The sequence below is a fragment of the Desulfonatronum zhilinae genome, assembly GCF_900182865.1.
Lineage (GTDB): Bacteria > Desulfobacterota > Desulfovibrionia > Desulfovibrionales > Desulfonatronaceae > Desulfonatronum > Desulfonatronum lacustre.
The window spans coordinates 1-43,949 of the sequence record NZ_FXUJ01000028.1 but is presented as its reverse complement, the minus strand read 5'-3'; the positions used below and the strand labels follow the sequence as shown (position 1 = coordinate 43,949).

Genomic DNA, 43,949 nt, shown 5'->3' with positions numbered 1-43,949 from the left:
AAAAATTTCTTCAGCAAACATGGCAAGCCCTCCTGCGGAGAGGGCTACCTAAACAGATTGTGGTCAGTCAATTCCACATTAAACGTCGAAGAACCTTTTCTTTCTGTTAGATTCTCAATTTGCTGTTTTCTGACAAACCACCCAAAAAACCCGTTCATCAATCCCAAAATAGTCATTCTTGGCATGACCGAATGAAAAGTTTGAAAAAAGTGGCGAGAAAGTCGTCCTGATATCTTCCACGCTCTCAAATGCCTGCAAACGATAGCCAACTCTGTTTCCGTAAGGGTCGTGTTGAATTTTATACGATCCATCTTGCAACTTGCTGGCACCTTGAAAGATATACGATTTGTTGTCCGGCACACTGGCAACGAGGTATCCATTCACTTTGAGAACTCTCGCGTATTCCTTCAAGTTATCAATGAATAACTCATCACCATCGCAATAATAACATGAATGACATGCCAAAATATAATCAAAAGAATTTTCAGGGTACGGAATATTGGTGTTTCTGCCTACACAAAGTGACGCTCTGTGACCCAATGTCGTCAATCTATTATTGGCATGTTGAACAATGTCATCGGAAATCTCAACTCCGTGGACGTCAAGCCCTAGGTCACACAAAAAAACTGTATTTCTGCCATCACCAAAGCCTATGTCAAGGACTTTATCGTTTGGTTTTGGTCTATTGAATGACAAGCATGGATAATTTGCAAGAAATATCCTGACAACAAACTCCGTTGGATATACCTTGGAGGGGTTCTTATCCAAATAGTACTTGGAGTACTCCTTATGAATGCTTTGCTTCACAACTTATTAAAACCTATAAATTTTTTTTACGATCGTAAAAGGGCGTCTTTTGATTTCAGAGAACATTTTTGCCAAGTATATTCCGATGACGCCGATAAAAAAAATGGTGATTCCACCCAGGAGCCAGATAGAAGCAATGACCGATGGCCATCCAGCTAAAGGTTTTTGGAAAAAAGTCCATTGTAGCAAAATATAGATTATGTATAATAATGCAATAAAGATTATAAACAATCCAGAAAAAAATATCGCTTTCAGCGGAGTAATGCTGAAAGAAGTAACTGAATTTACAAATGTTCCAATCTTCAATAAATATGAATATGTTGTCGTACTGGATGCGTGCTTTTTAACAACGTGCTCTCGTTGATCGTACCCGGTCAAGTACCATAACCCACTGATGCAAATTTCACGCTCTTCATGCTGCAATAATGATTGAACATAATCGCGCTTCATCAGCCGCGCCGTCACTATATTGCGTGGATGATCAATGGATAAAAGCAGGTTGTACAGCTTGTAGGCGATTTGCCCGAAAACACGTTCCCATAAACAGCCCTTCCGTTCCCCCTGCACCCCATACACCACATCACACTTTTCCTCCTCCATCTGCCGCGCAAACGGTAGCAACCATTCCGGCTCTTCCTCCAGGTCGCTGTCAATCAAGAAGACCCGCTCCCCCTGGGCATGGGCCAGCCCAGTCATCATGGCCTTGTGGTGGCCGAAGTTGCGGGAGAGGTCCACAACCACGAGGTGCGGGTCGGTTTTGGTCAGGTTGACAGCAATATCCAGGCTATTATCAGGGGAGCCGTCATTGACCAGGACGATCTCGTAATCATCCCCCACCAGCTCGCGGGCCGCAGCGGTGGAGCGGCGGACGAATTCCCCGATGTAGGGGGCGGATTTGTAGAGGGTGGCGACGATGGAGAGTTTCATGGTCGGACCTTCTTCATGTAGTGTGAAGCCTCAGTGCCACAATTGAAAAGCAGGTCCAGGATGCTCACTTCATGAGTGAAGCCGTTCCAAAGCTGGGGATATTCAGGATATCCGGCGTAGTCAAACCAAGTCAGGACAATTCCATGATCCATGAAAACCTGATCCTGGATATACTCCTTGGCCGAGGGGCCGGAAATGTATTCGGTCCCGCCTGCTTGGACGCAAAGGTCAACCAGACGTTCTGTCCTGCCGTCCTTAAGCGTGTAGTCCCATGAATTGGAGATCCTTGTAGTGATGCCTAAAAATCCGCAAACAGCCTGGATAAAAGTGCGGTTCAAAATTGAGAGTAAACTGTAGGTACGGCCCAGATACAAGGGCTTGAATGTTTCGGCTACGATTTGGAAATGCGGTGCGCGGGCATAGTGTAGGCTCAGAGCCTTCCAGTGCTGGGCAGCCCAGTGGGCTCCGTCGATCTCTGTTCCCCGAATGGTTTGTTGATATCGGCCTTTGACTTTTACCGGAACGGTCAGCCACACTATACCCTGCGGGGTCTTAATTTTGTTCCGATTGCGCCAATCCCGGCGAGTATACTGCATATCGTCATAGATGATAAACTCGTCCACAGCGGCGATCAGGTCAAAATAGCCCTTCCAGGGGATGTAGTTGGACTGGAGGATGGCAATTTTTTTCATTCAATCGCCATTATAGTCTCTGAAGGTGAACGTACCAGAGGGTGCCATTTGGGGTATTGAGACCGGGTAGTGGTTTTACTATCCATGTCCTATTCCAAAGGGATGTCAGCGTAACCGCCTCCAACCAAGAGCAGCTTTTTCCGAAAAGATCCGCCTGTCATACCCGCCTATCCGTACTGGGGTGTGCTGAACGACGTTGAATATTCCGTGTGTACGATCCGTCTGTTCCCAAAAAAGTGCTTGAGAACACCCAGCCCGCAAACGATCCACAACGTCCTTGCCAGATAAAATTCACTTCTCTTCCTCAAACGCACTAAAATCAAACTTCCCGCTCCACACCCCAGGCGTGACCTCCTTCCATTCCAATCCCTCCACATTCGGTCTGCCACCTGCGGCAATGAAGCGATCCTTTGCTGTCATCCGCTCCAGCCAGGGGGCCAAAGTCCGGCCCTGCCCAAGCTGGATATTTCGATAAATTTCCAGATCTTCCTCCGGCATCCAGACAGGTTCGAAGCCAAGAATATATCTCCACTCCGCATGGGGATTATGGAAAAAGAGCCAGTAGAAAACGCCCATCTGCGTAGAATAGACAATACCTCCTGGATCGGGAAGCCATGGCCTATGCTCAACCTCTGCCAATACTGGCCATTCTTGTTTGGCTCTAGAGGTCCATCTCCCCCCTCGATCATTGGCCACTGCCATAAAGAAAACAAGGCTCACAGCCAACGCCAAGACCACTCTCCGCCAATCAAACTCTTCCCAATAGGTTTTGATCACAAGCTGGAGTTCCAAGGCGACCCAAAAGGCAAGAGCTGGCCAGCCCCAGTCCGTCCAAAATCGAGAAGCCACAAATCCCAAACTCCAGCCCAGCAAAGCAAGGTAGAAGACCGGGTTGTCAACGCATTCCCTGGACCACTGCCCCCGTACACCGCGCCAAAGCAACAACGCAGCCACAATAATCGCCGCATTCGGCTCGCCTGTGAAGGACCAGAATTCCGTGACAAGCTGTTGCTGCATATCCGCCGCGCTCATGGCTTTCACGGCGTGATAGACCATCTGGTACAGGAATATAAAGGGCTTGCCCGTGAACAAGGCCCCAAGCAGAACACCGACAAAAGTGGCCGCCGACATCAGCCCAAGCACCCGCCATTCCCGTGCCAAAAACAGAGCAAACAAAGGGAGAGCGAAAAGATACCATGCTCCGTGTATCCATGTGGCCAAAGCCGTGACAACTGTGAAGACGGCTACCTCAAGGTAGGGTTTGTCATTTTCCTTGATCTGTTTCCAGAGAAAACAGAAAATCAGGACCAGGAACATGCTAAAAATATAAGGCCTACCGTAGAATAGGCGAAAGACCGGCCCCCAGGAAAAAACAGCGAAGATCAGCAGGGTGATGACCCAGGCTTCGGGGCGCTTGAGGAGGAGAATAGGTGTGCCGGCGAAGAGGATAAAGAGAAGGCAAACAGAGATAATCAACAACGATTCACTGTCGTGCCCAACCAAATTAGAAAATAACTCCAGGATGAAATGCCACCCAGGATGACTGTCCATGCTGAATTGATTTTTTACAATAAGTAGGTCTTGCCAATTCTTTCCTGAAATTACTATGGCAACATGACGTAATGCATCATCACTAGGAAAAAAATCATGAACATAAACAATATACAGGCTAACCAATGTAACAACTGATAATGATACTCCAAGCACAATAGATTCTATTATGCCTTGAAAATTTGACTGATTTAAATTTGACTGATTTATACTAAACAAAATTACACCAAAAGCTAATTAATCAAATACATAATAAAATATATATAAAAATATATAAAATAAAAAATATTAATAGCCAACAAAAAAAAGCCCTACCTTAAAATTTGGTAGGGCTTGCTACTTCAATAATTAAACAAAAATATATTATCGAATATTTAAAAAATTAATCTGGGCAAGCGCCATTAACAGCAGCTGCACAACATTTAACAATACCAGGCGATGTCAGCTCGCAAAACATACTAACATTACTAACGGAAAATGTTCTATTTGCGGGCTCAATAGCTCCATTAACTGAATCGAACGTGACATTAAATGTATTATCCGAAACAACGCAAGGTCTTGCCCAAATGTCAGTAGCGTGAGCAATATTAAGGTTAGTGAGCTCATGTGATAACGCTCCAGCAGCATAAGCTGCTGCAACCTCCGACACACATTGCTTGATTGAAGCAGTTGCGGCTGATCTTGCCGCATTCGCCTTATACTTCCCAAACTGCGGAATCGCAATCGCCGCCAGAATCCCGATGATCGCCACGACGATCAACAATTCGATCAACGTAAAGCCTTTCTCACCTTTTCTTGGCATTTCCATGATGTTCTCCTTCGGATTTTAGGGTGGATGTTTGCCCGATTTTCGTTCCAACGGTTGCCTGAACGACGCCACAACGGATCACCAGCACTGAATGACTGTCCTGTTTTGGCGCGGGCATTTCTTGAGGGCTGGGGGATGAGACCTGAAACCTGAGGTTTCTGCTCCGCATTTGCTCAACCCAGTCGGGCTTGGCCAGAAAAATTATCCGGCGTCTACCCATTTTTGTCCGGCAACCCTGCCGCCCTATCCCGCCCGCTTAGTGGTCATGGCGGGCAAAACGTAGGCCGTCGGCTTTGCGTCCCATCCTTTCGGATGGTTTGCCCTGAGCGGACTTTGTCATTCAGTTATTTTCATCAATACGTCTCTGGAAAATAGAATGTCAAGGGGGGAAGACGAGAAATAATGGTTGATGCGGCAAGCAGTTGGGGGCGTGACTCTCTCACTTGACGAGACAAGACCAGTTCCTTACTTCCTGGTAAGGAAAGCAACAATGGAGAATGCCATGCAAGCAACGTTGACGAGCAAAGGGCAACTCACGCTGCCCAAGGCCTTGCGGGAAAAGCTCAGCCTCTCGGCCGGTGATCGCCTGGAATTCATTTTTGATGAAGAACAGGGAGTGCGGCTGGTGGCCAGGCACGGTTCCGTGCGCCGCTTAAGAGGCATGCTCCCCAGGCCCGAGCGACCGGTATCCCTTGAGGCCATGGACAAGGCCATTCTGGAAGGGGCGGGAAGTTCATGATCGGCCTGGACACCAATATTTTGGTCCGGTATTTGACCCAGGACGATCCCGACCAGTCCGCACGGGCCAATCAACTGATTGAAGGTCGCTGCACCAAGGACGAGCCGGGGCTGGTGTCGGTTGTCGTACTGTGCGAGCTGGTATGGGTGCTGCGTGGGGCATATGGATACGACAAGCGTTTGGTGGTGGAGGTTCTTGACGCGATCCTTGCCGCCAGCGAGCTGAAGGTCGAAAACGAACAGGTCGTGAGGTCCGCCCTGGCTCATTTTCGCAGGGGAAGCGCTGATTTCGCGGACTACGTCATCACGTTCGGCCATCGCGACGCTGGGTGCGAGGCGACCTACAGCTTTGATCAAAAACTGGCAAAGAATACGTTTGTCCGGATGCCCTGATCGTGAGCTTGAGCATCCAGGTCAAAACAATCCAACTGCTGCCCCTCCCCTTGCTCCCCCCTGTCCGCTGCCGTATCCTGGCAGGCTTGAGCGCATGGATTATCCTGACTTCCGGCCATGGGCCGCAAACTCCGCCCGGCTGGTCATCCGCCCGCGGCTGGAGGGCGCCGGGATTGGCTGAACGGGAGAGATCCGAACAACCTAACCATCAGGAACCTGAATGATCACCAACACGAATCTGACCAAGGTCGGCATCTTTTACGACGGCAATTTCTTCTTTCACGTCAGCAACTATTACCTCTACGACCACTCCCGCAAATCCCGGATCAGCATCAACGGAATCCACCAGTTCATCATCCACGAAGTCGCGGCCCGCGAGGAACGGCCGGTCAAGAACTGCAAGATCGTGGACATGCATTATTTCCGGGGTCGGCTGACGGCCTACGACGCCCAGGCCCGCGACTTGCTGCTCAAGGAGCGGATATTCGACGACATCCTGATGAAGGAAGGGGTGATCACGCATTATCTGCCCATGTCTCCGGAGGGGGAAAAGGGCATCGACGTCTGGCTGGCGTTGGAGGCCTTTGAGTTGGCCATTTTCAAGAAGTACGACGTCATCGTGCTCATCGCCTCGGACGGGGACTACCTGCCCCTGACCAGAAAGCTGAACACCATCGGCGCGCGGGTCATGGTCCTGGGGTGCGACTTCGAATACGTGGATCAGTACGGAAACCACCGGGTTACCAAGACCTCCCAGGCCCTGCTGGATAATGCCACCTATCCGATCCTGATCAACGAAGTCATCGACGACCCCGGGCGCCACGACGACCAGATCGTGCGGGATTTGTTCGTCAAGGAGAAATACCGACCCGTGGACGCGGCCAAGGCGAAACCCGGCGAGGACCAATCCGGAACCGTGGTCTCCATCCAGGGCGGATACGGATTCATCCGCCCGGACATGGGCGAGGAAGACCTTTTCTTTCACTACGGCGATCTGGTGGACATGGACATCAACCGACTGACCGTGGGCGACAGGGTTTCCTTTCAGGAGAGCGTCAACAAGAAAGGTCCGTGCGCTGTGCGGGTCGTGCTGCAGAGCGGCGCTTGAGTCGGCCCGGCCTCACTCCCCAATAATTTTCACCAGCACCCGTTTGCGGCGATTGCCGTCGAATTCCCCGTAGAAGATCCGCTCCCAGGTACCGAAGTCCAGACGGCCCTTGGTCACGGCCACCACCACTTCCCGCCCCATGATCTGGCGTTTGAGGTGGGCGTCGCCGTTGTCCTCGCCGGTGCGGTTGTGGCGGTACTGGCTGACCGGGGCGTGGGGGGCCAGGCGTTCCAGCCAGTCGTCATAGTCCTGATGCAGTCCGGATTCGTCGTCGTTGATGAACACGCTGGCCGTGATGTGCATGGCGTTGCACAGCAGCAATCCTTCCTGGATGCCGCTTTCCCGCAGACACTGCTCCACCTGGGGCGTGATGTTGATGAACGCCCGGCGACCGGCAACGTCAAACCACAGTTCCTTGCGATAGCTTTTCATTGTTCGCTCCTTTATCGGCTTATCCATTGCAAACCAGTCAACCATACCGAGCTTGCTTAACAAATTGAACCGCTCGCTGTGCTCAAGGCGCAAAGGACGCCAAGGAAAACTTTTTTGAAAGCAGAGAAGAGCTGCTTCCAAAAAGGCTTTGACAACCCGGAGAGATCGCCGGCAGGCGCGAAGCCTTTTGGCTCCTGAATTTTTCCAGCAGGAGCCAAAAATCTTTCTTCTTGGCGCCCTTCGTGTCCTAAGCGAAGCGGGCGGTTCACCTGCTCATGGTTTCATGTCACCCGACGGATGCCTTTTCAGACTCCGGCAACTCGCAACGCTCCGCCCCGCCCAGGGGGTCGTCCGCGCCCATTGCCGAGCCGGGGGTTTCCATGCGGATGAAGAAGGCCAGCAGGGACGGAATCACGAAGATCGTGAACACCGTGGACAGGGCCAGCCCGCCCAGGACCACGCTGCCCAGGCCGCGATACAGCTCGGACCCCGGACCAGGGGCCACCACCAGGGGCAGCATGCCGAAGATGCTGGTGGTGGTGCTCATGTAGATCGGCCGCAGGCGGACCCTGGTGGCCTCCAATACGCCTTCCAGGTGCTCCATGCCGTGCTGACGGACGTTGATCAGCGACTGATTGACCAGCAAAATGGCGTTGTTCACCACCACGCCCACCAGAATCACAAAGCCCAGCATGGTCAGGATATCCAGGGGCTGGGGGGCGATGAGCACGTTGACCAGCTTCAGCCCCACGAACCCGCCGGCTGTGGCCAGGGGCACGGTGAACAGGATGATCAGCGGATAGACGAAGTTGCCGAACAGGGCGGACATCAGCAGATAGATGATGATCACGGCCAGGATGAAGTTCCATTGGAGGGCCAGCCGGGTCTCGGTCAGCTTGTCCGCCACCCCGCTCATCTCCACCCGTGAGTTGCCCAGCAGCCCCTGGGCCTCCAGAGCCGGAACGACCTGATTTTGAACGGTTTCCATGGCCTCCTGCAGGGTCACGTCTTCCGGAGGCGTGAGCTGCAACGTCACGGTCCGCTGGCGTTCCAAGTGCCGGATCTGGGTGATTCCGGTGGTCCGTTCCATGGCGGCCAGGGAAGAGACCGGCAACGAAATACCCTGGGGCGTGGCCACCAGGGCGTGATGCAGCACCTCGGGGGTTTCCATGGCCTGGACGGATGAACGCAGGACCAGGTCGATGGTTTTCTGCCCCTCCTCCTTGAAATCGCCGATCTTGCGGCCGTGGGTCAGCACGTCCAGGGCCAGTCCCAAATCCGTCGCGCTCAGCCCGGCGGCTCGGAGCCGGTCCCGATCCGGAATGAAGCGGATCTCCGGATAGGTCAGTTCCAGGGAGGGAATCGGCCGGACCTGCGCCCCCGGGTAGATCCCGCGCAGCATCCCGAACATGGTCCCGCCCACGGCCACCAGTTCCTCCAGGTTCGGGCCGACGATATCGATGTCGATGGTTCGCCCCCGGCCCAGCCGGGTCTGAAATATCCCGGCCTGCAAACTGACCCCGAGCATTCCGGGGATGGACCCGATCACGTTGCGAAACAGCGGAATCAATTCACCGGCCCGCTGCTCATGGGTGCTCACGGCCCCGAAAAACATGAACGACTCCGCACCCACGTAGAACAGATGGAGGATACCGGGAAATCCGTCCACGTCCTGGTCGTAATGGGGCTCCAGACGCTCGTGGATCTGTTCGCCGATGGCGACCCGCTCCGGATAGGACAGACCGGGGGGCGGGATCAGGATGTTCAGAACCAGATTACGGTTGCCCTCGGGCAGATAGTCCATCTTCGGAAAAAACAGCCAGGCGATAAGCACCGCCGCGGCGGTCAAGCCGCTGACGGTCAGAATCCGGGTGAACCAGTTGCGTACGGCCTGGCGCACGAAGAACATGATCATGTTGACCAAAAAGCCGCCCAGCCTGGGTAATGGACCCAGGTCCCGGGGCTTGACCGAACTGACCACCCGAAAAAGTTGGCAGGTGATGGACGGGATGACCATCACCGAAACCACCAGACTCAAGCTGATGGCGCAGGTCACGGCAATGGCGATATCCTTGAAAAGCTGACCGGCCTCCTCCTGAATGAAGACCACCGGCAGAAACACGGCCACCGTGGTCAACGCCGAAGCCAGGATCGCGCCCCAGACCTCCCGGGTGCCGTCCAGGGCCGCCTGACAGGTGGGTTTGCGCATCTTCAGGTGGCGGTCGATGTTTTCCAGGACCACGATGGTGCTGTCCACCAACATGCCCACGGCAAAGGAAATCCCGGCCAGACTGACCACGTTCAGGTTCCGGCCGAAGGCGCTCATGAAAATGAACGTGCCGATAATGCTGATGGGAATGGCCCCGGCGGCGATGCCGGTGGTGGAAATCCGGCGCAGAAAGATGAACAGCACGATCATGGCCAGCAGGCCGCCGATCAGGATGTTCTGCTGAACCAGGGAGATGGCTCCCTGGATATAGTCGCGCTGATCGGACAGCCAGAGCAGGACCAGCCCCTGGGGTTCCAGGACGGTTTGATTCAGGTGCCGGACCACCGCCTCCACCGCGTCGGTCAGTTCCAGGACGTTGGTCCCGGGCTCGGCCTGAATGCCCACGGTGATGCCCTTTTCACCCCGATGCAGCATGGCCGCGGACGCCTTTTCGTACCCGAACTCCGCATGCCCCACATCCCGCAAGAACACCCGCTCCTGCCCGGAGGAACGGACCGGAAGCGCCTCGATCTCCTCCGGACTCTGGAACTCGGCCACAGTCCGAATACGGTAGTCCCGTCGGCCCACGTCGATGCTCCCTGCGGCCACGTTGACGTTCTCGGCCTGCAAAGCCCGGATGACCTCGTTCAGGGTCATGCCGTAGGCGGCCAGCCGTTCCGGCAGGACCACCACGTGCATTTCCCGCTCCGTGCCGCCGAAAACGAACAGGTCCGCCACCCCCTCGACCCGCTCCAGGTCCTGGCGGACCTCGTTTTCAAAAAATGTCCGATAGGTGTCGATGTCCTTGGGGTTGTCCGGCAAGGTCCGCAACGAGGTGAAGATGATCGGCGAGGAAGCCGCGCCCGTGGCCGTGATCACGGGCCGGTCCGCGCCCTGGGGATAGGAGCGGACCTCGTTGAGCTTGTTGGAGACCCGCAGCAGGGCGTCGTCCACGTTGGTGCCCAGGGAGAAGCGCAGATTGATCCGCCCGAAAGAGCTGAAGCTCTCGCTTTCCATCTCCACCAGGCCGGGGATGCCCTTGAGGACGTTTTCCTGCTCCTCGATAATATCCCGCTCGATCTCATACGGCGTGGCCCCGCTCCACACGGTCTGCACGGAAATCTCCGGCTCGATCACCGTGGGCGTGAGTTGGTAGGGCATGCCGAGCAGGGAAATCAGACCAAAAATCACGACGAAAATCACGCCCACCAGGATGGTGACCGGATTGCGGATGGCGAAGCTAATGGGATTCATGGGGGTTCAGGGGTTCAGGGGTTCAGGGGTTCAGGGGTTCAGGGGTTCAGGGTTCAGCGGTTGATGAGGTTCACGGTTCAGGGGGCAATTGCGAGGTTCACATTTCATCATTCACTCCTCACCCTTCACTCCACAACCCGCACCGGCTGTCCGTCTCGCAGGCGCTCCTGGCCTTTGACCACCACCTGGTCACCGGGGGCGACGTCCTGGGCTTCTATCCCGGCCGTGTCCCGGGCAAAGCCGAGCACGGTCACCGGGACCATTTTGGCCTGCCCCTCCCGGACCAGAAAAATCACCTGGCCCATGGGGCTGGGAACAACAGCGTCCCGGGGGACCGTCAATCCCTCGTGACGCCGGCCGGTGGGCAGGTACATCCGCACCTCCATGCCTTCCAGAAGGCCGTGCTCGTTGGGCAGCCGAACCTTGACCGGAAACGTCCGCGAGCCCACGTCGCCCCGGGGCACCACGGCCTGAACCCGCCCCTCCAACTCCCGGCCCGCGGCGCTTCCCCGCACGACCTGGCCCAGCTCCAGCCCGAGAGCCACGTCCACGGGCACATTGACCAGGATGTCCACCACATCGTAACGCGCCAGTTCCGCCACGGGAGAGCCCGACGACAGCCATTCCCCGAGATTGCTCATCCGGGCCAGGACCACTCCGTCAAACGGGGCCAGGATGACCAGCATGCGCAGCTCCTCCTGTATCCGGGAAATGTCCGCTGCCAGGGACTCGGCTCGTCGCTCCAATGCGCTGGCGAGAAACTTGACCTTTTCATACTCCTGTTCAGCGACGGTGTTTTGCTCATACAGCCGTTGCATCCGATCCAGTTCCCGCGAGACGCGGGACAGTTCGGCCAGGACTTCTTCCCGCTGGGCTCTACGGGACAAGAGGTCCTTGGACTTGAGTACCCCGTCCATGGTCACCAGCTTGTCGCTGCGGCGAACCCGGTCCCCCTGTTCGAAATGGACCTCAAGCACCCGTCCGCTGACTTCCGAGGCCACCAGGGAGGTTTCCTGAAAATAGACCGTGCCCACGAACTCCCGTTCCTCGACCATTTCCCCGGACGCGACCGGCGCCGCGACCACCACGGCCGGCGGGGGGCCTCCCTGCTGCCCGGGCGGCTGGGCCGACACGATTCCCGCGCTCCAAAACCAGAACATCGCGGCCAGGATGCAAACCAACAAACGTCCGTGCATATCGTCTCCGTATCCTTGTTGTTGATGGTTGACGGCTGAAGATTCTTACCCGGATCGTTTACAAAAGAAAACCGCGTAAGCCGTGAAGCCACGGGATTGGAATTGACTTTCCGCAGTCTCGCTGTATGTTCGCGTCCGTGACCACAACCTGTCCCGCCACGCAAGGATTATCATGCTCCCGCCCATCCAAGACATCAGGACCCGACTCCGTTGCCGGAAGTGCGGCGATCGCTTGCACGCCCGGCGCGGCTGACGGGCCGTCGCCCTGCGCTGCGGGTCCTGCGGCGCCGCCTTTGCCTTGCACGAATACGGAACCACCCTGGACGACCTGATGGAAGAATTTTTGGCCGACACTCCCTGCAACCGAATATAGCAATACGTTTTACGTTTTCCTCACCCGCATGCCCCCACAAATCATTCCCCGCGACGAACACCCCATCTCCCGCAAAAACATCCATCCCGACGCCCTGAGGGTCATGTACCAACTCGGGCGCAAGGGATTCACGGCCTACCTGGTGGGCGGCGGCGTGCGCGACCTGATCCTCGGGCGCGAGCCCAAGGACTTCGACGTGGGCACCAACGCCACGCCCAATCAGATCAAGAAGGCCTTCCGAAACTGTTTCATCATCGGCCGCCGGTTCCGGCTGGCGCATATCCATTTCGGCGACCAGATCATCGAAACCTCCACCTTTCGGCGCTGCCCCGAGCCGGATGCCGACGGGAACGGGGATTTGTACGTCTTTCGGGACAATTGCTACGGCTCTCCGGAAGAGGACGCCCTGCGCCGGGACTTCACCATCAACGCCCTGTTCTACGAGGTGAAGCGATTCTCCGTCATCGACCATGTCGGGGGATTGAGCGACATCCGCGACCGATTGATCCGCTGCATCGGAGATCCGAACATTCGTTTCCGGGAGGACCCGGTGCGCATGATCCGGGCCGTGCGTTTCGCCTCCCGCCTGGGCTTCCGGATCGAACCCGCCACCTTCAACGCCATTCTCCGCCATCACCAGGAAATCCTCAAGGCCGCCCCGCCCCGGGTTTTCGAAGAACTGATCAAACTCTTTGCCTACGGCTCCGGGGAACAAGCCGTTCGCCTGCTCTACAAAACCGGCCTGCTCGGGGATCTACTCCCGGAAATCGCGCAGTATCTGGACCAGGACCGCGCACAAAACCGGGAATCCGTCCTGTGGTCCTGGCTGGGCCGCCTGGACGACCGGATCAGAGACAGGGGCGGCCTGAATCCGGTCCTGATTTTCGCGACCCTGTTTTTCGCCCCCATGAGCCGACTCCTCAGTGAACAAGCGGCCCGGGACGAGGAGCAAGAACGGCTTGCGCTCCACCTCCGGCTGACCGAACTGCTCACGCCCATCTGCATCCGGATCAGCATGCCCAAGTTGATGACCATGCGGATGATCCAGGTCATGGCCAACCAGTCCCGCTTCGTCCCGGACAAACGCAAGCGCTTCTCCAAGCGCGGCTTCGTGGCCCAGGAGACCTTCCCCGAGACCCTGGCATTGTATGAAATCGGTCTGCGCGTGGCCGGCGAGGATCCGGAGCGCCTCGAACCCTGGAACGCCCTGCGCATGGAAATCGAAGCGCAACGTCCGGACTTCAAAATCAATAAAAAGACCGCCGATAAAAAGCCCGAAAGGACAAGACGCCGTCAGGTGAAGGCAAGCGCCGAAAAACCGAACGAGAAGACGACGGCGATACCGGACGGACCGGCAACCGAAACAGCGGGAGAAAACGTCGAGATCAAGCGTTCCCGCCCACCGCGCAAGCGTTCCCGCCGCCGCAAGCCGTCGTCCGCGCCTCGAACCTGACGCGCCCGTTCTCCATGACGACTCGCAAATTCCTCATCGCCGGCGGCAACGCCACCGCTTTGGTTCAGGACTGCCCGACCTCCCTTCGGGCCTCCCTGGCCGCGGACCTGCTTTGCGACGTGGAGCAGGTCGGCTTCGTGGACGAACAGGCCCGTCCGCCGCGCCTGGAGATGATGGGCGGGGAATTCTGCATCAATGCCACCCTGGCTTTCGCCTCCACCCTGGGGCCGAAAGGAACCGTCCGAGTCAGCGGCCTGGATCGTCCGGCGGACTTCGTCAACATGCCCCACGCCACCCGTGCGACCATCCCCCTGCGCTGGTCCATGTCCGAAAACATCGTCCTCCTGGAAGGCATCGGCTTCATTCTCACCCCAAAACCGGACGGACATGCCTCGAGCAGCCCCACGGGCCACGCCCGAACCAAACGCGAACTGGCCGATCTGTGCAACCGCTTCGACCTCCCGGCCTTCGGCGCGATCCATTTCTCCGGCAATGCCATCACGCCGTACGTTTACGTCGCGACCGTGGACTCCTTTGTCCCGGAAACAGCCTGCGGATCAGGAAGCGTGGCCTTCAGCCTGTTCACCGGCCAAGACCGGGTCCGTCAACCCACCGGACAATTCATCACGGTTCGTCGGGCTGCTGTAAAGGAACGTGAGGAAGAGGGCGTGGACCTCTTTGAAATCGAAGCCCGCGTTGAGCAGTCCGCGCTTTCGCCCAATTTCACGGAGCAGATTTGATCTTTATCCTCACCCGCTCTCTGAATCGATATCGAAGTCGTGATCGAAATCGAAATCAAACGTCATGACCAAGAAAACGATTTAATTACTTGGAAATGAACAGTATTTTCGATATCGATTTCGATCACGATTTCGATTTCGTATTTCCCTGCCCAATGCAAGCCTACCTGTTGCCCTTTGCCAAGGCTCCGACTAGTATGCCATCATCCTGTTCAGGAACAGTTTTTCAGTCAACCGCCTCATCCTCATCCTCTTCCCCGGCTTTCACGCCTCCATTGAAAGCATCCCCAACCATGCCAGGACTCCAAAAACCCTGCCCCCACTGCGCCAAACCGCTGACCATCTATACCAACCCAGTACCCACCGTGGACATTCTGATCACCATTCCCGACCGGGGAATCGTCCTCATTGAACGTCGCAACCCTCCTCCGGGCTGGGCCATTCCCGGCGGGTTCATCGATTACGGCGAGTCCGCGGAACAGGCCGCTGTGCGCGAGGCCCTGGAGGAAACCGGGCTGGAAGTGGAGCTGACCGGACTTTTCGGCGTCTATTCCGCCCCGGACCGCGACCCGCGCCAGCACACCATCAGCACGATCTTCACGGCCCAGGCCAAGAATCCGGACCAACTCCGGGCCGGAGACGACGCCGGGGCCGTGCGCGTCTTTCCCCTGACCGCCCTGCCCGACCAACTGGCCTTTGACCACGGAAGCATCCTCCAAGAACTTCGTCGCCGTCACGAGGCCCTGAACCCTCCGGTGTCCGTCTCGTAGTTCGCTCCATCGACGCAAAACCTAAAGGAATCAGCATGGACAGCCATCCTCAGATCCTGTTCGTGGCCTCAGAAATGTACCCGTTTTCCAAAACCGGGGGGCTCGCGGACGTCATGGGCGCCCTGCCCCTGGCCTTGTCCCGGCTCGGGGTAAGCGTGGGGGTGATCACTCCGTTCTACGGGCGCCTGGCCAGCAGCGAATTTCCCTTACGCCTGATCTACGAAGACTGCCCGGTGGGCTACCCCTGGCCGGACACCACGGCGGACATTTTCCTGGCCGATTATCACGGTCTGCCCGTCTACTTCATCTCCCGGGGCGAATACTTTGATCGCCGCTTTCTGTACTGCACCCACAAGGGCGATTATTTCGACAACTGCGAGCGATTCATCTTTTTCTGCCGGGCGACCATGGAATGGGCCAGACGGTTGTCCAACCCCCCAGAAATCATCCATGCCCACGACTGGCACGCGGCCCTGGTTCCGGCCTATCTGCATTTTTTGCGCAAGGTGGACACCTTCTGGAAAAAGACCAAGTCCGTGGTGACCATCCACAATCTGGCCTTTCAGGGCCGGTTCGCCTACCGCCTGTTCCTGGAATCCGGGCTGCCCTCGGCGGCCTGGAACAGCTCCGGGGCGGAATTCTTCGGAGACTTCAATCTGCTCAAGTCCGGCATCTCCTACGCGGACCTGGTCACCACGGTCAGCCCGACCTATGCCAAGGAAATCCTGACCCCGGAATTCGGCTGCGGCCTGGAAGGCATTCTCAACCACCGGGCCGCGGACTTGCGGGGAATTCTCAACGGCGCGGACTACGCCGTCTGGGATCCCAGGCAGGATCGCTACCTGCCCAGCACCTATTCGCCGGAGACATTGCGGGGCAAACTGCGCTGCAAGGAGAGCCTGTTTCACGAACTCTGCCTGGACCCCGAGCTGCTGTCCCGCCCCCTGCTCGGGTTCGTCGGCCGCCTCCGGGAGCAAAAGGGCATCGACATGCTCCTGGAAATTCTGCCTGAACTGATGCGCAAGGACGTCTGCGTGGTGGTCCTGGGCGAAGGCAATCTCCAGTTTGAAGCCCAGATCCAGGACATGATGGAAACCTACCCGGGACGGCTCGTGGCCCGCATCGGCTACACCGAAGACCTGGCCCACCGCATCCAGGCCGGGGTGGATCTCTTCCTGATGCCTTCGCGCTACGAACCCTGCGGCCTGACCCAGATGTACAGCCTGCGTTACGGCAGCCTGCCCGTGGCCTCGGCCCTGGGCGGACTCCTGGACACCATCACCGGCTACCCCGATCCCGAATCCACGGGATTCATCTTCACCCCGCCCGACGCCCGGACCTTTCTGCAAAGCATTGAGCTGGCCCTGGACGTCTGGGAACGCCCGGCGGAGTGGAAGGCCATGCGGGTCAGGGCCATGCGCAAGGACTATTCCTGGTCCAGCGCGGCGCAGCAGTATATCCAAGCCTACACGGACATCGGGGCGGACCTGTCCCCGGCCTGACCGCCGTTTTGGACGTCCGCCCTTCACCCCTCACAAACGAGGTTCTCCCATGAAAATGACGGAAATTCGAGCCATGGCCAAATCACGCGGGTTAAAACTTGGCGTCGGCACCACGAAAATTCAAGCCGTCCGAATGATCCAACTGGACGAAGGCAACTTCGACTGCTTCGCCCGGGCCGAAGCCGGCTATTGCGACCAGGACGGCTGCATCTTTCGCGAGGATTGCCTTACCCTGGCTCCGAAGCAGAATAACGGGTAAGCCGTGCCCCCCTCTTCCGTTCAGGGCCGAGGCTTGGGCCAAACCCTGGGCCAAACCCTGGGCCTGACCCTGGGCCAAACCCTGGGCCTGACCCTGGGCGACCCCAACGGGCTGGGCCCGGAACTGGTCTGTCGCGTTTTCCAACACGGCCTCCCCGAGTCGCTCGCCGGGACCTCCGTGCTGATCATCGGCCCGGAACAGGCCTTGGCGCACCACCAGCAGGCGTCAGGGAGTTCTGTGTTCTGGCATCGGCTGTCCAATTTGGACCGATTATCGGAACAGGTAAAGGTTCAGCCGTCAAGCGTCCATCTCTATACGCCTCCAGACCTCGACTCCTTCCAGATGCAGCCGGGAGCGGCCACAACAGCAGGCGGCCAGGCAGCGGGACTGGCATTGGAAACCGCCTGTTCCCTGCTGCAATCCGGCCATGTCCAGGCCTTGACCACCTGCCCGCTGAACAAGGCCACGCTCCAGCGGGCAGGATTCAATTTCGCCGGGCACACCGAGTTTCTGGCCGCCAAGGCCGGGTTGACCCCGGACGACGTCTGCATGCACTTTGCGGGGCCTCGGATGCGAGTCAGCCTGGTCACCACCCACCCCCCGCTGCGTGCGGTCCCCGGCTTGATCACCGTCGAGCGGATTCTGCGCAAGCTGGAGCTGACCAGAGCCGCGATGCACGCCCAGGGTCTGCCTGGCCCCGTCGCGGTTTGCGGCCTGAACCCGCATGCCGGGGAGGATGGACGGATCGGCGACGAGGACGGACGGATCATCGCCCCGGCCGTGAGCCAGGCTAGGGCCAGAGGCTGGAACGTGGTCGGCCCGCTGGCCGCGGACACGGTTTTCCACCGGGCCGCGCAAGGCGACTTCTCCGCGGTTTTGGCCATGTACCACGACCAGGGCCTGACGGCCTTCAAGCTGCTGCACTTTCACGACGGCGTCCAAGTCACCCTCGGCCTGCCCTACGTCCGCACCAGCCCGGACCACGGCACCGGATACGACCTGGTCGGCCAGGGCAAGGCCTCGGCCCAAAGCCTGCGTAACGCTCTCAACATGGCCGTCGCCCTGACAGTCCGCTGAAAAACTCCCAATTGCCGCGTCGCAGTAAAAAGTTCAAACTCTCACGTATCAACACATACGCTTCGACCTTGCGCTTTTCTTGCTCCTTGCACTTGGTTTTTTTGAACGGCCTGTCGACAAACACTTTTTCATCACTTAAGGTATCTACTCAGCACATTTTGTATCCGCCCTTGCTCCGACAATCGGAGTCGGGGTCGCTATCGGAATCGGAATCGGAACAGGGAAATTTGAACGCTTCCCAGCGTTTTCGATCCCGATTCCGATTCCGATTCCGATTCCGACCCCGACAACAGCATTGCTTTGTGCTGAGTAGTTACCACTTAAGTAACGAAACCTTCATCCCAGGACCCTCATCATGCCTGACATTTCCCCCGAAACCCCGCCCTACGCCCAGGTCGCCCCGCGGTTGCGCGGTCTGCGCGAGGCCCTGGACCTCAGCGTCGAGGAAATGGCCGCCCGGATCGAATCCACCCCGGACAAGGTGGCCCTGTACGAATCCGGAACCGTGGAAATCCCGGTCAGCCATCTTTTCAACACCGCCAAAAACTGCGGCGTGGACCTGACCGTGCTGCTCTCCGGCGGCGAGGCCCACCTGCACAACCACGCCCTGGTCCGCAAGGGCAAGGGCATGAGCGTGGACCGTCGCGAGGACTACGCCTACAAAAGCCTGGCCTACAGCTTCACCGGCCGCCGGATGGAGCCGTTTCTGGTCACCGTGCCGCCGAAAAGCGAGCAGGAACCGACCTTCACCGAACATGCCGGACAGGAATTCATCTACATGCTCTCCGGCCGCCTGGAACTGCGCCTGGGAGACCAGATCCTGATCCTCGAACCCGGAGACAGCCTCTACTTCACCTCCCGAACGCCTCACGCCCTGCGGGGCCTGGACCAATCCGAGGCCACTTTTCTGGATGTAATCATTTAGTTTTCAGTAACTACTCGGCGGAAAATAATGCCGTTGCCGGAGTCGGTATCGGTATCGGGATCGGGATCGAAAACGCTGGGAACCGTTCGTAATTCTTCCTGTTCCGATTCCGATTCCGATTCCGATTCCGACCCCGATTGCTGGAGCAGGAGCGGACACAATTGTGCTGAGTAGATGCCACTGTTTATTTGTCAAAATAATCATCAACCCAATGCGGACAATCATGCACCCGACCTACCATTCCCACGAAGACTTTCTGACCAACTTCCGGCTGGAGATACCGGAGAACTACAATTTCGCCTTCGACTTTCTGGACGTGCACGCCGAACGGGAGCCGGGCCGTCCGGCCATGATCCATGTGGACGACGCCGGGAACCGCCGGGACTTCTCCCTGGGCTTTTTCCGGACCGAATCCAGCAAGCTGGCCAATGCCCTGCAACAGCTCGGCCTGAAAAAAGGCGATCGGGTGATGCTCATCCTGCATCGCCGGGTGGAATTCTGGGTGGCCATGCTGGCCCTGCACAAGCTGGGCGCGGTGGCCGTGCCTTCCCCGGCCCTGCTGACCACCAAGGACATCGTCTACCGGGTCAATTTCGCCCGGATCAAGGCCGTGATCACGGACGCCGGAGTCGCGTCCGTGGTTCAGGCCGCCCTGCCGGACTGCCCCGGCCTGCGCACCCTGATCCAGGTCGGCGGGAGCGCCCTGAAGCCAGGTTGGGCCGACTACGCCGCGATCATGGCCCGGGCATCCGACGTTTTTCCCCGGCCCGAGGATCCGGCTGAAAACGCCGGAGGCCGGGACAGCCTGCTGATCTTTTTTTCCTCCGGGACCACCGGACCGCCGAAGATGGTCGAGCACCTGCACACCTACCCCCTGGGGCATTACGTCACCGGCGTGCACTGGCACGATCTGCGCCCCGGGGACATCCACCTGACCTTGGCCGACACCGGCTGGGGCAAGGCGGTCTGGGGCAAATTCTACGGCCAGTGGATGGCCCAAGCCGTGGTCTTTGTCCACGATTTCCGGGGCAAGTTCGACCCGGTTAGGCTGCTCGAACTACTGGCCGAGCACAAGGTGACCTCGTTCTGCGGGCCGCCCACGGTCTACCGCTTCCTGATCCGCCAGGACTTCTCGGGCCTGGACCTCTCCAGCCTGCGCCACTGCACCACTGCCGGAGAGCTGCTCAACGAAGGGGTCTTTCACGCCTGGAAGGAAGCCACCGGACTGCCCATTTACGAGGGCTACGGCCAGACCGAAACCACCCTGCAAGTGGCCACCTTTCCGTTCATGACCCCCAAACCCGGCTCCATCGGCAAACCCTGCCCAGGCTGGGACGTGGTCCTGCTCAACGACGACGACCAGCCCTGCGCCCCGGGCGAGGAGGGCGAGATCTGCATCCGCCTGGATGGCGCTGAGCCCCCAAAAGGTCCCCTGGGCCTCTTCGCCGGATACCTGGACGAACCGGACAAGACGGCCCAGGCCCGCAAGGGCGGGTTCTATCATACTGGAGACAAGGCCTGGATGGACGAGGAAGGCTACCTGTGGTTCCTGGGCCGGGTGGACGACCTGATCAAAAGCTCGGGCTACCGGATCGGCCCCTTTGAAGTGGAAAGCGTTTTGATCACCCACCCCGCGGTGGTGGAAGCCGCGGTGACCGGGATCCCGGACCCGGATCGCGGGCAGACGGTCAAAGCCACCGTGGTTCTGGCGCCGGGCTGCACCGGCTCCGAGGAACTGACCAAGGAACTTCAGAACCACGTCAAGTCCCTCACCGCGCCCTACAAGTACCCCCGGATCATCGACTACGTGGACGAACTGCCCAAGACCATCAGCGGCAAGATCAAACGCGCCGAAATCCGCGCCAATGATCTTAGCGCGGCCGGGGGAGCATCCTGACCCGGGAGTACCCTGAAGCGTATCTACTCAGCACATTTTACGTCCGCTCTTGTTCCGGCAATCGGGGTCGGGGTCGGTATCGGAATCGGAATCGAAACAGGAAAAAATAAGAACGCATCCCAGCGTTTTCGATCCCGATTCCGACCCCGACTCCGACCCCGACAACAGCATTGCTTTGTGCTGAGTAGTTACCAGAAAAGTAATTATATCATGAAGATGAAGGCGATTTCGATTTCAACCCTGAGCATGCCTTGGCTGTTTGTGTCATGTTGAACGCAGAACTGAATGAGAACCCCTCTCGACGCATCTGGGCGACGCTGGACCCCTTTCTCGAACCCGGCGCGGTCTGGGGCCGCAAGGTGGCCAACGAGCAATTTCTGGCCGCCTTGCTGCACCGGGATCCCTTTGCCGAATATCATTTTTTTCTGGCTACCCCCAGGGAGATCCACTCGACTCAGCAGATATTCCAACATCGGTTCCCTCAGTTCTCCGCGGATAAGCGGCTGCGCTTTTTTTTGCGCCAGGATCTGCCATCGGCCTTGCGATCCACCGCCTATCACTGCTTCCACCTCTCGGACTGCATAAACCATCCCCCCGCTCTGGCCAGGCTGCGCAACGCCTGCGCCGCACGGCAATTCCCGATCACCAGCGTCACCCACTCCCTGAGCTACCCCGGCTACCCGGCCCGGTTCCTGGACCACCTCCACCCGGGCTGCACTCCCAGGGACTGCGTCGTGGCCACTTCCACGGCCGGACAAAACGCGGTGCTGGCCTATTTCGACCATCTCCGCGCGAGCTACAGTCTGGATCAAGAGCGCTTCCCCCAGCCCGAGACCGCGGTAATCCCCCTGGGCATGGACGAACCCGTGACCCCTGATCCGGTCGCATTGCGCAAAGAGGGCCGGGCCGAGCTGGACGCGGGGCCCGAGACCCAGGTGCTCCTCGTCCTGGGCCGGATCACTCCCCATTCCAAGATGGACCTTTTGCCCCTGCTCCGGGCCTGGCAGCGAATCTCCGGACGCTCGGACACCCGGCAAGATGTGCTCCTGGTGGTGGCCGGCTGGGTCGAGCCCAAGGACGACTTTCCCGGCGCCTTCACGGCCCTGGCCCGCAACGTGGGCCTGCCCTGCCGCCTCGTCCCCAGCCCGGACGAGGCCCGCAAACACCGGCTCTACGCCGCGGCGGACATTTTCCTGTCCCTGGCCGACAACCCCCAGGAGACCTTCGGTCTGACCCTCCTGGAGGCCGGCTTGGCCGGGCTGCCGACCATTGCCGCGGACTACAGCGGCTATCGGGACATCATCCAACACGAACAGACCGGCCTGCTGTTGCCCACCTGGGGCCCGCCGGACTCGTCGCACATCGACATGCTCTCCGGCCTGATCCCGGACTACGAAGTCCAGTTCCTCCTGGCCCAGCAAACCGCCGTCCACGTACCGGATCTCGCCGCCGCGCTGCGCCGACTGCTGGACGCCCCAAAACTGCGCGCCACCCTGGGAACCCAGGCCCGAAAGCATGTCCGGACCTCCTTCTCCTGGTCCCGGGTGATCGAGCAGTACCTGACGCTCTGGGACCACCTCCGGGAACGCACCTCGCCCCACCGTGCCGAAGATCCCCGCTCATCCCGCGACACCCCGCGCCCCCTGGAACTCCCCTTCTCCAAAATCTTCGCGAACTTCCCCAGCAACAGCCCAACGCCCCAAACGCTGCTGATCCGCACCCAAACCGGAGAACGCATCACCGCCGGACACGACTTTCCCGTGATCTACGCCGGCCTGGAACACCTGATTTCCCCGGACCAGCTCAAACCCCTCCTCATCCTCGCCCGCAACCCCATCCCCCTGGACCGCCTGATCCACAAAATGACCATGCTGTCTTCCGAATTCACCCCACCTTGCCCGGAAATAATCCGTTTTAACGTCCACTGGGCCGTGAAGCATGATTTGCTGGAGATTGTGAAGAGCCCGACATGCCCGTCTTCAAGCGCAAGGAACCCGCAAGCCCAGCTTGTTCCTGAGCGGGACATTTCCGAACTCATGGGCTTTGTCAAAGGAATCGACACCTCTTTTGAGCGTGAGAAGGACAGAGTATGAACATCGTCGATTCATCCGGGTGGCTGGAGTATTTCGCTGGAGGCGAAAACGCTTCTCAATACATTCCTCCGCTCTCTGACCAGAGTTCGCTTGTCGTGCCCACCATTTCGATCTACGAGGTGTTCAAGGTGATTCTTCGCGAGGCGGGCGAAGACGCGGCTCTGCAGGCAGCATCCGCGATGCGGCGCGGACAAGTGGTGGAGTTGACTCCACAACGCGCGATGTCCGCTGCGTCCTTGAGCCTGCGGCACTCCCTTCCCATGGCGGACTCGATTATTCTGGCCGCGGCGCATGAATACGAGGCTGTAATTTGGACCCAGGACGCGGACTTCAAGGAGTTGGACAACGTGAGGTATTTTCCGAAACCATAGCAGCAACACAAACGCGGATTTCCCATCACGTTCCAACCGATGGAAAAAACGAAAGGATGAGAGGCGGAATACGGGGAGAGTGATGATCAGGATGGAGGGGAATTGAGAAGCGGCTATTTGTAAGCTGAGTCATGATCTGGATGCAGCGAAAGAATTCTCAGCCAGGACTGTTCTCGACACGCCACTCCACGGAACTTCCCGCTGATTCTGAACGAATACATCCTTGTGCCATTCGGACCAGAGCGAGAGCAGATGGTCTCCCATTTCAGGCCTGGACTTGTATGGACCTGTTGCCAGGTCATTTCGGATACTCTACGTAGCGTCCGCAACACCGCCAGTTGATCATTCTTGGGTAGGCTGAACAGCTGTTTCTGAAAAACCGGATTGTTCAGGTCCAGTTGGACCTTTTCTCGGTCATAATCCGGTCTCATGACATCCGATCTTCCAACATTTCCAGATCGCTGCCTTGCGGGGGATTGCTTTCCGCCCAGGCCACGGCCTGATCAAGTTCCGCCTTGACATCGGGTTGATGGAGCCATTGCTCGTTTTGCGGAATGAAATGGCCGATCTTCAGAATCCAGACTCCGGACTCAATTTCATCCACCAAAACCTGTTTCCCGGCATACTGTTTCCCCAATGTTATCTGTCCACTTTTCCCCACGGTCTTCACGGCACTCATGCCTACCTCCACTGTAATACCAATCAAATGTTCAACATCCCTTCAAGCGTGAGAGCATGTTTTCATGATATCATGAGACCATGAAAAGTCAAAAAGATGACTTTCGGTCAACATCACGCCTCCAGACAGACCAGATCCATCCGCCCCCAAACCCCGACCCGGTCACCACATTGGGCGAAGACGCCGTCCAGACCGTGTTCGGCAAAGGCTTCGGCCCGCTGCATGACCAGGGGCATGTCTTTGGGGGAGCAAAGCAGGTTGGCCAGGGCCGTGGCCGCTGCGTCGGCCAGGGCGGCGTCGCGGGAGCGGGCGGCTACCAGGTCGGCTTGGCCGAAGCTCAGGGAGTGACCGATGGTCCCGGAGGAGGAACAGAGCGCGCAGGGGAAATCCTCGGGGCCGAGTCGCAACCCCAGGCTGGACTCGCCCTCGGGCAGGGCCAACAGGCCGATAATCCGCTCCCGGTCGGACCGCAGGTAGAGGTCGCCGCCGTTTTCCACCAGCAAGGTCGGACCGGCCTCGGGGCAGTGTTCGACGATCCAGGCGGCCACCCACTGGGCCACGGCCCCGGCCACCGCGGCCATGGGGCCCACGCCGCAGATCCGTCCGGCCCGGGCCATGTCCTGGATGATTTCCGAAACATCTGCCTGAACCTGCACCGGCTCCAGGCTGGCGGCGAATTCCGGTTGCCGGGCGATGTGCGCCTGAAGCAGCCCACGACAAGCGTTCACCGCCTGGAGCACTTCCCGCCGCAGATCCCGCTGGGCCACGACCCACAAATCCGTTTGCTCCACCACGGCCTGAAAGCCTACTTCTCCCTGTCCGGGCCGACACCGGCCCCGATAACCGCGCCAGGAAGACGTGTGCCGTTTCACTCATCCACCCGGAAGTGGCAGCCTTTACTCTCGGTGTTGCGCATGGCCGCGGTGGTGATGATGTACGCGGTCTGGCAGCCGTGAAACAGATCCACCAGCGGTTTGGAAAGCTTCGTTTCCTTATAAAAGGAGTGCAGGCGCTTGTTCAGGTCGCGCAGGTCGTCGAAGGCCCGCTTCAGACGCGGAGTGGTCCGCTTGATGCCGACGTAGTTCCACATGGTGTGCTTGATGGCCGCCCAGTCCTGGGCCACCAGGACCGGGTCCTCGTTCTGACGCTGGCCCAGGACCTTCCACGGCGCGATGGACGCTTTCAGCTTGGTGTTCAGCATGGTGCCGCGCTTCATTCGGGAGGCCACATCCCTTCCGATGGCCCAGCCCCAGACCAGCCCTTCCAGCAGGGAGGTGCTGGCCAGCCGGTTGGCCCCGTGGACCCCGGTGCAGGCGCATTCGCCCCCGGCGTAGAGGCGTTCGATGGTCGTCCGGCCTCGCTGGTCCACCAGAATGCCGCCGCAGAAATAGTGGGCCGCCGGAACCACGGGAATCGGCTCCCTGGTCATGTCCACGCCCAATTCCCGGCAGCGCTGGTGGATGGTGGGAAAGCGGGCCGCAAGGTCTTTATGGATATATTTGGCCGCGTCCAGGTAGACGAAGTCATCTCCGGTCTTGAGCATTTCATCGACAATGGCCCGGGTCACGATGTCCCGGGGAGCCAGATCCGCCCTGGGGTCGTAGTCGCCCATGAAGGCGCGGCCATGCACGTTGATCAACCGCGCTCCCTCGCCGCGTACCGCCTCGGAGATCAGGAACTTGCGCGGGCCGCGATGGAACAGGGACGTGGGATGGAACTGGATGTACTCCTGGTTCATCAGTCGGGCCCCGGCCCGGTGGGCCATGGCAAAGCCCGACCCCAGGGAGCCCGGGGTATTGGTGGTGTTCAGGTAGACCTGTCCGATGCCGCCCGTGGCCAGCACCGTGTAGTCGGCCAGAAAGCGGCGGATCATCCCGGTGGAGTTCTCCAGAATGTACGCCCCCGCGCACTGATTGGTGATCTGATAGCGGATTTCCAGCGCACCGCTGTGGTGGTGGGTGGTCAGGAGATCAACCGCGGTCATCCCGGTCATCACCCGGATATTCGGACTCTTGCGCACGGCCACGATCAGGCTGTCCATGATCACCCGTCCGGTATAGTCCGCGCTGTACAGCACCCGGGCCCGACTGTGCCCGCCTTCCATGGTCAGATGGTAATCGCCGAGTTCTTCCCGGGCAAAGGGCACGGCCAGCTTTTCCAGGAACACCTTGTGCAGGATCTCCGGCCCTTTGCGGCACAAAAAACGCACCGCGGAGGGTGAATTCATTTCCCATCCCGCGGTGAAGATGTCCGAGGCCATCAGTTTGGCGGAATCGTCCAGGCCGCGATAGACGATCCCTCCCTGGGCCAGAGCCGTGTTCCCCTCGTCAAGCTGATCCCCGGCGCAAACCAGGGTGACCTCCAGACCGGCCTCGGCCATGGTCAGAGCCGCGACGCAGCCCGCGATGCCGGAACCGATGACCAGGGCCGTGGTTTCGATGGTGTCGGTCATTTCGCGCCCTCCATCACGGCCAGCATGGTTTCCAGGGCCTTGCGGGCGTCAGGGGCCACCTCCGGGTCCACCCGGACTGGTTCATGCCGGTCCAAATTTTCCAGGGCGTCCAGCAGCTTCGGCTCGGTGATCTTGAGCATCGCGCTGCAATACCCGGCCCCCAGCGGAGAGATATGCTTGTCCGGATGCAGCCTGGCCAAGCGCAAAACAAGGTTGTCCTCGGTGCCGATGTAGATGGTCGCGCCGACCGGGGCCTCGCGCACGGCCCGGATAATGCCCGAAGTGGACGCCGAAACGTCCGCCAGGGCCACCACCGCCGGATCGCATTCCGGATGCACGAAAATCAGGGGCCGGGGATCGTCCTCCAACACTAGGCGCACGTCCTCGGGCTTGAGCCGGAAGTGGATGGCGCAGACCCCGGGCCAGAACAGCAGCCTCCGGGCCAAAATATCCTCGTTCCAACCGCTCTCTTCGCGCACGTTCAGCACGGCTTGGTCCTGCTTGGAAATGCCCAGCAAATCCGCCGTGTTCATGCCCAGGTTCTTGTCCGGCAAGAAGAGAACGCTGTCACCCTGTTCCAAGGCCCATTCGAGCATGATCGCCGCGTTGGCCGAGGTGCAGACGCTGCCGCCGTACCGCCCGCACAGGGCTTTAACTCCCACGGACGAGTTCACATAGGCCAGGGGAACGACCTTGCGGCCCGCCGCGGTGATCCGCTCCAGAACCGCGGCCACCCTGCGATCCGGCGCGGTCCCGGCCATGCAGCAATGGGCCTTGGGGTCGGGAATCAACACGGTCTGTTCCGGCTTGGCCAGCAAGGCCGCGGTTTCGGCCATGAAGGAAACGCCGCAGAACACGATGTACCGGGCGTCCAGCCCGGGTATCCGGCGGGCCAGCTCCAGGGAGTCCCCCTGAAAATCCACGTGTTGGATCACGTCGTCGCTCTGGTAATGGTGGCCGAGAATGGCCAGGGATGATCCGAGTTCGCGACGCAGGGCCGTGATGCGTTGGGTACGCTGGGAGATGTCGGTGGTCATGAAGGTATCCTTGTTGCTTAAACAAAGGCAAAAATTACTATATGTTGCTGCATAAGAATGACATTACCGGGTCAACTTGGCCCCGGTGTCAGAATCGAAATCGGTATCGAAATCGAAATCGAGAAAAACAAGTGCTTCAAAGAGAATGACTGCATCAGCGATTTCGATAGCGATTTCGATTTCGATCTCGATTTCGATCTCGATTTCGACTTGAAGTTCACCCCAGCTATTTGTTTCATGCTGCACGTATTATAAAATCAGGCGTTGGGCGTAAGATCAATGGTCATGCTGAAATCCGCGCAGGCGGCGGAATGGGTCAGGGCTCCGGCGGAAATGAAGGTGGGATGGAGGGCGGCCAGGGCGGCGATGGTGTCCAGGGCAACGCCGCCGCTGATTTCCGTTTCCATGGTTTGGGGGATCATGGCCAGGGCCCGGGCCATCTCTTCCGGACGCATGTTGTCCAGCATGATCCGCCGTACGGGCAAGATCGCGGCTTCGGCGACCTCTTCCAGGGTCCGGCATTCCACCTCAATGGGCGGACACGGGTCGTAGGCCGCCAGCAGGCGTCGCACGGCAGGCGTAATCCCTCCGGCCCGGTCGATATGGTTGTCCTTGAGCATCAGCATCTCGCTCAGGTCCAGGCGATGGTTGCCCCCCCCGGCCACGGCCACGGCGTATTTCTCCGGATAGCGCAGACCGGGGGTGGTCTTGCGGGTGTCCAGCAGCCGTACGCCCGTCCCGGCAATCCGTTCGCAAAAGGCCTGGGTCAGGTTGGCGATGCCGGAGAGCCGGCCGATAAAGTTCAGGATCACCCGCTCGGCCTTGAGCAAGGCCCGCGCTTGACCCTGAAAAAGGGCGACATATGTGCCCGAAGACACCAGGGCTCCTTCGGCCTCCGGAAAACTCACGCGCACCGCACCGGGAAACCGGGCTAAAATCAAGGGAATAATCGGCAGGCCGACGATTAGGGTGTCCTGCTTGGCCCGGATCCGGGCCTTGGCCTGGTCGTTCTCGGTAAACAGCGCCTCGGAGGTCAGGTCCCGTCCGTCCTCTTCCAACGCCAGGTCGATCAGCCGGTCCAGATACCCCATGGCGCGGCCTTGAAAAAAAGAATGAAATAATGAATGGTTTTCCATGTTCGCCGCCGGTTTTGCCGGTCTGAGTTCGGCAAACCGCCTTTTTACGCCACCCCGTCCGCCATTGTAAAGGCGCGTTCCGCTTCTCTTCCCGAACCCCAATCCAAGGAGTTCCCCATGCCGTCAACCCGCCGTTTCGCCGATTCCGAGAGTCTTTCCGATACGGTATCCGATATTGTTTTGGGTCCTGTTTGTGGTCCTACCCACCAGCCCCCCCTCCGCGTCTCCCGCCGGGATTTTTTGAAAGCCCAGGGCACGGCGGCCTTGGTCCTGGCCGCAGGCGGCCACGGACTGCTGCACGCCCGGCCTCTGGCCGCGGCCCAAAGAGCTGACGAAACACCGGACCTGACCGTGGCCAGGGGCGAACCCGGCCCGGCGACCAGGGCCGCTGTGGAGGCTCTGGGCGGGATGGCCGCCTTTGTCCGCCCCGGCCAGCGGGTGGTGATCAAGCCGAACATGAGTTTCGCCCAACCGCCGGAGCGAGCCACCAACACCCATCCGGACGTGGTCCGCGAACTGGCCCTGATGTGCCGGGAAGCCGGAGCCGCCCGGGTGCGCGTTCTGGACCATCCCCTGCAAAACGCGGAAATGTGCCTGGTCCAGTCCGGCATCCAGGAAGCCTGCGCGGCCCTGCCCGACGTTTCCGTGCACACCCTGAACGCGGCCCGTTTTTTCCGCTCAGTCCCGATCCCCCAGGGCGAACAGCTCCGGGAAACCCAGGTCATGGAGGACGTGCTCACCGCCGACGTGCTCATCGCCGCGCCGGTGGCCAAATCCCATTCCGCCACCGGAGTCAGCCTGGCCATGAAGGGCATGCTCGGCCTGATCCTGGACCGGGGCGTCCTGCACCGCCGGTTCGATCTGCACACGGCCATCGTGGACCTGACCACCCTGCTCATGCCCGACCTCACGGTGGTGGACGCCACCCGGGTGCTCTCCACCAACGGCCCCTTCGGACCCGGCAAGGTGCTCCAGGAAAACACGGTGATCGCATCCAGGGACGTGGTGGCTGCGGACGCCATGGCCGTCAGCCTCTTTGAATGGTACGGCCGCCGCTTCGAACCGCGCCAGGTTCAACACATTCTGCTGGCCCATGAACGCGGCTTGGGCACCATGGACCTGTCCGGATTGCGCATCGACGAAGTCGCGGCATGATCCCGTTTCAACGCATCGTCCAAACCCTGAGCCTGGCCGCCTTCCTGATCCTGCTCGGCCTGGCCTTTTTCCCCGTGCCGGACTGGGCCCCGGTGGACGCCTTTCTCCGCCTGGACCCCCTGGTCCTGGCGGGCACGGTTCTGGCGGACCGGGCCTGGATCGCCGCCTTGGCCCCGGCGGTCCTGATCCTGGCCCTGACCGTGGTGCTGGGCCGCTTTTTCTGCGGCTACCTTTGCCCCATGGGCACGACCCTGGACCTCACCGACCGCCTGGCCCGCATCCCGCGCTCCGCCGGGAGGGGCCGCTCTTCCGGAGAGCTCTCGGCTCAGGACGATCCCTCCGCCCCGATCCTGCCGCCCCCGTCCCAGCCTTCCAGCGGATTGCGCCGGGTCAAATATCTGATCCTGTTCTTCATCCTGGCCGCCGCCGTCCTCGGCGTGTCCACGATATTCCTCGCATCGCCTCTGTCCCTGATCACCCGCTTCTACACCCTTCTGGTCCACCCGGCGGCGTCCCTGCTCGGCGACGCCGCGCTCCACGTCCTGCGTCCCCTGGCCCTGCACCTGGACTGGACCTGGGCCGCCTACGCCGAACTCCACCAGCCCAGGTTCACGACCCAATGGTTTCTTCTCCTGTTCTTCCTGGCTGTTTTCAGCCTGGCCCGTTGGAGCCCCCGCTTCTGGTGCCGGTATCTCTGTCCTTCCGGGGCCCTGCTGGCCCTTGTGGGCCGACGGCCGTTGATCCGCAGAACCGTCTCCGAAACCTGCACCGACTGCGGAGCCTGCCAGCGGCGCTGTCCCATGGCCGCCATCCCGGCGAATCCATCCCGGACCATCCATGAAGAATGTATTGCCTGCCAGGAATGCGTCCGGATCTGTCCGGTTCAGGCCGTGACGTTCCAGCCATCCCGCGAATTCGGCGGAAAGACGCCGAGCTTTTCCCCGCAACGGCGCGAGACCTTGCTGGCCGGACTGGCCGGGGCCGGGACCGCGACCCTGACCTACACCGGACTGCTGGAGGTCCGGGACGAAATGCTGCCCGGCGACATTACTCCGGAAACCCTGCTCCGCCCTCCGGGCAGTCTGCCGGAACGCGATTTCCTGGCCCGCTGCATCCGTTGCGGGCTGTGCATGCGGGCCTGTCCCACCAACACCCTCCAGCCGATCTGGTTCCAGGCCGGAGCCGTCGCCCTGTTCAGCCCGCGCCTGACCCCCCGCCGGGGCCCCTGCGAACCGGAATGCACGGCCTGCGGCCGGGTCTGCCCCACCGGGGCCATCCGCGACCTCCCGCTCACTGAAAAAACCTGGGCCAAGGTCGGAACCGCGACGATCCTGCGCCACAAATGTCTGGCCTGGGAATGGAACAAAAAATGCCTTGTTTGCGATGAAGTTTGCCCGTATGATGCCATTGATCTGCGAAGGGTGGCGACCCATTCTCAGCCCGTGCCCTTTGTGGACGGACGAAAATGTTCGGGATGCGGGTTCTGCGAATACCATTGCCCGGTTCGCGCCGCGTCGGCCATTATCGTTGAGCCCATGGAAGCGTTGCGCCTCGGCGCTGGATCCTACAAGGTCCATGGTCAAGACATGGGGTTGATGTTGCACGTCGTTTCGCCGGATCAAGCCGAATACGCCCCTTTTGACCTGGAAACGCCGGACACCGCCTTCGCTCCTCTTCCCGACGCCGTGCCGGACAAGGACGCCCTGCCCCCCGGCTTCACTCCCTGACCGTCGCGGCCTGGATCGACTCAACCCGAAAAACCTCGAAGCGGATTGCGAAGACGATTATTTCGGATCAGCATATGCACAGCCCCACCCCCTTGGATATCGCCTCGCTTTGCCTGGAATACCCCAGGGCTCTGTCCGTCCAGAAACGCATCCATGAAAAGATCGACGACTACGCGGACTACAACTTCTCCTCCCTGCAAAGCACGGCCCTGAACGTTTTTTTCGACCTGGCCCAGGAATTCGATTCCTTTCGGGACCTGATGACCGTCTGCGCCCTGGTCCCAAAAGTTTTTTTCAACCTGGACTGCACCCTGTACATGTTCCAGGATCACCGCGTCGATCATATCGTCATTTGCCCGGAGCGAGGCCAAAAACCGACCCCCGCGTCGGATATTCCCTCTTTCTCCACGCCCACGATCCATGAGGGCCATTATTATCTCCCGATCAAAGGCAACAAGGACCTGCAATCCCTTCCTCCGGCCGACTCCGAGAATCATCTGATCGGCATTCTGGACATCTACCCCGTGGACGCCCTTTCCGGCCACGACCGACTCTTTCTGGAAAAATACGCCAACCGGGTCGGCTTTCAACTCCACAATCGGATGATCAGCCAGAAGAACCAGGAGCACATCCTGTTCATCCGCAGCCTGGTCAAGGACATCGGGCATAATGTCATCGTGCCCAACATGTACTTCAAATTGTTTTATCGTCGTCTGGAAAGCACCATCAACGCCCTCGGCGAGCTGGCCGGAGACATGCGCCAAGCTCCCCCGGACGGCCTGTCCGTCGACGACGCGCGGTGGAAGCAACTCATCGCCAGAATGGACTACGTTCAGGACGCGCTCCAGGATCAGTTCGGGGAAATTCAGCGCCACTACGACAACACCAGTCTGTTTCTGGAAACCCTGTTGCGCCGAAGTCATTTTGAACAGGGGCGATATGTCCTGGAAAAACGGGTCTGCAACTTCAAGAACCAGATCATTGATCCGCAGATCGCCCGATTCATGACCCAGTTCGAGGATCGCGGCATCGAAATCGCCTGGGCCGGGGTTCCGGACAAGGAAATCGAGGTGGTCGTGGACGTCGGCCTGATAACCCAGGTCTACGCCAACCTGTTTTCCAATGCCGTGAAGTACGCCGCCCCGGTTCGCGACGCCCGCGGTCGGTGGGTCAAGTTTCTCTCCTATGGATGGGAGGACATGCCCAATTTTTTCGGCATCGGCCTGGACGGAGTCAAGCTGAACGTTTTCACCACCGGACCGCACATCACCGGAGAGGAACGGGATCACCTCTTTGAGGAAGGGTTCCGAGCCGGGAACACCGCTCAGGAACCGGGGACCGGCCACGGCTTGTTCTTCATCCGCCAGATCGTGGAACTGCACGGCGGCAGGATGAGCTATGAACCGACCCCCATGGGCAACAATTTCTACTTCATCCTGCCCAAAGAAGCGTCGGCTTCTCCGTTGCTTTCCCAATACGACTCTTCGCCGAGCTCGCCCCCAAGCTCTCCGCATAATTCTTCACCGGACGCATCAACCCCCTCTTGAGCTTTTTTTCGGGGTGCGATATTCTTCACCCTATGGCGTAACGAGTAGTCGCTGTCTGGAGAAGGAGGTGACCTTTTTTTCGCGACTTTTCTAAAAGACCCAACCGTATTCCTTCTCGGTTTTTTTCCGTGACACCACGGGCGTCGTGCCCTGCACGCTTTTAAGACTTAAGCAAAAGGAGATGAAATGATGCGTAAACATGTTCTGAAGCCGCTGGTTTCCCTGTTGGCCCTCCTGGGCCTGTTGGCCCTCTGCCTGGGCATGGCGACGACCGCCGTGGCCCAAACCGAACGGATCGTCCCCAGAGCGGAGAATTTTCTCTTTTTCATCGACCACTCCGGATCCATGGCCATGAGCGCCCCTTCCGAGTCCCAAAGCTCCCTGGCCGCCCGCCACGATCCGAACAAGCAGGAAAAAATCGAAGTGGCCAAGGAAGTCCTCAAGGCCGTCAACGCCGACATTCCTGAGATCGCCTTCACCTCCGGGCTGTACACCTACGCTCCCTTCCAAGAATACATCGGGCCCTCCCCGTACAACAAGGGTCGCATGAACCAGGGCATCGACAGCGTAAAGACCCAGTACGACATCTTCGGTCGCCTGACCCCCATGGGTCTGGGCCTGAAGTCCCTTGACTCCGTTGTCGGCGGCCTGTCCGACCGACGCGCCGTGATCCTGGTCACGGACGGCGAGTCCAACATCGGCCCCAAGCCGCTGCCCGTAGTGCAGGACATGTACGCCAAATACGGCGAAAATATCTGCTTCCACGTGATCAGCTTCGCCCAGACCGCGGCTGAAAAAGCCATGGTGGAGCAGATCGCCGCCATCAACCCCTGCTCGGTCACCGCGGACCTCATGGACCTGACGGACGACGGCAAGCGTGCGGACTTCGTGCGCAAGGTCTTCTACGACGTGGAAGTTATCCCCGCCGCGCCGGTGGCCGAACCCGCTCCGGCTCCGGTGGAAGAAGTCATCGTCTTCCGCAACGTCAACTTCGACTTCGACAAGTACAACATCAAGCCCGAATTCGCGCCCCTGCTCAAAGAAGCCGCTGAAATCATCAAGTCCCGTCCCGGCAAGCAGGTCATGGTCGATGGTCATACCTGCAACATCGGTCCGGCCAGCTACAACATGGGCCTTTCCGAGCGTCGCGCCTCCTCGGTCCGGAGCTTCCTGGTCAACGAAGGCATCCCCGCGGACCGCATCACGACGCAGGGCTTCGGCTTGACCCAACCCCGTTTCGACAACAACACCCGCGAAGGACGCTCTCTGAACCGTCGCGTGGAAATTCGCTTCGAATAGCATCTCTCCTGTTCAGTTTCCCCCTCCCCGTCCGGGGAGGGGGACCTTCAACCTTCACGAGACACCTATGCGACATCTTCGCATGATTCTGTTGCTGGCGGTTCTGCTTTCGGCGGGCCCCCTTCCGGCGACCGCCTCGGGATTCGACGCCCTGCCCGTCTCCTCGCAGACGGTTTACATTGAACAACAATTCGCCCTGTTTTCCCAAAACTGGATCGATAAAATCGACCGCAATTTCCACTCCCGGATCGGAAATGTCGAGTTCGTGAACAACGGGGCCGGATACGTCGGGCGCTACATGCAGGTGGATCGGGACTCCGTGGCCTGGTCCGTCAAGCAAGCGAGCACCGGCCCCGGCAACTACATCGGGATACTGGAATACACGGAATGGACCTACGAATGCGCGGCCGACACCCGGACCGCCGCGGCCCTGGGCCCCTTCGTGCCGGTCCATGGCCGCAAGGTCACGGAAATTTTTCAATATTACGCCAATCGGTGGCTGGAATAGCACCCAAAAACAACTTCCATACTTCAAAAAAGCGACTCGGTTATACCGAGTCGCTTTTTTTGTTGGGAAACTGCTGCATCTACTCAGCACATTTTGTGTCCGCTCTTGCTCTGGCAATCGGTATCGGAGTCGGTATCGGGGTCGGAATCGGAACAGGAAGAATTGAGAACGCATCCCAGCGTTTTCGATCCCGATCCCGATTCCGACCCCCGGCAACGGCATTACTCTGTGCTGAGTAGTTACAATCTGCTCAGCACATTCTGATTTCCAGTCAAAAAATGGTCCGACAAATCCCATTATTTTTTCGCCACTGCTCAACGCAACATTGACAACCAATATGAAAGTGCCTATCAATTTCTTTCTCGATATTTCTCGACAAAAAGGATTGCCTTACTCTCACATCAAACCGGAGGTTCACTGACCATGTCGCTTCTGAAAGAAACAAAAACCATATTCCTCACCCTGCCCTTGCTTGTCCTGTCCTTGATTTTTCCCACAATCCCGTCTGCGCATGCCGCGGAGGTCAACATCTATTCCGCCCGGCAGGAGCATTTGATCAAGCCGCTCCTGGATGAGTTCTCAGCCCAGACCGGAATCTCCGCCAACCTGCTCACCGGCCAGGGCCCCGCGCTCCTGGAACGGCTGCGTAGCGAAGGCCGAAACAGCCCCGCGGACGTGCTGATCACCGTGGACGTCGGCAACTTGGTGGCCGCGAAGCAGGCCGGCGTCCTGCAGGCGGCCCGTTCCACCGTGCTGGAGGAGAACATCCCAGCCCAGTACCGCGACGACGAGGGGTATTGGTACGGTCTCTCCTCACGTGCCCGGATCATCTACTACGATCCCGAGCGGATCAATCCCGAAAAGATCGCCACCTACGAAGCCTTGGCCGATCCAGCACTGGGGAACGTGATCTGCGTGCGCAGTTCCTCCAACATCTACAACCAGTCCCTGGTGGCTTCGATGATCGCCCACCACGGCGTGGAGCAAACTGAAACGTGGGTGCGGGGATTCGTGAACAACTTCGCCCGTCGGCCCCAGGACAACGATACCGCGCAGATTCGTTCCGTGGCCTCCGGCGAATGCGCCGTGGGCATTGCCAACACCTACTATTTCGGACGTCTTCTGGCTTCCGACGATCCGGCGGACCAGGACGTCACCGCCAAGGTGAGCGTGATGTGGCCCAACCAGGATGATCGCGGCGCCCATATGAATCTCAGCGGCGGCGCTGTGACGCAAAGCGCCCGGAACATCGACGAAGCCGTAAAACTCCTGGAGTTCCTCTCCAGCGAGCAGGCTCAGGACGTCTACGCCCGGGACAACAACGAGTACCCGGTGAATCCTCGCGTCCAACCCAGCGGCCCGGTGGTCCGGATGGGTGAGTTCAAGGCCGACGATCTGAACCTGTCACTGATCGAAAAATACAATGCCGAAGCCGTGCGGGTCATGGACCGCGCCGGTTGGCGATAAGTTCTCCGCTTCGACACCATTTGCCCGGAACCGTCCTCTGAGGTAACATCTTCTCCCATGGTCGAGGGCGACATGTTGTCGCCCTCGACCATGACCACTGCCGAACCCAATTCCTGCCTTGGCACGGCCCGCGCCGCGCCGAGGCTCATTCCATTAGCCGGAGTCTCTGCTTGCGCATCTGGATGCTCATGGTTCTGGGCCTTGCCGCCCTGGTGGCCGCGCCGATCCTGGTGATCATGGCCCACCTGTTCGTTCCCTCCCTGGAGGTGTGGCGACACCTGGCCGCCACGGTCCTGCCCCGCTACGTGGGCAATTCCCTGAGTCTGATGCTCGGCGTGGGGGCGGGCACCCTGTTACTTGGAGTGAGCACGGCCTGGCTGGTAAGCATGACCAGCTTCCCCTGGCGGCGATTTTTCGAATGGAGCCTGATCATCCCCCTGGCCATTCCGGCCTACGTCATCGCCTTCACCTATACCGGACTGCTGGAGTACGGCGGCCCGGTGCAGACGCTGCTGCGGGAATCCTTCGGCTGGCGGTCCGCGGCGGACTACTGGTTCCCTCAGATTCGTTCCCTGCCCGGGGCCATCGTGATGATGACCCTGGTCTTCTATCCTTACGTCTACATGCTCTCCCGGGCGGCGTTCCTGGAACAGTCGGTCTGCGTCCTGGACGCCAGCCGGACCCTGGGCAGGGGAGCCTGGAGCACCTTTTTCGGCGTGGCCCTGCCCCTGGCCAGACCCGCGGTCGCCGGAGGCCTGGCCCTGGCCTTGATGGAGACATTGAATGATTTCGGGACGGTGGATTTCTTCGCCGTGGACACGTTCGTCACGGGGATCTACCGGACATGGATGGGGTTGGGACAACCGGCCATCGCCGCCCAACTGGGCGCGGTGTTGATGTTCTTCATTCTGGGGCTGATCCTTCTGGAGCGATGGTCCAGAAGGGGACGGGTCAGCCACACCACGGGCTACTATCGGCAACTGCCCCGGTTCCAGCTTTCCGGCATTTCCGCCGGGCTGGCCTTCACGGTCTGCTTTCTGCCGGTGTTTTTCGGATTCATTCTGCCGGCGGGCGCGATGATTATCTGGACATGGCAAACTTGGGATTTCGTCGATCCGCGCTATCTGCGCATGGCCGGAACAAGCCTTTCCCTGGCCGGGATCAGCGCCCTGGCCGCGGTGTGCGCGGCGGTCCTGCTGGCCTACGGACGCAGGCTGGTTCCGGGCAAGGCCACCGGGATCGCCGTTCAGACGGCTTCCCTGGGCTACGCCATCCCCGGGGCGGTCATCGCCCTGGGCATCATGATCCCCTTCGCCTTTCTGGACAACGCCGTGGACAACCTGGCCCGCACGTTCTTCGGCTACTCCACGGGTCTGCTGCTCACCGGCACCTGGACCGCGCTGATCTTCGCCTACGTGGTCCGCTTCCTGGCCGTGTCCACCAATACCGTCGAAGCCAGCCTGCAAAAAGTCACGCCCAACATGGACGGTGCGGCCAGAACCCTGGGTTTGTCCGCCGGTCAGACCCTGCGCCGGGTGCACGGGCCGATCATGCGCGCCAGCCTGCTCACGGCGGGGGTCCTGGTTTTCGTGGACGTGATGAAGGAACTGCCGGCCACCTTGATGATGCGCCCCTTCGGCTTGAACACCCTGGCTATCCGCTCCTATGAGCTGGCCTCGGACGGCCTGCTCAAGGAGTCGTCCAGCTCTTCCCTGGCCATTGTTCTGGCCGGAATCATCCCCGTGATCCTGGCCAGCTTGATGATCGCCAGATCCAGACCGGGGCAGACGTAACCACCGACCCGCGAAACATTTTTTTCCTCCCAACCCACGACAACCGCCAAAGGCCCGTTCCATGTCCCTGATCCTCGACGACATTCGCCATGCATACGGCCCCAAAATCGTCCTGCGAAACATCAACCTTGAGGTCCAACCCGGCGAAGTAGTCTGTCTGCTCGGACCGTCGGGCTGTGGGAAGACCACTCTGCTGCGGCTGATCGCCGGACTGGAGGAACTCCAGCACGGCCGGATTCTGATCGACGACCACGTCATCGCGGACCAGCACCGCCAGATGCTTCCGGAGCGGCGCGGCACCGGCTTTCTGTTCCAGGACTTTGCCCTTTTTCCCCACCTGACGGTCCTGGAAAACACCCTGTTCGGGCTGACTGCCGCCGCGTCCAAGGACGCCCGCCGACAAAAGGCGTTTCAGGCCCTGGAGCAGGTCAACATGCAGGATTTCGCCGCGGTCTACCCGCACGAACTCTCCGGTGGCCAGCAACAGCGCGTGGCCTTGGCCAGGGCCCTGGCTCCCGGCCCGCGGATCATTCTCCTGGACGAACCGTTTTCCAGCCTGGACGCCCGGCTCCGGGTCCAGATCCGCGACCAGACCCTGCACGTGCTCAAATCCAGCGGCGTGGCCACGGTCATGGTCACCCACGACCCCGAGGAAGCCATGTTCATGGGTGACCGGATCGTGCTCATGCACCAGGGCCGGATCGTTCAGACCGGAAGCCCGGTGGAACTCTACTCCAAGCCGGTGAACGCCTTTGTGACGACCTTTTTCAGCGATGTGAACGTGATCAGGGGGATGGTTCGGGGCGGACAGGTCGCCACCCCGCTTGGACGGATAGCCTCCGCCGGGTTTCAGGACGGGGCCGAAGTTGAAATCATGTTTCGACCGGAAGCGGTCCAGATATTCAGGGCAGACGCGACCCCGCCGATATCCACCGTGCCGGGGGAAGTGCTGGCCACCCGGCTCCTGCCCGGTGCGACCCTGGTCCACCTGCGCATTGCGCCGCATGCTTCCAAGTCCCCGGCGGTCCCCCCCGAAGCGCCCGACAATGCTCTTGGCAATGCTCTTGGCAACGCTTTTGGCAACGCTTTTGGCAACGCCAGAGAGGACATCCATCTGCACGCCCGAGTTCCCTGCCTGTTCCCCATGCCCGAGGGAGCGCACGTCCACGTCCATGTTCTCATGGACCAAGTCTACGTCTTTCCGGCGGAATCTTCCTGAGTTCGTGCTGATATCTCAAGCGCCCTTGCGCGCGACAAGCAGCAGGGAAAAATAGGACAGCTTTTCCGGGACCTGATCCAGGTTCGCGTACACGGCCTCTCCTTCCAGCCCGCACCGCTCGATCAGTCTGGCCCGGTCCGTCAGTCCGCGGTCTTCCAGGGCCGCCCTGAGCGCGGGGAAGCGCTTGGCCGGTTTCAGGATCACGGCGGCATCCGCCACGTCCAGCAGCTTTGCCAGCCGATCAATGTCGCTGTTGCCCGTGGCCACCACCAAACTCTCGTCGCCTTCCACCAGCGTCTGCTCCAGCCGGGCCGCTGCCGCCTGGAAGGAGGTCACGCCCGGAATAATCCGCACTTCCGCCTGGTCGTCACGAGCCCGCAGTTCCCGCAGCAAATGCCCGAAGGTACTGTAGATCAGCGGGTCGCCCAAGGTGATGAAGGCCGCATGACGTCCGCCGTGCAGACATTCCAGGACGGCTTCGGCGTTCCTGCCCCGGGCCGTGTTGCGCACCGCGTCGTCCCTGGTCATGGGAAAGTCCAGCCGCCGGATTTCCACATCCGCCCGCAAGTGCGGCCGGATGATGTCCAGGGCCACGGAAAAATCATTCTTGGTTGAAGCCGGGGCAAAGACCACGTCCACCTCGGACAAGGCCTTGACCGCCGCCAGGGTGATCAACCCCGGATCTCCGGGGCCGACGCCGATTCCGTACAATATGCCGTTTTGCATCAAGATGTTCCAATTTTCTTCGTATCTACTCAGCACATCTTACCCGCTCTTACTCCGGCAATCGGGGTCGGGGTCGCTATCGGTATCGGCATCGGAACGGAGAATAATTGAACGAGCCCCACCCTTTTCGATCCCGATTCCGATACCGACACCGACACCGGCAACGGCACTACTCGGTGCTGAATAGTTACTTTTCTTCAAAACAAAGAGCCGATCCGGTCGCTTTCCGGCGTCCGCTACCAATACAGCCAAACCAACAATACCCCCAGCATAAGCCGATACGCCACGAACGGCTGCATCCCCACCGTGCGGATGAATTTGAGAAAGTAGTGGATGCAGAGATAGGCGCTGATCCCGGCCAGCACCGTGGCCACGGAGATCATCCCCCACTGCGTGGGTTCCGGCCGGCCGAAAAGCTGTCCGGCCTCCAGGGCCCCAGCCAGAAAAATCACCGGAATGGACAGCAGAAAGGAAAACCGGGCCGCGGCTTCCCGGTTCAGGCCCAGAAACAGCCCGGCGGTCATGGTCGCTCCGGATCGGGATGTGCCGGGAATCAGAGCCACGGCCTGGGCGCAGCCGATGATCAGGATGTCCAGCCAGGTCAGACCGTGTTCATCGCGCCCCCCCTTGTTCCGCCAATCCGCCCAGCCCAGAAGCAGCCCGAAGAACATCAGCCCAAAGGCCAGAATCAACGGATCGCGCAGATGCGTGGCCACCACGTCCCGAAACGCCAATCCGGCCAGCCCCACGGGAATGGTGCCCAGGATCACGGCCCAGGCCAATCGTGCCCCGGGTCCGCTCCCCTTGCCGGTCAAGGAACAAAAAAAATCCCGGGCCATTTCCAACAGATCCCGGCGAAAGTACCAGACCACGGCCGCCAGGGTTCCCATATGCACGGCCACGTCAAAGGTCAGCCCCTGGTCTTCCCAGCCCGTGAACACGGACACCAGGATCAGGTGGGCGGAACTGGAAATGGGCAAAAACTCCGTCAGGCCCTGGACCAGGGCCAGGACCGCGGCTTGAAGAAAATCCATGAAGACTCCGGGATTTGCTGAGGGACTACGAGCCCAGGGCGTTGAGCAGCCCTTCCAAGCGTGAACACTCCCGGGCCATGTCCTCGGCGGTCAGCTCCGCCGGAATCCGGTAAGGCCGCCCGTAGACCACCCGGCACCGAGCGCCGGGCCAGGGGAGCTGAAATTTATCCCAGGCTTTCTGGAAGACAAAGGACCGGGACATGAACACCCGCAAGGGGACCAGCGGCGCGCCCGTCTTGGCGGCCAGATACACGGCCCCTTCCTTGACCTTGTGCCGGGGGCCGCGCGGACCGTCCACGGTGACCACCACGTCCGCGTTGCGCGCGCGCATCTCCTTGCGAGCCGCGATCAACGCGGCCACCCCGCCCCGACGGCTGGAGCCCCGGGCGAGCTGAAAGCCGAACCTGGCCATAACCTGGGACAGAAACTCCCCGTCCCGGCTCTGACTGACCACGGCCACCACTCCCTGGTCGCGGTGCAGATGGATCAAGGGAAACAACTCGTCATGCCAGAACGGCACGACAATGGGCTCCTCCCGCCGCACCCCCTCCACATCCTCCAATCCTTCCTGGGAAAACCGCAACGTCCGGCTCAGCACTTCGGTGAACAGAACAGCCGGAGTGACGAACCAAAGGGGATTGACGCGAATGCCCATGGCGAGGCTTCTAAACCGGATGCCGGTTGGAGACAAGGGAAGAAAGGTTTAGCCGTTCACGGTTCAATGGTTCACGGTTCAGCGGTTCTGATTCCCCAATTTCAAGACAAGTTGTACCAGCTTCCCGACACCTACCTCACACCACATGACTCCTGACTCCTGAATTCTGGCTCCTGAATTCTGGCTCCTGAATTCTGACTCCCCACCCGTCTAATATCGAAAAACCAAATCACAACCACCAAATCCAATAGGAATCTTCAATTTGATTTTTCCCCCCGGCTGTGCTTGATCATATCCTCCAACTCAAACCCTACAGCCCCAAAGGAATCCGTCCATGAGCAATACCCATCTCGACTGCAAGGGCCTCCCCTGCCCACAACCGGTTCTCCAGTGCAAGCAATATATCGACGCCCAACAGCCCAAAACCGTGAGCGTCGAAGTGGACAACGAGGCTGCCTTGCAGAACGTGACCCGGTTTCTGGAAAATCAAGGCTACCGGGTCGGCAATGAACAAACCGCCCAAAGCGAATGGCGGATCACGGGGGAACGGGAAGCCGGCGCCCAGGCGGACAAAGCCCCGGTCGGCCAAACCGCACAGGCCGACCAAACCACCGCGCCGGCCCAGGGCGCCAAAACCCTGATCTTCCTGACGGCTCCCGGGATTGGCGAAGGCGATCCGGGCCTGGGCGAAAAACTGATGCTCAATTTCCTGGCCACCCTGCCGGAAATGGGGCCTCAGTTGTGGCGGATGATCCTGGTCAACGGTGCCGTGCGGCTGGCCGTGGAAGGCAGCCCCTGCCTGGAAGCGCTGCAAAAACTGGAAGCGGCCGGAGTAACCATCCTGGTCTGCGGCACCTGCCTGACCCACTTCGAGTTGCTGGACAAAAAAGCCGTGGGCCAGACCACCAACATGCTGGACGTGGTCACCAGCCTCCAACTGGCCGAAAAGGTCATCCGGCCCTGACGAAACGCCGAATACCCTGAAATCGCATCCGCCCCAATAAGACGGACACGGCTCGAAAAGCCCCTGTGCACCAGGATTCCCGCGTACGCGGGAATCCTGGCAACAGCGACGCCGACCGCAACCTCTCATCATCCCAAACCACAACCCGGACGCCTTACCTCCCGCACCGGCATCCCTCCATCCACCTTCCCATTCCGCCTGGACACAACTGACATTTTCGTTTTAGAATGTAACCCATTACAGATCAAAGACGGCCACCGCGAAAGGATTCGCCCTGAACACGGACAAGCTTGACCGTGCTACAGCGACCCTGATGGATATCAGCCACCAAAGCCTGCTCCCGACAAGCAAAAGACGACCTTGGCGTATGCGTATTCCACCACTCCCCGAAATTGGTCTTTTGCCCCGCTTTCAGTGAACTCACGGCTGTTGTATAAAGCTGACTTCAAACAAGGCATAAAGGCGACCTCGGGGTTGATTAACCAGGCGGATTACGGTAATTAGCTGAGATTTTAACAGAATTTATTAAAGCTAAGTTGAGCAAGCTTCCTGAATTGTGTCAATAAGTCAAAAAATTGAGCAATTGTTTTTTGAACTCCGGATAACAGCACTGTTCGAACCTGAATCCGTGACTTTGCTTGGTTAGGACTTCTCATCGAAAGTTTTGGAACGATTTTCCATCGAACCATCTCCGCTGCCAAGATACTGGAAGCTTAAAATGAGCTATCTCAGCATGAAATCATTCAGATCACCGTCTATTACCAGAATTTTGGCGCAATACACCTGTATCATTTTTTTATTCCAGATTTTGCAGGCGCTACGCTGCCTTGAGGCGTTGAAACAACCTGCCAAACCAATCGTGCCATTCCTTGGAACATCCCAGTTGCATCACCAAGGTCCGGGCATGGCTGATCAAACGGCAAGACATGAAGACCACGCTGTTCATCACCGTCTTGATCCTGCGCCTTGTAGCCTT

At 59.4% G+C, this 43,949-nt stretch carries 40 protein-coding genes, 1 pseudogene and 1 riboswitch; of the genes and pseudogenes, 23 read left to right on the top strand and 18 right to left on the bottom strand.

Translation table 11 applies throughout. From position 1 onward, the window contains the following. Positions 1-114 precede the first annotated feature (114 nt). From AC559A_RS16745 to AC559A_RS16725, 5 genes are all read right to left on the bottom strand, one after another. On the bottom strand, positions 115-768 hold the full coding sequence (locus tag AC559A_RS16745) for a class I SAM-dependent methyltransferase (protein WP_498818855.1): 654 nt from the start codon (positions 766-768) through the stop codon (positions 115-117). Positions 769-813: 45 nt separating this feature from the next. After that, positions 814-1,734 carry a glycosyltransferase family 2 protein gene (locus tag AC559A_RS16740; protein ID WP_498818854.1) on the bottom strand — a complete coding sequence of 307 codons (921 nt, stop codon included), beginning with the start codon at positions 1,732-1,734 and terminating at the stop codon, positions 814-816. Beyond that, positions 1,731-2,426 carry a WbqC family protein gene (locus tag AC559A_RS16735; protein ID WP_498818853.1) on the bottom strand — a complete coding sequence of 232 codons (696 nt, stop codon included), beginning with the start codon at positions 2,424-2,426 and terminating at the stop codon, positions 1,731-1,733. Before AC559A_RS16735 ends, AC559A_RS16740 begins: the two co-directional genes overlap by 4 nt. Before the next feature lie 291 nt (positions 2,427-2,717). Then, complete coding sequence (locus tag AC559A_RS16730; RefSeq protein WP_498818852.1) at positions 2,718-4,103, bottom strand: hypothetical protein; 1,386 nt, start codon at positions 4,101-4,103, stop codon at positions 2,718-2,720. Positions 4,104-4,359: 256 nt separating this feature from the next. Continuing rightward, positions 4,360-4,785: a pilus assembly FimT family protein gene (locus tag AC559A_RS16725; RefSeq protein WP_498818851.1), complete on the bottom strand. Its 426-nt coding sequence runs from the start codon at positions 4,783-4,785 to the stop codon at positions 4,360-4,362. Positions 4,786-5,010: 225 nt separating this feature from the next. Next, positions 5,011-5,117: riboswitch (cyclic di-GMP riboswitch) on the bottom strand. Between the two features lie 170 nt (positions 5,118-5,287). On the opposite strand from AC559A_RS16725, the gene AC559A_RS16720 reads away from it, so the two are divergent. From AC559A_RS16720 to AC559A_RS16710, 3 genes are all read left to right on the top strand, one after another. Continuing rightward, positions 5,288-5,524: an AbrB/MazE/SpoVT family DNA-binding domain-containing protein gene (locus tag AC559A_RS16720; RefSeq protein ID WP_498818850.1), complete on the top strand. Its 237-nt coding sequence runs from the start codon at positions 5,288-5,290 to the stop codon at positions 5,522-5,524. Continuing rightward, complete coding sequence (locus tag AC559A_RS16715; RefSeq protein ID WP_498818848.1) at positions 5,521-5,916, top strand: type II toxin-antitoxin system VapC family toxin; 396 nt, start codon at positions 5,521-5,523, stop codon at positions 5,914-5,916. Before AC559A_RS16720 ends, AC559A_RS16715 begins: the two co-directional genes overlap by 4 nt. Before the next feature lie 220 nt (positions 5,917-6,136). Beyond that, positions 6,137-7,024, top strand: a complete 888-nt coding sequence (locus tag AC559A_RS16710) for an NYN domain-containing protein (protein ID WP_498818847.1) — start codon at positions 6,137-6,139, stop codon at positions 7,022-7,024. Between the two features lie 12 nt (positions 7,025-7,036). Here AC559A_RS16710 and AC559A_RS16705 read toward each other — a convergent pair whose 3' ends face one another. From AC559A_RS16705 to AC559A_RS16695, 3 genes are all read right to left on the bottom strand, one after another. Further along, positions 7,037-7,456 carry a secondary thiamine-phosphate synthase enzyme YjbQ gene (locus tag AC559A_RS16705; RefSeq protein ID WP_028571089.1) on the bottom strand — a complete coding sequence of 140 codons (420 nt, stop codon included), beginning with the start codon at positions 7,454-7,456 and terminating at the stop codon, positions 7,037-7,039. Positions 7,457-7,742: 286 nt separating this feature from the next. Next, positions 7,743-10,919, bottom strand: a complete 3,177-nt coding sequence (locus AC559A_RS16700) for an efflux RND transporter permease subunit (protein WP_498818846.1) — start codon at positions 10,917-10,919, stop codon at positions 7,743-7,745. Between the two features lie 125 nt (positions 10,920-11,044). Next, on the bottom strand, positions 11,045-12,115 hold the full coding sequence (locus AC559A_RS16695) for an efflux RND transporter periplasmic adaptor subunit (RefSeq protein ID WP_498818845.1): 1,071 nt from the start codon (positions 12,113-12,115) through the stop codon (positions 11,045-11,047). A gap of 172 nt (positions 12,116-12,287) precedes the next feature. Here AC559A_RS16695 and AC559A_RS16690 point away from each other — a divergent pair, with 172 nt between their 5' ends. The 11 genes from AC559A_RS16690 to AC559A_RS16640 all read left to right on the top strand — a co-directional run bounded on the left by AC559A_RS16690 (position 12,288) and on the right by AC559A_RS16640 (position 23,575). Beyond that, positions 12,288-12,488, top strand: a complete 201-nt coding sequence (locus tag AC559A_RS16690) for a dual CXXC motif small (seleno)protein (RefSeq protein ID WP_420024976.1) — start codon at positions 12,288-12,290, stop codon at positions 12,486-12,488. 28 nt (positions 12,489-12,516) lie between these two features. Further along, positions 12,517-13,941 (top strand): polynucleotide adenylyltransferase PcnB, encoded by a 1,425-nt coding sequence (gene pcnB / locus AC559A_RS16685; RefSeq protein WP_498818844.1) that lies wholly within the window; start codon positions 12,517-12,519, stop codon positions 13,939-13,941. Positions 13,942-13,955: 14 nt separating this feature from the next. Then, positions 13,956-14,681, top strand: coding sequence for a histidine racemase CntK family protein (locus tag AC559A_RS16680; RefSeq protein ID WP_028571086.1), 726 nt, complete (start codon positions 13,956-13,958; stop codon positions 14,679-14,681). A 293-nt stretch (positions 14,682-14,974) separates the two neighbouring features. Then, positions 14,975-15,451: an NUDIX domain-containing protein gene (locus AC559A_RS16675; RefSeq protein ID WP_498818843.1), complete on the top strand. Its 477-nt coding sequence runs from the start codon at positions 14,975-14,977 to the stop codon at positions 15,449-15,451. A gap of 35 nt (positions 15,452-15,486) precedes the next feature. After that, the gene (gene glgA, locus AC559A_RS16670; protein ID WP_498818842.1) at positions 15,487-16,953 is read left to right on the top strand and encodes a glycogen synthase GlgA; all 1,467 of its coding nucleotides are present in this window, start codon (positions 15,487-15,489) and stop codon (positions 16,951-16,953) included. A gap of 49 nt (positions 16,954-17,002) precedes the next feature. Continuing rightward, a complete protein-coding gene (locus tag AC559A_RS16665) occupies positions 17,003-17,212 on the top strand; it encodes a hypothetical protein (protein WP_028571083.1) in 210 nt (69 codons plus the stop codon). A 3-nt stretch (positions 17,213-17,215) separates the two neighbouring features. Then, entirely contained in the window at positions 17,216-18,289 is a 1,074-nt protein-coding gene (pdxA, locus tag AC559A_RS16660) for a 4-hydroxythreonine-4-phosphate dehydrogenase PdxA (RefSeq protein WP_498818840.1), read from the top strand. A 355-nt stretch (positions 18,290-18,644) separates the two neighbouring features. Continuing rightward, entirely contained in the window at positions 18,645-19,214 is a 570-nt protein-coding gene (locus AC559A_RS16655; RefSeq protein WP_498818838.1) for a helix-turn-helix domain-containing protein, read from the top strand. Between the two features lie 223 nt (positions 19,215-19,437). After that, entirely contained in the window at positions 19,438-21,111 is a 1,674-nt protein-coding gene (locus AC559A_RS16650; RefSeq protein ID WP_498818837.1) for an AMP-binding protein, read from the top strand. A 266-nt stretch (positions 21,112-21,377) separates the two neighbouring features. Continuing rightward, a complete protein-coding gene (locus AC559A_RS16645) occupies positions 21,378-23,204 on the top strand; it encodes a glycosyltransferase family 4 protein (RefSeq protein WP_498818836.1) in 1,827 nt (608 codons plus the stop codon). Then, positions 23,201-23,575: a type II toxin-antitoxin system VapC family toxin gene (locus AC559A_RS16640; RefSeq protein ID WP_498818835.1), complete on the top strand. Its 375-nt coding sequence runs from the start codon at positions 23,201-23,203 to the stop codon at positions 23,573-23,575. Before AC559A_RS16645 ends, AC559A_RS16640 begins: the two co-directional genes overlap by 4 nt. A 427-nt stretch (positions 23,576-24,002) precedes the next feature. On the opposite strand, the gene AC559A_RS16635 is transcribed toward AC559A_RS16640, so the two are convergent. The 6 genes from AC559A_RS16635 to nadC form a co-directional block, all read right to left on the bottom strand. Continuing rightward, complete coding sequence (locus AC559A_RS16635; protein ID WP_498818834.1) at positions 24,003-24,254, bottom strand: hypothetical protein; 252 nt, start codon at positions 24,252-24,254, stop codon at positions 24,003-24,005. A gap of 113 nt (positions 24,255-24,367) precedes the next feature. Then, on the bottom strand, positions 24,368-25,126 hold the full coding sequence (locus AC559A_RS16630) for a UPF0280 family protein (protein WP_498818833.1): 759 nt from the start codon (positions 25,124-25,126) through the stop codon (positions 24,368-24,370). Next, complete coding sequence (nadB, locus tag AC559A_RS16625; RefSeq protein WP_498818832.1) at positions 25,123-26,706, bottom strand: L-aspartate oxidase; 1,584 nt, start codon at positions 26,704-26,706, stop codon at positions 25,123-25,125. The genes AC559A_RS16630 and nadB overlap by 4 nt, the downstream gene beginning before the upstream one ends. Then, positions 26,703-27,743, bottom strand: coding sequence for a quinolinate synthase (locus AC559A_RS16620; RefSeq protein WP_028571077.1), 1,041 nt, complete (start codon positions 27,741-27,743; stop codon positions 26,703-26,705). The genes nadB and AC559A_RS16620 overlap by 4 nt, the downstream gene beginning before the upstream one ends. Before the next feature lie 63 nt (positions 27,744-27,806). After that, complete coding sequence (locus tag AC559A_RS16615; RefSeq protein ID WP_498818831.1) at positions 27,807-27,989, bottom strand: hypothetical protein; 183 nt, start codon at positions 27,987-27,989, stop codon at positions 27,807-27,809. A gap of 11 nt (positions 27,990-28,000) precedes the next feature. Beyond that, positions 28,001-28,879 (bottom strand): carboxylating nicotinate-nucleotide diphosphorylase, encoded by an 879-nt coding sequence (nadC, locus tag AC559A_RS16610; RefSeq protein WP_498818830.1) that lies wholly within the window; start codon positions 28,877-28,879, stop codon positions 28,001-28,003. A gap of 117 nt (positions 28,880-28,996) precedes the next feature. Between nadC and AC559A_RS16605 the strand changes: the two genes are divergently transcribed. From AC559A_RS16605 to AC559A_RS16570, 8 genes are all read left to right on the top strand, one after another. Further along, positions 28,997-30,034 carry a DUF362 domain-containing protein gene (locus AC559A_RS16605; RefSeq protein ID WP_498818828.1) on the top strand — a complete coding sequence of 346 codons (1,038 nt, stop codon included), beginning with the start codon at positions 28,997-28,999 and terminating at the stop codon, positions 30,032-30,034. Next, on the top strand, positions 30,031-31,761 hold the full coding sequence (locus AC559A_RS16600) for a 4Fe-4S binding protein (RefSeq protein ID WP_498818827.1): 1,731 nt from the start codon (positions 30,031-30,033) through the stop codon (positions 31,759-31,761). The genes AC559A_RS16605 and AC559A_RS16600 overlap by 4 nt, the downstream gene beginning before the upstream one ends. Before the next feature lie 74 nt (positions 31,762-31,835). Beyond that, positions 31,836-33,308: a sensor histidine kinase gene (locus AC559A_RS16595; RefSeq protein ID WP_498818825.1), complete on the top strand. Its 1,473-nt coding sequence runs from the start codon at positions 31,836-31,838 to the stop codon at positions 33,306-33,308. Positions 33,309-33,494: 186 nt separating this feature from the next. Continuing rightward, complete coding sequence (locus AC559A_RS16590; RefSeq protein ID WP_051434267.1) at positions 33,495-34,607, top strand: OmpA family protein; 1,113 nt, start codon at positions 33,495-33,497, stop codon at positions 34,605-34,607. 67 nt (positions 34,608-34,674) lie between these two features. Then, positions 34,675-35,115, top strand: a complete 441-nt coding sequence (locus AC559A_RS16585; protein ID WP_498818824.1) for a hypothetical protein — start codon at positions 34,675-34,677, stop codon at positions 35,113-35,115. A gap of 423 nt (positions 35,116-35,538) precedes the next feature. Then, the gene (locus tag AC559A_RS16580) at positions 35,539-36,582 is read left to right on the top strand and encodes a Fe(3+) ABC transporter substrate-binding protein (protein WP_498818823.1); all 1,044 of its coding nucleotides are present in this window, start codon (positions 35,539-35,541) and stop codon (positions 36,580-36,582) included. Positions 36,583-36,752: 170 nt separating this feature from the next. Further along, the gene (locus tag AC559A_RS16575) at positions 36,753-38,375 is read left to right on the top strand and encodes an ABC transporter permease (RefSeq protein WP_498818822.1); all 1,623 of its coding nucleotides are present in this window, start codon (positions 36,753-36,755) and stop codon (positions 38,373-38,375) included. A 61-nt stretch (positions 38,376-38,436) separates the two neighbouring features. Next, positions 38,437-39,594 carry an ABC transporter ATP-binding protein gene (locus AC559A_RS16570; RefSeq protein WP_498818821.1) on the top strand — a complete coding sequence of 386 codons (1,158 nt, stop codon included), beginning with the start codon at positions 38,437-38,439 and terminating at the stop codon, positions 39,592-39,594. A gap of 15 nt (positions 39,595-39,609) precedes the next feature. Here AC559A_RS16570 and cobI read toward each other — a convergent pair whose 3' ends face one another. The 3 genes from cobI to AC559A_RS16555 form a co-directional block, all read right to left on the bottom strand. Further along, positions 39,610-40,320: a precorrin-2 C(20)-methyltransferase gene (cobI, locus tag AC559A_RS16565; RefSeq protein WP_498818820.1), complete on the bottom strand. Its 711-nt coding sequence runs from the start codon at positions 40,318-40,320 to the stop codon at positions 39,610-39,612. 236 nt (positions 40,321-40,556) lie between these two features. Next, positions 40,557-41,354: an undecaprenyl-diphosphate phosphatase gene (locus AC559A_RS16560; protein WP_498818819.1), complete on the bottom strand. Its 798-nt coding sequence runs from the start codon at positions 41,352-41,354 to the stop codon at positions 40,557-40,559. Between the two features lie 25 nt (positions 41,355-41,379). Next, complete coding sequence (locus tag AC559A_RS16555; RefSeq protein ID WP_498818818.1) at positions 41,380-42,009, bottom strand: lysophospholipid acyltransferase family protein; 630 nt, start codon at positions 42,007-42,009, stop codon at positions 41,380-41,382. 334 nt (positions 42,010-42,343) lie between these two features. On the opposite strand from AC559A_RS16555, the gene yedF reads away from it, so the two are divergent. Further along, positions 42,344-42,973: a sulfurtransferase-like selenium metabolism protein YedF gene (yedF, locus tag AC559A_RS16550; RefSeq protein ID WP_498818817.1), complete on the top strand. Its 630-nt coding sequence runs from the start codon at positions 42,344-42,346 to the stop codon at positions 42,971-42,973. Positions 42,974-43,790: 817 nt separating this feature from the next. Here the strand turns inward: yedF and AC559A_RS16545 are convergent. Continuing rightward, a pseudogene (locus tag AC559A_RS16545) lies at positions 43,791-43,949 on the bottom strand (IS1380-like element ISDth1 family transposase); the annotation flags it as partial.

Excerpts from the sequence above, each read along its gene's own strand:
- AC559A_RS16740 (WP_498818854.1), bottom strand. The coding sequence starts at position 1,734 with ATGAAACTCTCCATCGTCGCCACCCTCTACAAATCCGCCCCCTACATC.
- AC559A_RS16735 (WP_498818853.1), bottom strand. The coding sequence starts at position 2,426 with ATGAAAAAAATTGCCATCCTCCAGTCCAACTACATCCCCTGGAAGGGC.
- AC559A_RS16725 (WP_498818851.1), bottom strand. The coding sequence starts at position 4,785 with ATGGAAATGCCAAGAAAAGGTGAGAAAGGCTTTACGTTGATCGAATTG.
- AC559A_RS16720 (WP_498818850.1), top strand. The coding sequence starts at position 5,288 with ATGCAAGCAACGTTGACGAGCAAAGGGCAACTCACGCTGCCCAAGGCC.
- AC559A_RS16715 (WP_498818848.1), top strand. The coding sequence starts at position 5,521 with ATGATCGGCCTGGACACCAATATTTTGGTCCGGTATTTGACCCAGGAC.
- AC559A_RS16710 (WP_498818847.1), top strand. The coding sequence starts at position 6,137 with ATGATCACCAACACGAATCTGACCAAGGTCGGCATCTTTTACGACGGC.
- AC559A_RS16705 (WP_028571089.1), bottom strand. The coding sequence starts at position 7,456 with ATGAAAAGCTATCGCAAGGAACTGTGGTTTGACGTTGCCGGTCGCCGG.
- AC559A_RS16700 (WP_498818846.1), bottom strand. The coding sequence starts at position 10,919 with ATGAATCCCATTAGCTTCGCCATCCGCAATCCGGTCACCATCCTGGTG.
- AC559A_RS16695 (WP_498818845.1), bottom strand. The coding sequence starts at position 12,115 with ATGCACGGACGTTTGTTGGTTTGCATCCTGGCCGCGATGTTCTGGTTT.
- pcnB (WP_498818844.1), top strand. The coding sequence starts at position 12,517 with ATGCCCCCACAAATCATTCCCCGCGACGAACACCCCATCTCCCGCAAA.
- AC559A_RS16680 (WP_028571086.1), top strand. The coding sequence starts at position 13,956 with ATGACGACTCGCAAATTCCTCATCGCCGGCGGCAACGCCACCGCTTTG.
- AC559A_RS16675 (WP_498818843.1), top strand. The coding sequence starts at position 14,975 with ATGCCAGGACTCCAAAAACCCTGCCCCCACTGCGCCAAACCGCTGACC.
- glgA (WP_498818842.1), top strand. The coding sequence starts at position 15,487 with ATGGACAGCCATCCTCAGATCCTGTTCGTGGCCTCAGAAATGTACCCG.
- AC559A_RS16665 (WP_028571083.1), top strand. The coding sequence starts at position 17,003 with ATGAAAATGACGGAAATTCGAGCCATGGCCAAATCACGCGGGTTAAAA.
- AC559A_RS16655 (WP_498818838.1), top strand. The coding sequence starts at position 18,645 with ATGCCTGACATTTCCCCCGAAACCCCGCCCTACGCCCAGGTCGCCCCG.
- AC559A_RS16650 (WP_498818837.1), top strand. The coding sequence starts at position 19,438 with ATGCACCCGACCTACCATTCCCACGAAGACTTTCTGACCAACTTCCGG.
- AC559A_RS16645 (WP_498818836.1), top strand. The coding sequence starts at position 21,378 with ATGTTGAACGCAGAACTGAATGAGAACCCCTCTCGACGCATCTGGGCG.
- AC559A_RS16640 (WP_498818835.1), top strand. The coding sequence starts at position 23,201 with ATGAACATCGTCGATTCATCCGGGTGGCTGGAGTATTTCGCTGGAGGC.
- AC559A_RS16635 (WP_498818834.1), bottom strand. The coding sequence starts at position 24,254 with ATGAGTGCCGTGAAGACCGTGGGGAAAAGTGGACAGATAACATTGGGG.
- nadB (WP_498818832.1), bottom strand. The coding sequence starts at position 26,706 with ATGACCGACACCATCGAAACCACGGCCCTGGTCATCGGTTCCGGCATC.
- AC559A_RS16620 (WP_028571077.1), bottom strand. The coding sequence starts at position 27,743 with ATGACCACCGACATCTCCCAGCGTACCCAACGCATCACGGCCCTGCGT.
- nadC (WP_498818830.1), bottom strand. The coding sequence starts at position 28,879 with ATGGAAAACCATTCATTATTTCATTCTTTTTTTCAAGGCCGCGCCATG.
- AC559A_RS16605 (WP_498818828.1), top strand. The coding sequence starts at position 28,997 with ATGCCGTCAACCCGCCGTTTCGCCGATTCCGAGAGTCTTTCCGATACG.
- AC559A_RS16600 (WP_498818827.1), top strand. The coding sequence starts at position 30,031 with ATGATCCCGTTTCAACGCATCGTCCAAACCCTGAGCCTGGCCGCCTTC.
- AC559A_RS16595 (WP_498818825.1), top strand. The coding sequence starts at position 31,836 with ATGCACAGCCCCACCCCCTTGGATATCGCCTCGCTTTGCCTGGAATAC.
- AC559A_RS16590 (WP_051434267.1), top strand. The coding sequence starts at position 33,495 with ATGATGCGTAAACATGTTCTGAAGCCGCTGGTTTCCCTGTTGGCCCTC.
- AC559A_RS16585 (WP_498818824.1), top strand. The coding sequence starts at position 34,675 with ATGCGACATCTTCGCATGATTCTGTTGCTGGCGGTTCTGCTTTCGGCG.
- AC559A_RS16580 (WP_498818823.1), top strand. The coding sequence starts at position 35,539 with ATGTCGCTTCTGAAAGAAACAAAAACCATATTCCTCACCCTGCCCTTG.
- AC559A_RS16570 (WP_498818821.1), top strand. The coding sequence starts at position 38,437 with ATGTCCCTGATCCTCGACGACATTCGCCATGCATACGGCCCCAAAATC.
- cobI (WP_498818820.1), bottom strand. The coding sequence starts at position 40,320 with ATGCAAAACGGCATATTGTACGGAATCGGCGTCGGCCCCGGAGATCCG.
- AC559A_RS16560 (WP_498818819.1), bottom strand. The coding sequence starts at position 41,354 with ATGGATTTTCTTCAAGCCGCGGTCCTGGCCCTGGTCCAGGGCCTGACG.
- AC559A_RS16555 (WP_498818818.1), bottom strand. The coding sequence starts at position 42,009 with ATGGGCATTCGCGTCAATCCCCTTTGGTTCGTCACTCCGGCTGTTCTG.
- yedF (WP_498818817.1), top strand. The coding sequence starts at position 42,344 with ATGAGCAATACCCATCTCGACTGCAAGGGCCTCCCCTGCCCACAACCG.